Source organism: Alkalibacterium subtropicum, from assembly GCF_900112455.1.
GTDB lineage: Bacteria > Bacillota > Bacilli > Lactobacillales > Carnobacteriaceae_A > Alkalibacterium > Alkalibacterium subtropicum.
In genome coordinates this window covers 1-57,671 of sequence record NZ_FOLT01000002.1, presented here as the reverse complement: position 1 = coordinate 57,671, position 57,671 = coordinate 1, and the positions used below count along the sequence as shown (strand labels likewise).

The 57,671-nt window shown below is 45.6% G+C and carries 43 protein-coding genes, 1 rRNA gene and 1 other annotated feature (1 of these 45 running past the window's edge); of the genes, 40 read left to right on the top strand and 4 right to left on the bottom strand.

Annotation, left to right across the window (positions count from 1 at the left end; all coding sequences use genetic code 11):
- The 4 genes from BM049_RS02115 to BM049_RS02100 all read left to right on the top strand — a co-directional run.
- Positions 1-1,461, top strand: the 3' portion of a protein-coding gene (locus tag BM049_RS02115) for an MFS transporter (protein ID WP_091528304.1). It extends 51 nt beyond the left edge of the window; the window shows 1,461 of its 1,512 coding nt (coding positions 52-1,512); its start codon lies off the left edge, out of view; the stop codon is at positions 1,459-1,461.
- 252 nt (positions 1,462-1,713) lie between these two features.
- Positions 1,714-2,367 carry an SDR family oxidoreductase gene (locus BM049_RS02110; RefSeq protein ID WP_091528302.1) on the top strand — a complete coding sequence of 218 codons (654 nt, stop codon included), beginning with the start codon at positions 1,714-1,716 and terminating at the stop codon, positions 2,365-2,367.
- 193 nt (positions 2,368-2,560) lie between these two features.
- The gene (locus BM049_RS02105; RefSeq protein ID WP_091528301.1) at positions 2,561-3,334 is read left to right on the top strand and encodes an SDR family NAD(P)-dependent oxidoreductase; all 774 of its coding nucleotides are present in this window, start codon (positions 2,561-2,563) and stop codon (positions 3,332-3,334) included.
- Positions 3,335-3,463: 129 nt separating this feature from the next.
- On the top strand, positions 3,464-4,429 hold the full coding sequence (locus tag BM049_RS02100; protein WP_091528299.1) for a DUF1002 domain-containing protein: 966 nt from the start codon (positions 3,464-3,466) through the stop codon (positions 4,427-4,429).
- Positions 4,430-5,412: 983 nt separating this feature from the next.
- On the opposite strand, the gene tyrS is transcribed toward BM049_RS02100, so the two are convergent.
- On the bottom strand, positions 5,413-6,678 hold the full coding sequence (gene tyrS, locus BM049_RS02095) for a tyrosine--tRNA ligase (protein ID WP_091528298.1): 1,266 nt from the start codon (positions 6,676-6,678) through the stop codon (positions 5,413-5,415).
- 67 nt (positions 6,679-6,745) lie between these two features.
- Positions 6,746-6,948 (bottom strand) — a binding site (T-box leader).
- A gap of 188 nt (positions 6,949-7,136) precedes the next feature.
- On the opposite strand from tyrS, the gene BM049_RS02090 reads away from it, so the two are divergent.
- The 15 genes from BM049_RS02090 to purR all read left to right on the top strand — a co-directional run bounded on the left by BM049_RS02090 (position 7,137) and on the right by purR (position 25,953).
- Positions 7,137-9,548: a glycoside hydrolase family 31 protein gene (locus BM049_RS02090; protein ID WP_218147179.1), complete on the top strand. Its 2,412-nt coding sequence runs from the start codon at positions 7,137-7,139 to the stop codon at positions 9,546-9,548.
- 146 nt (positions 9,549-9,694) lie between these two features.
- Positions 9,695-10,519: a Cof-type HAD-IIB family hydrolase gene (locus BM049_RS02085; RefSeq protein ID WP_091528296.1), complete on the top strand. Its 825-nt coding sequence runs from the start codon at positions 9,695-9,697 to the stop codon at positions 10,517-10,519.
- Positions 10,520-10,629: 110 nt separating this feature from the next.
- The gene (gene metG, locus BM049_RS02080; RefSeq protein WP_091528294.1) at positions 10,630-12,669 is read left to right on the top strand and encodes a methionine--tRNA ligase; all 2,040 of its coding nucleotides are present in this window, start codon (positions 10,630-10,632) and stop codon (positions 12,667-12,669) included.
- Positions 12,670-12,793: 124 nt separating this feature from the next.
- Positions 12,794-13,564 carry a TatD family hydrolase gene (locus BM049_RS02075; RefSeq protein WP_091528293.1) on the top strand — a complete coding sequence of 257 codons (771 nt, stop codon included), beginning with the start codon at positions 12,794-12,796 and terminating at the stop codon, positions 13,562-13,564.
- Between the two features lie 12 nt (positions 13,565-13,576).
- A complete protein-coding gene (gene rnmV, locus BM049_RS02070; protein ID WP_091528291.1) occupies positions 13,577-14,152 on the top strand; it encodes a ribonuclease M5 in 576 nt (191 codons plus the stop codon).
- Positions 14,142-15,044: a 16S rRNA (adenine(1518)-N(6)/adenine(1519)-N(6))-dimethyltransferase RsmA gene (gene rsmA / locus BM049_RS02065; RefSeq protein WP_091528289.1), complete on the top strand. Its 903-nt coding sequence runs from the start codon at positions 14,142-14,144 to the stop codon at positions 15,042-15,044. Before rnmV ends, rsmA begins: the two co-directional genes overlap by 11 nt.
- A 237-nt stretch (positions 15,045-15,281) precedes the next feature.
- Positions 15,282-15,539, top strand: coding sequence for a Veg family protein (locus tag BM049_RS02060; protein ID WP_091528288.1), 258 nt, complete (start codon positions 15,282-15,284; stop codon positions 15,537-15,539).
- Between the two features lie 162 nt (positions 15,540-15,701).
- Positions 15,702-16,547, top strand: a complete 846-nt coding sequence (ispE, locus tag BM049_RS02055; protein WP_091528286.1) for a 4-(cytidine 5'-diphospho)-2-C-methyl-D-erythritol kinase — start codon at positions 15,702-15,704, stop codon at positions 16,545-16,547.
- Between the two features lie 87 nt (positions 16,548-16,634).
- A complete protein-coding gene (locus BM049_RS02050) occupies positions 16,635-17,675 on the top strand; it encodes a metal ABC transporter substrate-binding protein (protein WP_091528285.1) in 1,041 nt (346 codons plus the stop codon).
- A gap of 43 nt (positions 17,676-17,718) precedes the next feature.
- Complete coding sequence (locus tag BM049_RS02045) at positions 17,719-18,435, top strand: metal ABC transporter ATP-binding protein (protein WP_091528707.1); 717 nt, start codon at positions 17,719-17,721, stop codon at positions 18,433-18,435.
- Entirely contained in the window at positions 18,372-19,163 is a 792-nt protein-coding gene (locus BM049_RS02040; protein ID WP_177188558.1) for a metal ABC transporter permease, read from the top strand. The genes BM049_RS02045 and BM049_RS02040 overlap by 64 nt, the downstream gene beginning before the upstream one ends.
- A gap of 560 nt (positions 19,164-19,723) precedes the next feature.
- On the top strand, positions 19,724-20,707 hold the full coding sequence (locus BM049_RS02035) for a diguanylate cyclase (RefSeq protein ID WP_177188557.1): 984 nt from the start codon (positions 19,724-19,726) through the stop codon (positions 20,705-20,707).
- 207 nt (positions 20,708-20,914) lie between these two features.
- Positions 20,915-24,346, top strand: coding sequence for a pyruvate carboxylase (locus BM049_RS02030; protein WP_091528280.1), 3,432 nt, complete (start codon positions 20,915-20,917; stop codon positions 24,344-24,346).
- Between the two features lie 252 nt (positions 24,347-24,598).
- A complete protein-coding gene (locus tag BM049_RS02025) occupies positions 24,599-24,964 on the top strand; it encodes a hypothetical protein (protein WP_091528279.1) in 366 nt (121 codons plus the stop codon).
- A gap of 161 nt (positions 24,965-25,125) precedes the next feature.
- Positions 25,126-25,953: a pur operon repressor gene (gene purR, locus BM049_RS02020; protein ID WP_091528277.1), complete on the top strand. Its 828-nt coding sequence runs from the start codon at positions 25,126-25,128 to the stop codon at positions 25,951-25,953.
- Between the two features lie 498 nt (positions 25,954-26,451).
- Here purR and BM049_RS02015 read toward each other — a convergent pair whose 3' ends face one another.
- Complete coding sequence (locus tag BM049_RS02015; protein ID WP_091528276.1) at positions 26,452-27,096, bottom strand: general stress protein; 645 nt, start codon at positions 27,094-27,096, stop codon at positions 26,452-26,454.
- A 245-nt stretch (positions 27,097-27,341) separates the two neighbouring features.
- On the opposite strand from BM049_RS02015, the gene glmU reads away from it, so the two are divergent.
- From glmU to BM049_RS02000, 3 genes are all read left to right on the top strand, one after another.
- Positions 27,342-28,715 carry a bifunctional UDP-N-acetylglucosamine diphosphorylase/glucosamine-1-phosphate N-acetyltransferase GlmU gene (glmU, locus tag BM049_RS02010; protein ID WP_091528274.1) on the top strand — a complete coding sequence of 458 codons (1,374 nt, stop codon included), beginning with the start codon at positions 27,342-27,344 and terminating at the stop codon, positions 28,713-28,715.
- A gap of 108 nt (positions 28,716-28,823) precedes the next feature.
- Positions 28,824-29,816: a ribose-phosphate diphosphokinase gene (locus BM049_RS02005; protein ID WP_091528273.1), complete on the top strand. Its 993-nt coding sequence runs from the start codon at positions 28,824-28,826 to the stop codon at positions 29,814-29,816.
- 95 nt (positions 29,817-29,911) lie between these two features.
- The gene (locus BM049_RS02000) at positions 29,912-30,355 is read left to right on the top strand and encodes a NusG domain II-containing protein (RefSeq protein WP_091528271.1); all 444 of its coding nucleotides are present in this window, start codon (positions 29,912-29,914) and stop codon (positions 30,353-30,355) included.
- Between the two features lie 80 nt (positions 30,356-30,435).
- Here BM049_RS02000 and BM049_RS01995 read toward each other — a convergent pair whose 3' ends face one another.
- A complete protein-coding gene (locus BM049_RS01995; RefSeq protein ID WP_425426029.1) occupies positions 30,436-31,425 on the bottom strand; it encodes an L-lactate dehydrogenase in 990 nt (329 codons plus the stop codon).
- Positions 31,426-31,594: 169 nt separating this feature from the next.
- On the opposite strand from BM049_RS01995, the gene BM049_RS01990 reads away from it, so the two are divergent.
- From BM049_RS01990 to aspD (BM049_RS01980), 3 genes are all read left to right on the top strand, one after another.
- A complete protein-coding gene (locus tag BM049_RS01990; protein ID WP_091528268.1) occupies positions 31,595-33,550 on the top strand; it encodes a S9 family peptidase in 1,956 nt (651 codons plus the stop codon).
- Between the two features lie 133 nt (positions 33,551-33,683).
- Positions 33,684-35,291: an aspartate 4-decarboxylase gene (gene aspD, locus BM049_RS01985; protein WP_091528267.1), complete on the top strand. Its 1,608-nt coding sequence runs from the start codon at positions 33,684-33,686 to the stop codon at positions 35,289-35,291.
- A 207-nt stretch (positions 35,292-35,498) separates the two neighbouring features.
- Positions 35,499-37,085 (top strand): aspartate 4-decarboxylase, encoded by a 1,587-nt coding sequence (gene aspD, locus BM049_RS01980; protein WP_091528265.1) that lies wholly within the window; start codon positions 35,499-35,501, stop codon positions 37,083-37,085.
- A 665-nt stretch (positions 37,086-37,750) separates the two neighbouring features.
- Here aspD (BM049_RS01980) and glmS read toward each other — a convergent pair.
- On the bottom strand, positions 37,751-39,559 hold the full coding sequence (gene glmS, locus BM049_RS01975) for a glutamine--fructose-6-phosphate transaminase (isomerizing) (RefSeq protein WP_091528264.1): 1,809 nt from the start codon (positions 39,557-39,559) through the stop codon (positions 37,751-37,753).
- Between the two features lie 421 nt (positions 39,560-39,980).
- Between glmS and BM049_RS01970 the strand changes: the two genes are divergently transcribed.
- The 15 genes from BM049_RS01970 to BM049_RS01900 all read left to right on the top strand — a co-directional run.
- Positions 39,981-40,517: a hypothetical protein gene (locus BM049_RS01970; RefSeq protein WP_091528262.1), complete on the top strand. Its 537-nt coding sequence runs from the start codon at positions 39,981-39,983 to the stop codon at positions 40,515-40,517.
- Between the two features lie 146 nt (positions 40,518-40,663).
- On the top strand, positions 40,664-41,065 hold the full coding sequence (locus BM049_RS01965; protein WP_091528261.1) for a zinc ribbon domain-containing protein: 402 nt from the start codon (positions 40,664-40,666) through the stop codon (positions 41,063-41,065).
- A gap of 194 nt (positions 41,066-41,259) precedes the next feature.
- Positions 41,260-41,820, top strand: a complete 561-nt coding sequence (pth, locus tag BM049_RS01960; protein WP_091528259.1) for an aminoacyl-tRNA hydrolase — start codon at positions 41,260-41,262, stop codon at positions 41,818-41,820.
- 22 nt (positions 41,821-41,842) lie between these two features.
- The gene (mfd, locus tag BM049_RS01955) at positions 41,843-45,388 is read left to right on the top strand and encodes a transcription-repair coupling factor (protein ID WP_091528257.1); all 3,546 of its coding nucleotides are present in this window, start codon (positions 41,843-41,845) and stop codon (positions 45,386-45,388) included.
- 429 nt (positions 45,389-45,817) lie between these two features.
- A complete protein-coding gene (locus BM049_RS01950) occupies positions 45,818-46,882 on the top strand; it encodes a MazG nucleotide pyrophosphohydrolase domain-containing protein (RefSeq protein ID WP_091528256.1) in 1,065 nt (354 codons plus the stop codon).
- Entirely contained in the window at positions 46,869-47,135 is a 267-nt protein-coding gene (locus tag BM049_RS01945) for an RNA-binding S4 domain-containing protein (RefSeq protein ID WP_091528254.1), read from the top strand. Before BM049_RS01950 ends, BM049_RS01945 begins: the two co-directional genes overlap by 14 nt.
- A 210-nt stretch (positions 47,136-47,345) precedes the next feature.
- Positions 47,346-47,798, top strand: coding sequence for an FtsB family cell division protein (locus tag BM049_RS01940; protein ID WP_177188556.1), 453 nt, complete (start codon positions 47,346-47,348; stop codon positions 47,796-47,798).
- Positions 47,799-47,907: 109 nt separating this feature from the next.
- The gene (locus tag BM049_RS01935; RefSeq protein ID WP_091528251.1) at positions 47,908-48,339 is read left to right on the top strand and encodes a S1 domain-containing RNA-binding protein; all 432 of its coding nucleotides are present in this window, start codon (positions 47,908-47,910) and stop codon (positions 48,337-48,339) included.
- A 103-nt stretch (positions 48,340-48,442) separates the two neighbouring features.
- Positions 48,443-49,852, top strand: coding sequence for a tRNA lysidine(34) synthetase TilS (gene tilS, locus BM049_RS01930; RefSeq protein WP_177188555.1), 1,410 nt, complete (start codon positions 48,443-48,445; stop codon positions 49,850-49,852).
- A 39-nt stretch (positions 49,853-49,891) separates the two neighbouring features.
- Entirely contained in the window at positions 49,892-50,416 is a 525-nt protein-coding gene (gene hpt, locus BM049_RS01925) for a hypoxanthine phosphoribosyltransferase (protein WP_177188578.1), read from the top strand.
- A 163-nt stretch (positions 50,417-50,579) separates the two neighbouring features.
- Positions 50,580-52,712, top strand: coding sequence for an ATP-dependent zinc metalloprotease FtsH (gene ftsH, locus BM049_RS01920; RefSeq protein ID WP_091528246.1), 2,133 nt, complete (start codon positions 50,580-50,582; stop codon positions 52,710-52,712).
- An 87-nt stretch (positions 52,713-52,799) separates the two neighbouring features.
- Positions 52,800-53,684: an Hsp33 family molecular chaperone HslO gene (gene hslO / locus BM049_RS01915; RefSeq protein WP_091528245.1), complete on the top strand. Its 885-nt coding sequence runs from the start codon at positions 52,800-52,802 to the stop codon at positions 53,682-53,684.
- 158 nt (positions 53,685-53,842) lie between these two features.
- A complete protein-coding gene (gene lysS, locus BM049_RS01910; protein WP_091528243.1) occupies positions 53,843-55,351 on the top strand; it encodes a lysine--tRNA ligase in 1,509 nt (502 codons plus the stop codon).
- Positions 55,352-55,500: 149 nt separating this feature from the next.
- Positions 55,501-56,802, top strand: coding sequence for an AI-2E family transporter (locus tag BM049_RS01905; protein ID WP_245751828.1), 1,302 nt, complete (start codon positions 55,501-55,503; stop codon positions 56,800-56,802).
- Between the two features lie 546 nt (positions 56,803-57,348).
- A 16S ribosomal RNA gene (locus tag BM049_RS01900) occupies positions 57,349-57,671 on the top strand; the annotation flags it as partial.

Sequence of the window (57,671 nt, the reverse complement as noted above, 5' to 3'; positions counted from 1 at the left end):
CCTAAATCTGCCAATCCAAAGAACTACAGACGAGCAAAAGTCTGGCAGATGGGGTTCTTTGCCGCAAATAATACTGCGACGAATATTTTCATGTTCTTAATGATGAACGTTGCCTACTTTGCCACTGGGGTTGTGGGACTTGGAACAGTGCTGGTCTCAACGCTCATTACCGGAAGTCGAATGTTTGATGGGGTCACAGATCCGATCATTGGATTATGGATCGATAAGACAGATGGAAAATATGGGAAGTTCAGACCTTTCATGTTAGCTGGCTATTTAACAATGACTGTTGTGGTACTGCTGCTATTCTTCACAAACCATTTGGTACCTGATCCATTACGCTTGCCCTATTTCATTTTGTTATATGTGGTCTACATTATTGGATACACTTTTCAGACGGCAGTGACTAAGTCTGGACAATCCGTACTGACCAATGATCCTGAACAGCGTCCACTCTTTTCTACCTTTGATATCTCAATGACCTCATTATTGTTTGCGGGAGCAGGTATTTATCTGGCTAACTACCTGGTGCCAAAATATGGTACATTCAACAGTGCTGCGTTATTTGCAGAATTTACATTAACTGTTATTGCTATCTCTGGAATACTGACAACGCTTGCTATAATCGGTATATGGGAAAAAGACCGTTCGGAATTCTTCGGTACAGGTAAAGCAGTAAAAATCACATTTAAAGATATGTGGCAGATCCTCAAAGGGAATCGCCCGCTTCAAATGCTGATCGTAGCTGCTTCAACAGACAAATTGGGGCAGACGATCGCCAGCAACTCGATCGTTATGGTCATGCTTTTCGGAATTATTATTGGGGATTACGGTTTGTTTGGTGTGATTTCAGGGATATTACTGATACCGAATATTATCATCGCCATTTTCGGTACGCGCATGGCTGGTAAGTTTGGAACTAAAAAAGGGTATATCGGTGCGACCTGGCTATCAATGATCACATATGGCGGGATGTTCCTGCTGATCGTTCTGGGGGATCCATCAAAAATTTCAATGAGCAATATGGGATTCATGACGATCGCCTTCTTAAGCTTATATGTCATCGGTAACGGTGTAAGAACATTATCCGGCGGACTTGTTATTCCGATGATACCAGACGTAACTGACTATGAAACATACAGAACAGGACGTTATGCTCCTGGGGTCATGGGGACCATCTTCTCGTTTGTTGACAAAATGATCTCTTCATTCGGTCAGACTGTTATCGGAGTCACTCTTGCCTTTATTGGTTTTGATCAGATTTTCCCTGATGTTACTACACCGTATTCAGATGATATCCTCTGGGTCACCATGTTCCTGTTCGTCGGAACGCTGATGTTTGCATGGATCGCTTCACTCGTTGCGATGAAGTTCTATGATCTGGATAAAGCAAAAATGGAAGAGATCCAGGCTGAAATCGAATCCAGAAGACAAGAAGTGTTAAAGAATAAAGAAAACTGATTCTAAATAAATTTGCAGACGATCCCTTGAGCGCAGTCTCAGCGGATCGTCTTTTTACTGCTTGACTTGTAGAGTTTCATGTCTTTCATATTTAATAATAAAAGCCGATTTACTGATAGGCTGAGTGTTTGTCGGGTTTCAACTATCACTTGAGTGAAAAGTCATACTGGAGTGCATAAAGGCGTTCTTTTGGTCATCCTGTCTTCTTTTTGTTATGATTATACTAGAGTTCAAAAATGAAGGAGCGATAACATGAATGTATTGATCGTTGGCGCAAATGGACAGATCGGCCAGCATTTAGTGGATGAGTTGAAGAATGAAGGCAAACATACGCCCGTCGCTTTTGTCAGAAAAGAAGAACAGGTAGAAAAATTCAAAGAACAGGGAGTCGAAGCAAGGTTAGGTAATCTGGAAGACTCCGTAGATGAAATCAAAGAATGCATGGCTGATATTGATGCCGTCGTCTTTGCAGCAGGTTCAGGCGGCAGCACCGGATATGACAAGACATTACTGATCGATCTGGATGGTGCGGTCAAAGTCATCGAGGCAACGAAAGCTGCGGGTATCAACCGCTTTGTTATGGTCAGTGCCTTTGGAGCCGATAATCGTGACCGATGGAATGATGAACTGAAGCCGTATTATGTGGCGAAACATTTCGCTGACATGTGGCTGATGGATTCAAGTCTGAATTATACAGTGGTCCGTCCGGGCATGCTGGAAAATAAAGAGTCGATCGGGAAAGTACGGGTCGATGATGTCATTCTCGACAGCGACGTATTCACTATCCCACGCATCGACGTGGCAAAAGTGCTGGCGGCATCTCTTGAAAATGAAAACACCTATCATAAGTCATTCGATCTTGTCACAGGCGATAAAGCTGTCGATGATGCACTGAACGGTCTGTAAGCATACAGAGGATCTTTACAACCTATAAAACCAGAAAGAAGTATGGCCATATGGCTGTACTTCTTTTTCTTATCCGGGCTGCAAAAACTTTGCAATTCAATAAGAAAGCGATTACAATTAACTTGATTACATTTAAAGGAAGGAGGGGCATGTTTCAGTCTTTCACTAAAAAATCGATAAAGGTGGTTTAAGCATGTCAAAACGATTAGAAGGAAAAGTAGCAATCATCACAGGAGGTGCGGCAGGCATCGGTAAAGAAACAGCTAAACTGTTCCTGCAGGAAGGGGCAAAAGTATCAATTGTCGATATTAATGACGAGGATCTGTCTAAAACTAAAGATGAACTGAGTGAGTTCGGTGAAGTGATAAGCATCCAGGCTGACGTGTCTGATGAGGCGGCTGTTAAAAAGTATGTGGAAGAAACGGTTGATAGCTTTGGTACGATCGATGTGTTTTTCAACAATGCAGGAATAGAGGGAAAAGTAGCGCCGATAGTGGATCATGACGTCAAGTATCTGGATAAAGTACTGGCTGTCAATGTCCGGGGTGTGTTCCTGGGAATGAAACATGTTTTACCTGTCATGCTGAAAAATAAAAAAGGCAGTGTCATAAACATGTCATCCGTGGCTGGTTTTATTGGTTCACCCGGTGTGTCTCCTTATGTTGCAAGTAAACACGCGGTCATCGGCTTGACGAAATCAGTGGCTCTGGAAACAGCAGCTGAAGGGATCCGTGTGAATTCAGTGCACCCTTCCCCAGTGAACACCCGTATGATGCGTTCTCTGGAGAAAGGCTTTGATCCTGAGAATGCAGATGCAGTAAAAGAAGGCCTGGAGAAAGATATTCCGATGCAGCGTTACGGTGAATCGGAAGATATCGCCAAACTTGTCCTCTTCCTGGCTTCAGATGATTCAGACTTCATCACAGGCGCCCAGTATCGTATCGATGGAGGCATGGCAGCTAAATAATTTTACACGGAAAGCACTGGCAGAAGCCCGTCTGTCAGTGCTTTTTTGTGTCGATAGTCAAAAAAGCAGGATGGTGGTATACTATACATGCATTTACTAGAATGCGTTACTTCTAAAGGAGAGAACAAAATGATCAGACAACTAAAAAGTAAAGTGGGCTGTATTGCCGTATGGACTGTCTTGGCGCTGGTTCCCATCTCAACTGTCAGTGCTTCTGAAGGCATCGATACCAGTGTCGTGGATGAAGCCTGGGGACTGCCGACCTTTGTCTACGGCGGCGGGCTGGATGAGGAACAAATCGATGAAACAGCGGACTTATTGGGGATCGATAACAGAGAAAATGTTGCCAGTGTGGATGTGACGGGTGAAGATCTGCAGAATTATCTGGGGACCGGATCCGGAAACACGGCAAGCATGATTTCTTCCGTTCTGGTTCAGCGAGAAGATGAAGGCGACGGCGTCAGCGTACTGATCGAAACACCGCAAGATATCACGGAAATAACGGAAGAACAGTATGCCAATGCAGCCATCACAGCAGGTGTAGAAGACGTGACCATCATGGTTGCCAGCATCCGACCTGTTACTGGCGAAAGTGCATTGACCGGTATCTATAAAGCTTTTGATGTGAACGGTGAAGAGCTGGATCAGGACCGCATGGAAGTGGCTCAGGAAGAATTGGAAACGACCAACGATATCGCTCAGGCAAATGAAGGGAATGAAGCATTCAATACTTCCCGTTTTGACCAAGCGATCGTTGAGATCAAGCAGCAGCTGGCTGAACTCCGCGAACAGCAGAATGAGCTGGCCACACGTGAGGATATTGAGCGCATCATCAATGAAGCGCTGGAAAACAATAACCTGCAGAACGTGATCAGTCAGGAGCAGATCGACCGCCTGCTGGCTTTCTTTGAACGCTACCAGCAGACCGGGGCCATCGACTCCGCTCAGGTCAGAGAACAGCTTGAAAATCTGTCAGATAACATTAGAGACCGGTTCGGTGATGTCTGGCAAGACGCTGAAGACAGCGGTCTATTCGATCAGATCGGCAATTTCTTCAGTCAGTTATGGGAAGCGATCAGAAACTTCTTTAACTAGAACTAAAAGGGTCGAATCACAGTTTAAATGTGATTGGACTTTTTTGGTTTTTTTGCAGGTCGTCTTTTGATCACTAATGTAGTCACCGATAGGAAGTTAACAGAAGGATATAAAAGTTATAGAGACTAAAGTAATTATGGCCAGCGAGTTACTAGAACAAGAGGAAACTTCTATTAACTCAGTTAAAATTATAATAGGGGTCAGTAGAAGAACGGTCTTTTATAGTAACACAAATCGAAAAAAACCTGGAGTTATGAAAACAGAGGGTATCTTCTTATAACTCGATGATTAATGACTAAAGAATTACCCGAAGATGGCCGATTTTCTGTGATCTCATGCATCCTAAGTCTAAGCAGCTGCTAAAAGAAACCAATTCTCCTCTTGACCCGAAAAACAAATGCAGAAGAGTTAATAAAAGAGAAACCGGCTTTTATTAACTCTACAATTAAATAGCTTAAGTTAATAGAAAAAGGATCCAGCCTTCTTAATCTGAAGGCTGGATCCTTTTTCTATTACAGTGGTCCTTGTTTTTTTGTGACTATTCGGCTTATTCTAAGATGCCGGGAGCCTGAATGAGCCGAATAGTCATAACTTCGGTCCCTAGAAAAGGTCGTGCACTATGAATAGACCGAACCTGATCGAGGTACGGCTTATATAAAAGTACCGGGAGCCTGAATGAGCCGAATCGTCGCAACTTCGGTTCATAGAAAAGGTCGAGCACTATGAATAGACCGAACCTGACTGTAGTACGGCTTTTATGAAAGTGCTGGGAGTCTGAATGAGCCGAATCAGCACCTGCTTCGGTTCATTCAAAAGATGACACACAATGGATGGACTTAACCTGATCGGAATTTGTCTCATTGTTAGTTAAAAGACATCTGATATGCACTCACCTGTAGATCTCCTCGTCTAAGACCTGTTACTTGATAAAAAAAGCTGCTGTACCTCGACAGAGATACAGCAGCTTCATCATAGTGACTCTTTTAAACCAGATGAACCAGGAAGTATTTCTTTTTACCTTTGCGTACGATAACAAAACGGCCGTCGAAACTGTCGTCTTCTGTCACGATGTAATCGACGTCTTTGACTTGAACGCCTTTGATACGGATCGCGCCGTTTTTGATGTCTTCACGTGCCTGACGTCTTGAGGGTTCGATCTTCGTTACATCTACGAGAAACTCGACCAGACCATGCTCACCGGCCGGAGCTTCTGATGATGGCACATCTTTAAAGGTGGCTGCGATCTGGTCCGCTGTCAGTTCCTGGATCTCGCCAGAGAACAAGGCCTGAGAAATCTTGATGGCTTCATCCAGTGCTTCCTGACCATGGACAAAGCGTGTCATTTCTTCAGCTAAAGCTTTTTGAGCGGCACGCTTGTGCGGTTCAGTTTCCACTTGTTCAGCCAGCTCTTCGATTTCCTCTTTTGAAAGGAACGTGAAGTACTTCAAGTATTTGACGACATCGCGGTCATCCTGGTTGAACCAGAACTGGTAGAATTCGTAAGGCGTTGTCTTTTCAGGATCCAGCCAGATTGCACCGTCTGCTGATTTGCCGAATTTCGTGCCGTCCGCTTTCAGCAGCAGGGGAATGGTCAGTCCAAAGGCTTTAGCATCAGGACCTGCTTTTTTACGAATCAGGTCCAGACCTGCGGTGATGTTGCCCCACTGATCGGAACCCCCGATCTGCAGCTGAACATCCTCGTTCTGGAAGAGATGCAAAAAGTCCACAGACTGGATGATCTGATAACTGAATTCAGTAAAGGAGATGCCAGTATCTAAACGGCTTGAGACAACGTCTTTCGCCAGCATCGTGTTGATGTTGAACTCCTTACCGAAGTCACGCAGAAAGTCCAGGAAAGAGAGCTCTTTCAGCCAGTCATAGTTGTTGACGAGTTTGATGCCGGATTGTTCTGAACCAGCCTCAAACAGCTGGCGCATTTGACCGCTCAGTTTTTCAGCGTTCATCTCGATCTGGTCCATGGTCTGGAGGACACGTTCGGAATTACGTCCGCTGGGATCCCCGATCGATCCTGTCCCGCCACCGATCAGGATGACTGGTTTATGGCCGGCCAGCTGGAATCGTTTCAGGATCATGAAAGGGATCAAGTGTCCCACATGCATGCTGTCTCCGGATGGATCGATCCCGCAGTATAAGGCGATATCTTTTTCGTTTGTCAGTTCCCGCAGACCTTCTTCGTCTGTCTGCTGGTTGATGGCGCCGCGCCATTCCAGTTCGTCTAGTATATTCATAGTCAAGTATTCTCCCTTTTCATGATTTTATGCAATAAAAAAAGCCCCGCAAAAAGCCTATGCTTTCTGCCGGGACGAACAGTGCCGTGGTACCACCCAGATCAAAGTCAATGCAGACACTGACTTCACTCATCCCCATAACGCCGGGGTGCGTCTCCAAAGAGAAAAGCTCCAAGGTGTATTTCGTTTTAACTGATCATACGGATTTTCACCAGCCATCCGCTCTCTTGAAAAATCAGATAAACTACTGCGCCTGTTCATCGCTGAAAGTATTCATCTCAGTTAGTATAAGGGATTGCAACGGGGAAGTCAACAGTCACAAAAGGACGTCATGAAAAGATGGAAATCTTCTTCTACTTTCACGTTCGTTTATTAACATTGTTGATCGTTTTTAAGTGGAGAAATATTTGGTGTATGCTAAAATATAATTAAGAGTCAATGAGAAAGGATGATGAGACTTGGTCAAGCAAAGAAAAGAAGTGTTTAATTTAGATAGAGAGCCTGAAGCTCCTGTTGAGTCACAGGTTATCTGGAAAAATTATCGTTTTACAGTTTTAACCTCTGCGCTTTTTCGTATAGAGTATGCCAAGAGCGGGGAATTTGAAGACCGTGCCACGCAAACGGTTTTAAATCGTAATTTCCATACACCAGAATTCAATAAAAAAGAAAATGATGAATATATTGAGATCATCACCGCCAAAGCTCACCTTATCTTTCATAAGGAAGAAGGCGGGTTTACTAAAAACAATCTGCGGATAGAAGCCATCGGGAACTACAGTCTCTACCACAGTACCTGGTATTTCGGTGACCGTCCCGACACATTGAAAGGCACCGCACGGACGCTCGACTTTGCCGATGGGGCGATCGAACTTGAAGAAGGGCTGATGAACAAGAACGGGTATTCGGTCTTTGACGACAGCAAGTCCATGCGGCTGACAGACGATGGCTGGGTCGAAAAACGTCCGAAAGGGATCACTGATATGTATTTCTTCGGTTACGGCCGGGATTATTTAGGTACCCTGAAGGACTACCATCACCTGACCGGGAAGACGCCTATGCTTCCACGTTATGCCTTAGGGAACTGGTGGAGTCGTTATTACCCGTACTCCCAGGAAGGGTATAAACGCCTCATCAATGAATTTGAAAAAAGAGACATCCCGTTTTCGGTCGCTGTTATCGACATGGACTGGCATCTTACTGATGTGCCGGCGGAATATGGTTCAGGCTGGACAGGCTACACCTGGGATACCGATCTGTTTCCTGACCCCGATGAATTTCTGAGCTGGCTGGGGGATCATGGGCTGCGTACGACGCTGAACCTTCATCCGGCGAACGGTGTACAGCCTTATGAAGAAATGTACGAACCGATGGCCAAAGAAATGGGTGTGGATATCGAAGAGAAGAAACCGATCAATTTTGATATCGCGAATCACGAATTTTTAGATGCTTACTTCAGATATCTGCATCACCCGCACGAAGAGATAGGTGTGGATTTCTGGTGGATCGACTGGCAGCAGGGCAGCGTCACAAAAGTGGAAGGACTGGACCCTTTGTGGATGCTCAACCACTATCATTTCCTCGATAACGGGAGAGGGGAGAGCCGTCCGCTCGTGTTCTCGAGATATGCCGGCTTAGGCTCACACCGATATCCGATCGGTTTTTCCGGCGATACGGCTGCGACCTGGGATTCACTCGATTTTCAGCCTTACTTTACAGCGACCGCATCGAATGTCGGCTATGGCTGGTGGAGTCATGACATCGGCGGACACTATGGCGGCAAGAAAGACAATGAACTGTTCGTCCGGTGGGTCCAATTTGGAGTCTTTTCTCCGATCAACCGACTGCACAGTCAGGACGGTGAATTCAGCGGGAAAGAGCCTTGGCGCTACGGTAATAACGCTGAAAAGATCGTTAAGGAATTCCTGCAGTTGAGACACCGTCTGGTTCCGTATTTATACACGATGAATGTGATCAACCACTTTGACGATTTTCCGCTCATCCGCCCGATGTATTACCATTATCCATGGAAAGAAGAGGCATATGAAGTGCCGAATCAGTATTATTTCGGCACTCAGATGATCGTTTCGCCTATAACGACTCCTCTGAGAGAGGATCTGCGCTTGGGTAAAGTCAAAGTCTGGCTTCCAGAAGGCCGATGGTACGATTTCTTTATCAACCGTGCCTATGAAGGAGACCGTATGATCGATATGTACCGGTCGCTGTCCGCTTATCCGGTCTTTGTCAAAGCTGGGGGGATCGTTCCTCTTGACCAAAGCTATAGTAACCACACAGGTAATCCGGAACAGATGGAAGTGAAAGTGTATGCCGGGGACAACGGCAGCTTCTCTCTATATGAGGATGACGGCCTGGGCAAAGGTGTTGAGGAAGTGACCACGAAGATGTCCCTGATCTGGAAAGAGGACGAGGACGAGTGGTCCATCTTCCAGATAAATGAACCGGAAGGAAATCAGGATGTTCTTCCCGCTGAACGTCAGTTTACTATATCACTAGTCGGCTTTGCCTGTCAGACTATGCCGGAAGTCTATGTCAATGATGAATTTATCGACGTTGAAGTCTTCCGGAAAGGCAAAATAACGAACGTGGTCATACCAAAACAGCCGATAGATTCACAATATACTGTCTATTTAAAAGAAGTGAAACTAAAGCAGAACGATATGCACGGTGAATTGTTCCGCTTCCTCGACCGGGCACAGCTGCCGGCGAGTCAGAAAGAAAAAATCTACAACTCGATTTTAAGAGGGAAATCAAGCGCACGGGTCATCAGTGCACTGCTTGCTCTGGATTTAGGTGAGGATATCATCGATGCCATCAGTGAGATCGTCTGGGCTAACCCGGATGAAATCGATTGACAGTTAAGTTTAAGGGCTGAATAGCTGAATAGAGAAGAAGGCAGACAGTTTTTGGTATCTGCCTTCTTTTTCTGCTTTATTATAGGCCCCCTATGACCAGGCATGTTACAATAGAAGTGAAGTTTTAAAGGAAGTGGGATACTTATATGACAAAAATAGTCTTTCTCGATATAGACGGGACATTGGTGACCAAATACAACAATATTCCGCCGTCGACAAAACGTGCCATACAGAAGTTAAAGGACAACGATGTATGGCCTGTCATTGCTACAGGACGCGCGCCCCTTCTGATAGAAGAAGTGCGTCAGGAACTCGGCATTGATAGTTATATTGCAATGAATGGTCAGCTTGTGGTCCATGACGGTGAAGTCGTCTATCACAACCCGATCCAAGCAGAGACCGTCGAGCAGCTGGTCAGCCGGGCAGTAGACAAGAATGACGGCATCATTTTGTGCGGGGCTAAAGATATTTTCAGCAATTCCATCGTTTCTCTGGCTAAGCGGAGTTCTGTACTGACACTGCTCAAAGGGCTGGTGAAACTGATTCCCGGCTCCATTCAGCTGTCGTTCTTCAGCCGACTGATCAAGAAGCCGCCTAAACCGGAAGATTACGAAGGGAAACCCATCTATCAGGTCATTATCGAAACATCCGAGGGCGAAGAGGCACAGTATAAACAGGCCTTTACCGATCTGGCTTTTGCCCGATCCAATCACTATACCGTGGATGTCATCAGTAAAGGCATCTCCAAAGCGACGGGGATCGAACACTATCTGAATCATGTGGGTGTGGATAGAAAAGACACGTACGCTATCGGTGACAGCCCCAATGATCTTGAAATGCTGGGGTACGTAGAAACCAGTATCGCCATGGGGAATGGCTGGGACAACGTCAAAGAGATCGCCGATCATGTGACGGACGACGTGGATAAAGACGGGATCGAAAAAGCACTGAAGCATTTCGGACTTATCTGAGTCTCTTTATTCCGTTCTTTTTCGGCAGGGGTTCCTATGCTATACTAGTTAAGAAATGTGTGTTGCACACTGAACGAGCAAACTAAAGTAAATTAAAGGAGGACATTAAGTTGTCTGAGAGAAAGTCGTTTTACATTACAACCCCCATCTACTACCCGAGCGGCCAGCTGCACATCGGTAATGCCTATACCACTATTGCCTGTGATGTTTTAGCGCGCTACAAGCGTTTGAAAGGCTTCGATACCTTTTATCTTACAGGTACAGATGAGCACGGTCAGAAAATCGAAACAAAGGCGAAAGAACTGAATCAGACGCCACAGGAGTATGTGGACACGATGGCTGAAAGCATTCAGTCTCTATGGAAAACTCTTGAGATCTCAAATGATGACTTTATTCGTACCACCCGTCCTAAACATAAGGAAGTGGTCGCTAAGATCTTTGAAAAACTCCTGGCGCAGGGCGATATTTATTTGGGAGACTATGCCGGCTGGTATTCTGTCTCTGATGAAGAATTTTTCACTGAAACCCAGCTGGCTGAAGTCTTCAAGGATGAAGACGGCAATGTGACTGGTGGCGTCGCTCCCAGTGGACATGAAGTCGAATGGGTGAAAGAAGAATCTTATTTCTTCAAAATGAGCAAGTATGCCGACCGTCTGCTCGAGTATTATGACACGCACCCTGAATTCATCCAGCCTGAATCACGCAAAAAAGAAATGATCAATAACTTCATTAAACCGGGTCTGGAGGATCTGGCTGTGTCACGTACGACCTTTGACTGGGGCGTTGAAGTACCTTCGAATCCAAGACACGTCGTGTATGTCTGGATCGATGCCCTGACGAACTATATCACAGCCTTAGGTTATGATCCGGATCTGGGCGGCTTTGACGAACAGCCGGCAACATTCAGAAAATACTGGCCGGCCGATGTGCATATGGTCGGTAAAGAGATCGTCCGGTTCCATACGATCTACTGGCCGATCCTTTTGATGGCACTCGATCTGCCCCTGCCCAAACAAGTCTTCGGACACGGCTGGCTCCTGATGAAAGACGGTAAGATGTCCAAGTCTAAAGGCAATGTCGTCTACCCAGAGAAACTCGTTGAACGCTACGGCGTGGATGCAGTCCGCTATTACCTGATGCGTGAAGTCACGTTCGGCAGCGACGGCGTATTTACTCCGGAAGATTTCATTTCCCGCATAAACTATGATTTAGCCAATGATCTGGGGAACCTGGTCAACCGTACAGTGGCCATGATCAATAAATACTTTGACGGCGTGATCCCGGATTATGAAGGGGATGTGACCGCCTTTGATGAAGCCCTGCGTCTGCAGGCACTGGAAACAGTTGAAGAATACGAAGTCAACATGTCTGAGATGCAGTTCAGTTCTGCTTTGCAGTCGGTCTGGAAGCTCGTTTCACGGACCAATAAGTATATTGATGAAACGGAGCCTTGGGTATTAGCCAAGGATGAAACGAAGCGGGAGGAATTAGCCAGTGTCATGGCTCACTTGTCTGAAAGCCTGCGCATTACTGCTGTGCTGCTTCAGCCTATCCTGCTGCACACATCAAAAGCCGTTGCTGAACAGCTCGGGTTCTCAGAAGAAGATGTTGCCTTTGACAAGGTATCCTTTACGAAGCATGATGAACCGAATACGGTCGTTAAAAAAGGCACACCGATCTTCCCGCGTCTAGACGTGGAAGAAGAAGCGGGAGTCATCCAAAGCTGGATGAGCCAGACAGCTACAGATGAAGGAGAAACAGAAGATATGGAAGCATTCGTTCCGGAAGATACAACATTGACATCGGTCAAGGACAAAGAAATCAAGTACGACGTTTTTGACCGCATGGAGCTTAAAGTAGCGGAAATCGTTGCGGCTGATAAAGTTGAAAAGGCAGATAAACTGCTGAAATTCAGACTGGATGCCGGAGATGAAGGCGGCCACCGTCAGATCTTATCAGGTATCGCAGCCTTTTATCCTGATCCACAGGAACTGGTCGGAAAGAAAGTCGTCATCGTAGCCAACTTGAAACCGAGAAAAATGCGCGGTGAAATCAGCCAGGGGATGATCCTGTCTGCTGAAGATACAGAGGGCAACCTGACTGTGATCGAAGCGCCAGCTCATATGCCGAATGGCTCCATCGTGGCTTAAGACAGACATAACGTAATCAGAAATTCCAGCAAAGAGAGGAGATGCGTCTTTTGACTTTGTTGGAATTTTTCTGTTCATGGTGTATTCTGAATGAGACGAGCGAGACAAACAAAGGAGAGAAACCATGCTTTTTGATACACACACACATATAAATGTCGACCGGTTCAAAGGTGAAGAAAAGGAAGCCATTGAGCGAGCCAGAGAGAATCAGGTGACCCGTATGGCGGTGGTCGGTTTTGATACGGAAACGATAAAAAAATCTTTGGAATTGAGCCGAGCCTACGAGGGCGTCTATTCCATCATCGGCTGGCACCCGACTGAAGCGGCGAGCTATACAGACGCGGTCGAGGATCAGCTTATGGAACAGCTGCAAGGGGACAAAATCGTTGCCATGGGCGAAATGGGCCTGGATTACTACTGGGACACAGCCCCAAAGCCTGTTCAGCATGATGCTTTCAGACGTCAGATCCGAGTCGCAAAAGAGCTGGATCTTCCCATCAGCATCCATAACCGGGATGCGACAGAAGATACCTATAAAATACTCAAAGAAGAATATGCCGGGGATACTGGCGGGATCATGCACAGTTTCAATCTGGACACTTATTGGATGGAGAAATTCCTGGATATCGGCATGCACATTTCACTAAGTGGAGTCGTTACGTTTAAAAATGCGCCGGAAGTGAAAGAAGTGGCGAAGCAGGTGCCTTTTGAAAAGCTGCTTGTGGAAACCGATGCCCCTTATCTGGCGCCGATGCCTAACCGGGGCAAGCGGAATGAACCAGCCTATGTCAAGTACGTAGCTGAAGAAATCGCCAGACAACGCGGGCTGACACTCGAACAAGTCGCTGAGCAGACGACTCAGAATGCTATGCGTCTTTTTAGACTGGAAGAATAAGGTGAGATAGCAATGGAAAAGATCAAAGAAATCATCGTGGTCGAAGGAAAAGACGATACGAAGCGTCTCGCTTTGGCGGTCGACGCGGATACGATCGAAACACGCGGTTCCGCGATCAGTCAGGAAATACTGGAACAGATCGCTTTAGCCCAGGAGACCAGAGGCGTCATCGTCTTTACCGATCCGGACGGTCCGGGTGAAAAGATCCGTAAAATCATCTCGATGCATGTCCCTGGGGTCAAACACGCCTTCATTACACGAGATCAGGGCCGTCACAGAAAATCGGCGAAAGCAAGTCTAGGCATCGAACATGCTTCAGTTGAAGACATACGCGAAGCTCTGGATCAGGTCGTTGAAGAACGTATCGATGCAGAAGAGACCGTGAGTCAGTCTTTTCTGATCAAAGAGGGACTGATCGGCTCTGATAAAGCGCGGGAATTGCGGGAAGCCCTTGGCGAAGAACTGCGCATCGGCTACACCAACGGCAAGCAGCTGAAGAAGCGCCTGACCATGTTCGGCTTTTCAGAAGGAGACGTTGAACAGGCATTAGCGAAGATACGAAAGGAACAAGCAGACAATGACGCATAAAGATATCGCAACACCTAATCGTACCAAAGAAATTCTGCGGACATACGGACTTTCCGCAAAGAAAAGTCTGGGACAGAACTTTATCATCGATACCAATATATTAAGAAACATCGTTGAGGCGGGTGAGGTTTCTGACCGCACCACAGTAATCGAAGTCGGGCCCGGAATCGGAGCCTTGACGGAACAGCTGGCCAAGCAGGCAGGAAACGTGATCGCTTTTGAGATAGATGACCGCCTGCTGCCCGTCCTTGCGGATACCCTGTCTCCTTACGACAACATCGAAATCATTCATGAAGACATATTGAATGTGGACCTGGAGGCTTTTTATGCATCACATCTAAAGGATGCCAAAGAAATCGTGGTCGTCGCGAATCTGCCTTATTACATCACGACACCTATTATTATAAGATTCCTGGAATCGCAGCTGCCCATCGACCGCATGGTACTGATGATGCAGAAGGAAGTGGCCAGCCGTCTCTCCGCACAGCCTAGTACGAAGGCGTATGGTTCCTTGTCCATAGCTGTCCAGTACTACATGGACGCAGAAGTGGCCTTCACAGTGCCCAAGACGGTCTTTATGCCGCAGCCGAATGTGGATTCTGCCATCATCAGACTGAGCAGAAAAGCGACGATGGGTATAGACGTCAAAGACGAGGAACTGTTTTTCACACTGACCCGAGCGGCTTTCGTCCAGCGCAGAAAAACTTTATGGAACAATCTGCAGGTGGCATTCGGCAAAAAACAGACGGTTAAAGAGAAAATGTCTGAGGCACTGACGTCTGCCGGCATCGATCCGAAAAGACGGGGGGAAACCTTGTCTATCGAAGAATTCGGACGCATGTCCAACGCGTTCAGTGCGGCCGGCTTGTCCAGAAAAGATACGGCTGTCTAGATCCGCTCCAGGATGAGAATAAGTCAGATGTGGAAAACACGAACGTTAGCGCCTGCCAGTTACGCCTTTTATTAAAAAGGTTTCATGATTTCCGGCATTATATCTGGTATAAAAGGAATAGTCACCTCATTATAATTTAATCTTCACATAAAATCCTATCTTTAACCGTCCGAAAGCTTTTAATTTTCGGTTTTTAGTGGTATAATGAATATACTACTTTGTGAGGTGAGTCGAAATATGCCAACTACTTTAGCGAGCATTAAGAAAACCTTGGACAGTCAAATAGGAAGAGAAATCAAATTGATTGCCCAGGCTGGAAGAAAAAAGACGACAGAACGCAAAGGTATTTTAACAGAAACGTATCCTTCAGTTTTCGTCGTAGAGCTTGATCAGGAAGAAAATGCAGTGGAAAGAGTTTCTTATAACTATACAGATGTATTGACGCATGCTGTGGAAGTCGAGTTCTCTGAAGAAGTCGAACGTGTACTGAGCTAAACAGAATTTACAGATCCGGTAGTGTAATTTATTCTAAATTATGCTACTTTTTTTATGCGCGAGAATATTTTCATTATGTGGAACGGTCCTTTCTTTTTCATTAAAGGGTAAACTCATTTACAATAGGAAATAGATAATCCAATAATGAGAGGAGGAACGTTCTTGTCTCTATACGAAAAAGCACCGGCTAAAATCAATCTCTGCCTGAATGTTCTCAGCAAAAGAGAGGACGGCTTTCACGAAATGGAAATGCTGATGACGTCTATCGATCTGGCCGACCGGCTGACGTTCAGTGTGCTTGATGGGAGGATTTCATTAGATTCGAACAGCTCGTTCATGCCTTTAGATGAACGGAACATCGTTTACAAAACAGCCCAGCTGCTTAAAGATACGTATGAGGTCACTTTTGGAGCGGATATCTATATAGAAAAAAACATACCCATCGCAGCCGGACTGGGTGGGGGAAGCAGCGATGCGGCAGCGACGCTCAGAGGACTGAACCGTTTATGGAAGCTGGAACTTTCTCTTGACGAACTGGCTCGGCTGGGAGAACAGATCGGTTCGGATGTACCTTTCTGCGTCTATAATCAGACCGCTTTTGTGTCCGGCAGAGGTGAAATCGTCGAACCCATCCCTCCGTTCCCTAAAGCATGGGTGATCCTTGTCAAACCACCGAAAGGGATCTCCAGCTGGACAGTTTTTAAGGATCTGGAAATCAGTCGGCTTTCATCGTATGATATCAGAGCGATGCGTGAAGCCATTGAACACCATTCTTTTAAAGAGGCTGTCCATTATGCCGGGAATGCCCTGGAAGTTCAGGCAGTGAAACAGAATCCTTTGATCATCGAAGTCAAAGATAAGATGCTGCAATTCGGTGCAGATACTGCGCTGATGAGCGGGACAGGCCCGACGGTTTATGGCCTGACTCAAAATATGAAGAAGGCTCAGCGTATCGTCAATGGCCTGAAAGGCTTCTGCAAAGAGGTCTATCTGGTTCGAACGTTATAAGGAAAAAAATCTTGACAGCAGACAGAGAAAAATGCTATTCTTTAAATCGTAATGATTACGATTTAAAAAATTTGGAGGATAACACAAATGAAAATTTTAAATAAAGTACTTATCTCACTTCTTTCTCTGTCGGCACTCGCCGCTTGTGCACCTGAGTCGCAGGAAACGACTGAAGACAATGCAAGTTCTGAAGGAAATGCAACAAACGAAACGAATGAAACGAACGAAGAAACAGATACTGCTTCAACAGAAGAGGAAAAGGTATCTGTCGTCACTACATTTTACCCGGTCTATGCGTTCACTGACCAGGTAGCTGGCGATCACGCCGATATCGAAATGATGATCACCGGCGGGACCGATGTGCATCACTATGAACCGAGCGCCAGAGACATGGCAATGATCAATGATGCGGACATGTTCGTGTACAGCAGTGATGAAATGGAAACATGGGTACCGAGTATGCTGGCCTCTCTGGATAATGAAGATCTTATAGTGGTTGAACAGGCCGAGGCAGTCGAGCTGATCGAGGCTGGAGAAGATGATCATGCTGAAGATGAACATAATCATGACCACGAAGAGGAAGAGGTTGAAGAAGATCACGCACATGCAGTCGATCCGCATATTTGGCTGGATCCTGTTTTGGTTCAGGAACAGGTGGAGACAATGAAAGAAGCCTTCATCGACCTTGATCCGGATCGTTCTGAAACTTACACAGCGAACGCTGAAGCCTATCAGAGTGATCTGCAGGACCTGCACGAAGATTTTGTAGCAGCCTTCAGTGATGCTGAACAACGACGTTTCGTCACTCAGCATGAGGCCTTCGGTTATATAGCGCACCGTTATGATCTGACTCAAATGGCTGTAGGTGGATTGTCGACTGAGGTCGAAGTCAGTCCTTCAAGGATCGCTGAAATCAATCAGCTCGTTGAAGAATACGACATTCCTGTGATCTACTTCCAGGAAGGCGCCAATTCGGCGATCGCAGAAACCGTGGCCAACGAAACAGGCGCTGAAGTCGCTGAATTATACAGTCTGGAATCTTTACCGGAAGCTGTAGAAGATGACGGTCAGGGTTATATCGAAGCTATGAGAAGGAATCTGGAAGCACTGAAAATGAGTATCCAGTAAAACCATATTTTAACAGGAGTTTAAAATGAAAGCAGGGAATCGTATGCAGTATATAAAAGTGGATGACTTGGCCTTTCACTATGAAGATGAGCCCGTACTTGAAAATATTTGCTTTGAAGTCAATGCGGGGGACTTTGCCATACTGACGGGTGAGAATGGTGCAGCGAAATCCACACTGCTGCGCAACATTCTCGGTTTACTGAAGCCGACAAAAGGATCCGTCACTTTATCTAAAAAAAACACAGAGGGTGATAAGCTGGTCGTTGGTTATATCCCTCAGCAAGTGGCTTCGTTTAATGCCGGTTTTCCAAGTACAGTCTTGGAGCTGGTCAGTTCCGGACGTTACCCAAGAGGGAAATGGTTCAAAAAGTTAGATAAAGAAGACAAAGAACATGTGAAGAAGTCACTTGAATCTGTAGGCATGTGGGCGATGCGCCACAAAAAAATCGGCGAACTCTCCGGAGGACAGAAACAGCGCATTTCCATTGCGCGTGTTTTTGCCATGGATCCCGATCTGTTTATCCTGGATGAGCCGACGACCGGTATGGATGTCGATTCAAGAGAAGAGTTCTATAAACTCCTTCAGCATGCCAGTGAGTATCATGATAAAGGCATTCTGATGGTGACCCACGACCATGAAGAAATCCGCCATTATGCCAACAAACATATCGAGCTGATCAGGAAGGAGGGATCGCCGTGGAGATGTTTCTCTATGGATTCATGCAAAGAGCGTTCCAAGCATCCATCCTCATTTCACTGATCGCACCTATGCTGGGACTGTTCCTCATCCTGAGACGTCAGTCACTGATGGCAGATACCTTGTCTCATGTATCACTGGCGGGGGTATCTTTAGGTCTGCTTCTTGGGTATGACCCGACCTGGGTGAATATCCTGGTCGTCGTGATCGTGGCCGGGATCCTTGAATACCTCAGAAAGGTTTATCGGACGTATTCTGAGATATCGATCGCGATCCTGATGTCTGGAGGTATGGCTACTGCCCTTGTACTTATGGGACTGAACGACAGCGGCGCCACAGTCAGTATCCAGCAGTTTCTCTTCGGTTCCATAGTGACGATATCTGTCCAGCAGGTCTGGATGCTGCTCATTCTGACCGTGGTTATCATCGTTCTGTACAGTATCTTCCGCAAGCCGATGTACACTCTGACGTTTGACGAAGAAACAGCCTACACAGCAGGGCTTCCGATCCAGTTCATGTCGGTGATGTTTAACATCCTGACCGGTGTGACGATCGCCTTGATCATGCCGATCGTCGGTGCCCTGCTGGTATCTGCGATCCTGATCCTGCCGGCCGCGATCTCCATAAGGCTAAGCAAGAGCTTTAACGGGGTCATCTTCATCGGTATCGGTGTGGCGTTGATCGGTATGATAATGGGACTTATGGGCTCTTATTATCTGGGGACGCCTCCGGGTGCGACCATCACACTGATCTATATCGCTATCTTTTCTCTGATCGCGGTGTTTAAGTAGATTTAAAAAAAGGAATAGCTGAGCGAAAAGGCTGGGACAAGACGTCCCAGTCTTTTCGCTTTATAAAGGTCTTTTCATACCAGAACAGTTACCTGATCAGGAGGAAGTGTTTTGCGGGGCTAAGAAAGTCCCCCTAAAACGTTACGAAAAGTGGGTCATAAAATCCTGTGGAGCGAACCTGTGCAACATGTGTAAAGGAAATGTTTTCCTCTAGCCCTGAGCTGTTGAACCTGCACCGAGTGGGGAAAGTCAGCTTCAGACTGAAAACGTATAGTTGAGCACCTCAGACCTATGAGTGAACGGTCTGCCCAACCGAGCTGCACGACCCAAAAGGACTGAAGCCGTTTTGTCTCCAGGCAAAGAACATGATACACTCTTATTATGTAAAGCGATAAAAACGCAGGATCTGACAGAATGTAGAACCGAATTGAACCTGATTAAATTTAAAGTAATAGAAGGAGTATGTAATGGTTCCTGATTTGTTTGTTAATTTTTCAATCGTTATTTCACTGATTTTCATCTACATGCAAGTGAGATGGCGTAGTCATAAGAAGTCTTCAGTGCCGGGACTTTCAATGATCATAGATGGATTGAGTGGCGGCTTCCTGGGGTATCTCCTGATGTACTTTTCTATACGAGTCAATGGCGACACCATTTTAGATTTCAGATATATCCCGGTCATGCTGCTTGTCCTCTTTGTAGGGAAACGACCGGCTTTGATCAGCAGTCTGGTGATTGGGTTAAGCCGTTTTCAGATCGGTGCAGGGCGATCGGCCGAAAGTGCCGTTTATCTGATCGGGATTTTGCTGGCAGGATATTTAGTATTGGATGAATTCTTCAAAAATAAAGAAAACATTTTGAAGAAAGGGATGTTCTTCACTTTATATTCCAATATTATCGTGACTTTTTTCCTGATTTATTTGATCGAAGGGATGAATCTGGCACCGCTGATTCTACTTTTCTGGTTGATTTCCACACTAGCGGGTATGTCCGCGGTCTACCTCGTTAATTACATAAGGAACTCCGAATATCTCTTCAATAAATATCAGATCGAATCTTCAACGGATTTTCTGACTGGTCTAAGTAATGTCAGACGATTCGAGGCTTTCTGGGAAAAAGTTTCGCTCGAAGCACAGATGAACCAGGAATCTGTTGCCCTTATCATGCTGGATATCGATCATTTTAAGCGGACAAATGATGCCTACGGTCATTCTGCTGGAGATTATGTCCTTGTTGAACTTGGTCGTATCCTGGAAGAGGTGATCCATAAAAACGGGATGGCCTTCAGAAAAGGCGGGGAAGAGTTTGCAGTCGTTTTACCGAAAAGTGATAAAGCGGAAGCAGTCCAACTGGCTGAGGCGATACGCAGGAAAGTGGAGCAGCATCATTTCATTACGCACAACCTGATCAGTATCCCAGTCACTGTATCGATCGGGGTCACTGTTTATCCGGAAACGATCAATCAGCTGTCAGACATGATCGAGATGGCTGATGTCCTGCTCTATAAGTCCAAACATGAGGGAAGGAACAGGGTGAGTGTATGAGTGGAACAAATAGGCTGTGAGTATTCTTTCAAGCTGTTTTCGAATCAAATGAAGAAAAAGGGGGCTGAAAAGCGCTCTTTTTTTGTAGAGTCATCCGCTGCTTTTTTAAATTCTTTTTTATTTGAGGCTAAACTCTGGTAAAATAGATTGTAAGCTTAAAAAACGATGATAGATTATTCACATAAATAAAGACGAGGTGAAAATTTGATGAAAAAAGTATTGGTCGCCAACAGAGGTGAAATAGCTATCCGTATCTTCAGAGCGCTGGCTGAGCTGCACATCGAGACTGTGGGAATATACGCACTGGAAGATGAAGCAAGTGTACACCGCTTTAAAGCTGATGAAGCTTATCTCGTGGGTAAAGGTAAAAAACCGATCGAAGCCTATCTGGACGGTGAAAGCATCATTCAAGTTGCCAAGGAGGCTGGCGCAGATGCGATTCATCCGGGGTATGGTTTCCTTTCAGAAAACTTGAAGTTTGCCGAACGGTGTGAAGCAGAAGGGTTGACCTTTATCGGACCGGACACGCATCATTTAGATATATTCGGAGATAAAATCAAAGCGAAAAACGTAGCGAAAGAAGCCGGCATCCCGACCGTTCCCGGTACTGACGGACCTGTCCGTGATGTGCAAGCTGTGCTCGCATTCGGGGAAACATATGGCTACCCGATCATGATGAAAGCGGCAATGGGCGGCGGTGGACGCGGCATGCGTGTCGCAAACAATGCAGTCGAAGCAGCCGAAGGATTTGAAAGAGCGAAAAGTGAAGCAAAAGCGGCCTTTGGTCAGGATGATATATACATCGAAAAATATATTGCTAATCCGAAACATATCGAAGTGCAGATCTTTGGTGACAGTCACGGCAACATTATCCATTTGTTTGAAAGAGACTGTTCCGTCCAGAGACGTCATCAGAAGGTCGTTGAAGTTGCACCATGTGTGGACTTGGATCCCGCATTGAGAGAAGAGCTGTGTCAGACGGCTGTAAAATTGATGAAACATGTTGGCTATGTGAATGCCGGAACGGTAGAATTCCTGCTGGAAAATGACGCGTTCTACTTTATTGAAGTCAATCCAAGGGTGCAGGTCGAGCATACCATCACTGAAATGGTGACGGGGATAGATATCGTTCAGACTCAGATCCTGATCGCCCAGGGACAAGATCTGCATAAAGAGATCGGTATTCCAAAACAGGAAGACATTAAACTGCAAGGCGCGGCCATCCAGTGCCGCATCACCACAGAAGATCCGGCCAATGGCTTCCTGCCTGATACAGGAAGAATCAATACCTACCGTTCACCGGGTGGATTCGGCATACGTCTGGATGCCGGAAACGGTTTCCAGGGGTCAGTGGTCACCCCGTTCTTTGACTCGCTTCTCGTCAAGCTGTCGACAGAAGGCCTGGATTATGACAAAGCGGTACAGAAAATGACTCGAGCCCTGATCGAGTTCCGTATTCGTGGTGTCGTGACGAATATCCCGTTTCTTATCAATGTCCTGAAACATCCAACTTTCCGAAGTGGAAAAGTGACGACCCGTTTCATCGATGAGACGCCGGAATTGTTTGAATACCCTAAAATCAGAGACCGGGGCAATAAGACCCTTAAATACATCGGCAATGTGACTGTGAATGGCTTCCCTGGGATCGGTAAAATAGAGAAGCGTGCATTCAAAGAACCGAGAATGCCTAAAAAACTCATCCAGCCTTCAACAAAGCTGGTTTATCCGAAACATATCCTGGATAAAGAAGGACCTGAGAAAGTGGCTGAATGGGTCAGGGCTCAAGACTCGGTCTTATTGACAGATACGACTCTCAGGGATGCCCACCAGAGCCTTCTGGCCACCCGTATGCGTACACATGACATGCTGTCGATCGCGGAAGAAACGGAAAAAGCCATTCCTGAACTGTTTTCAGTCGAGATGTGGGGAGGTGCCACTTTCGATGTGGCTTATCGCTTCCTGACTGAAGATCCATGGGTACGTCTGAGAAAACTTCGTGAGAAAATGCCTAATACGCTCTTCCAGATGCTGTTCCGCGGATCCAATGCAGTCGGTTATGACAATTATCCGGACAATGTGCTGGAAGAATTCATTCGCCTGGCTGCACAGAATGGTATCGATGTGTTCCGTATTTTTGACAGCCTGAACTGGATCCCCCAAATGGAGAAAAGCATCCAGTACGTCAGGGACAACAACAAGATAGCCGAAGCTACGATCTGCTATACCGGGGATCTGCTTGACCCATCTCAGACAAAATATACGATGAATTACTATAAACGTATGGCGAAAGAGCTTGAAGCAACAGGTGCACATATCCTGGCGATCAAAGATATGGCCGGCTTACTTAAACCGTATGCCGCTTACCGTCTGATCGGTGAACTGAAAGATACTGTGTCTATCCCTGTCCATCTTCATATGCACGACACCAGTGGGAATGGTATCTACACTTATGGTGCAGCGATCCGAGCAGGTGTGGACATCGTGGATGTGGCTCAAAGTGCCTTGAGTGGAAAAACCAGTCAGCCAAGTATGGGAAGTCTATACTATGCGCTGGAAGGCACTTCGCATGCGCCCAAATACAATATTAAAAATGTGGAACAGCTTAACCATTACTGGGAAGATGTCCGTAAGTACTATGCTGACTTTGAAGAAGGCATGCCGGCGGCTTCAACGGAAGTCTACACGCACCAGATGCCAGGAGGCCAGTACACCAATCTGAAACAGCAGGCTAAGGGGCTCGGTCTTGAAGACCAGTGGGATGATATCAAAGATATGTACGCGGTGGTCAACCGGATGTTTGGAGATATCGTGAAAGTCACACCGTCTTCCAAAGTCGTTGGGGATATGGCGCTGTATATGATCCAGAATGAACTGACAGAAGAAGAAGTCTATGAAAAAGGCGAAGACTTGGACTTTCCGACATCCGTCGTGCGTTTCTTCAAAGGTGAACTGGGTCAGCCCGAAGGCGGTTTCCCTGAAAAACTACAGAGACTGGTGCTGAACGGGGATAAACCTTTAGAAAAAAGACCTGGCGAATATAAAGAACCGCTTGATTTTAATGAAGTGAGAAAAGAATTAAGCGAACATCTGGACCGTGAACCGACGGAAGAAGAAGTGATCAGTTATATCATGTATCCGCAGGTCTTCCTGGACTATACGTTCTTCTACAATATGTACGGTGAAGTAACCAAATTCGACACGCCGACGTTCTTCTATGGCATGCGGATGGGTGAACAGGTAGAAGTGACTCTTGAAAAAGGAAAAACGCTGATCATTAAATTGAATCAGATCGGCGATCCGGATCTGGAAGGAAACCGTGTCCTATATTTCGAGCTGAATGGACAGGGAAGACAGATCGAAGTCAAAGATAAAAACGTGACGAATACGAAAGCGGTGCGTAAAAAGGCTGAACCGACAAATAAAGGTCACGTCGGAGCCACCATGCCCGGTTCTGTCCTTCAAGTACTGGTCAACCGTGGAGACAAGGTCGAAAAAGGCGATCCGATCGTCATTACAGAAGCCATGAAAATGGAAACGACGATCCGTTCCGGCATTGCCGGGAAAGTCGAGCGTCTCTTTGTCAAAGAAGGCGACACGATCCAGACCAATGACCTGCTTGTTGAAATCGAAACAAAATAAAGAAAAGTCTGCGTCTTGCCTGCGCAGACTTTTTATCTGATGCCGGTGACTGCAATCATCATCCTTTCATGCTAAGGCCTTTCAGATAGGTGGGATCAGGCTAAGGCCTGATCCAGGCCTTATTCGATCCAGTTGCGCTGTGTTTACTATTGGGAGAGTAGTTGCGGCACCCGATAGACATTACTCACGCAAGATGCTTCTCGAGTAAGCTGAATGACGACTGCAATGACATCACTCAAGTAATTTTTTAGCGTGAGTACGTTAAAAGAAGTCAGCATTGGCATCGCTGAAGCTGTATTCTGCGTGAGTACGCCGAAAGAAGTCAGCATTGGCATTGCTCAAGTTGGATTCTTCGTGAGTACGCCGAAAGAAGGTGACATTGGGGTCGCTGAAGCTGTATTCTTCGTGAGTACGCCGAAAGAAGTCAGCATTGGCATTGCTCAAGTTGGATTCTTCGTGAGTACGCCGAAAGAAGGTGACATTGGGGTCGCTCAAGCTGTATTCTGCGTGAGTACGCCGAAAGAAGGTGACATTGGGATTGCTCAGCTCGGTATTGCCGTCAGTACCCTGAATGCCGACTCATTGGCATGCCGGAAGCTTTTACTGCCTGTCAGATAAATGTCACTCTTCCTGAGATATTTCAGGGATCTTCAGCAAGGAATCCAGCTAAATACGAACAATATTTAAAATTTATTGAATAATTACTGTCAATTACCGAATAAAAACGTTAAAATAAGGAACACAGATGAAAAAGTTTTATAAAAAAGAGGTGTCAATAATTGAAAACGAAACGAAGTGAGCGACTGATCGACATGACTCATTATCTGCTGGAGCATCCGCATACTCTGATTCCCTTAACATTATTTTCAAAGAAGTATGAATCTGCCAAATCCAGTATCAGTGAAGACTTGACGATCGTCAAACATACCTTTGCAGAAAGAGGCATTGGTTTTCTTGAAACTGTTCCCGGTGCTGCCGGTGGTGTGAAATATATACCGAAAATGAATAAGCAAGATATCGAAGCTTTTGTGAATGATCTGATCGATGAGCTGAATCATTCCAAACGTCTTCTGCCAGGTGGTTATGTCTATCTCTCGGATATGATGGGGGACCCGAAATGGCTGAGACGAATCGGACGAGCCATCGCTTCTCAGTACATGGATACGGAAGTCAACAGCGTCATGACCGTCGCAACTAAAGGGGTCCCGATAGCCCAGTCCGTAGCGTTTTATCTTAATGTGCCCTTTGTCATCGTCAGACGGGATTCTAAAGTGACGGAAGGATCTACCGTGAGCATCAATTATGTCTCAGGATCTTCGTTTGACCGCGTGGAAAAGATGGAACTTTCCAGACGCAGCTTGGATATGGGGTCAAAAGTTGTGATCGTAGACGACTTTCTGAAAGGCGGCGGAACCATCAACGGCATGATCAGCCTGATCGAAGAGTTTAATTCAGAAGTTGTCGGTGCGACGGTCATTGCTGAGAATATCTTTAGAGGCGAGCGATCCGTGAAGGATTACACAGCGCTCCTGAAAGTGGACAACGTCAACACAGAAGACCGTACGATCGAAGTATCAGCCGGTAACTTTTTGTCTTCGATAAAATAAAACATGCTTGAATAAGAAAAGGTTGAGACGACTGTCTCAACCTTTTTCGACTGTCATGGCTGTTCAAGATAACTAAGGCCAATGCTTTGCTGGAAACGATTTTTAAAAGAGGAAACTGTTGGGGAGTATATACAAGAAGCAAGTCGAACGAATGCTACTCTGGCATTTCGTCAGGCTCACACCCCCCGAAAAAAAGTAGTGAGCAGGCCAATGAAAAGCCCACTTCAGCAAACTGAGGGGAAAAGAACTGTAAGCTGTCCGATACTGGAATCATGTCCGCGTGGTCATGTCGGTGTGTTAGCTAAGTTCTAAGTCGACCATACCCAGTGTGTGAAAAGACCACTCTACTCGTTTCACCTTTCCGTCGTTTCTCCATACACCCCATACACCGCCTTCCTAAGCTCATCCCCATCTATCACAACCACAGGACCATCAAAGAAACAAAAAGATGGAAAGCCACGCGTAGATCGAGTCTTTCCACCTCACTGAGTTCAATTCTTATTTATTCGGGCGATTTTCATGTCGCTCCTGACTTAAGCGATCTTTCGTGGCAGTCTGTTCATCTGCCGCTGCTGCCGTATCTTCCAGCTCGGGAGGTGTCCCGTCTTCAGAGCGCGGCTCGACCGGGGGCTGTCCCCCGTCGCCCATTCCCTGAACGGACCCTTCATTAGGGAAACCGGCTGTCGTCCCTAAGGTTTCCAAAGGCGGGTTCTGTGCATGTGCCACTTCTTCATTGGAAGGTGTTTCCTCCCTCCGATCAGTCCGAGGTCGGTCGGCAGAATCATCAACTGCTACGATGTAACGGCCTTTTTGAAGATCATCTCTGTACGGCTTAAGCAGAGTATTCTCTGACTTATAGCTGGGGTCATCAAACCTATGGTCTTCTCGAACATGAAAGGCATCACGAATAGACTCCCAGAAATTTTTATCTTCCTCAGGTGTATCCATATTTTCATGGGTGTCAGTATCAGGTTGAGCTACTTGAACATTCTCTACCTCTGAAAACAGATGATGTTTCTCTTCGTTGGTGTATATCGTCAGCTGATCTTTTCTGTATCCCTGATCCATTAAATGACGGATGATCCGTTTCGTTTCCTTATCATCTTCATAGCTTCCGATAACGCGCTGGTCCTGGTTTTTCATGTTGGGCCTCCTTGAAATTTTAAAGTGGTCTAATTCTTTTTAAGCAAAAGTGTAAGCTTTAATTATCTTCATTATATGAAAGGTGAGCATTCAGCTCAAACAATAGACCTTATATACCTTGAAAACAGGCGGGTCATACAGTATGATGTAAGAAGAATTTGATAATAATGATGGTATATTTGTGTTAAAAACCAAGAAGTGGTCTAATACAGCCAACAAGATAGCCAGTTAGGAGAAAAAAATCAATGACAAAACGATTTGCAGTGGTACTTGCTGCCGGACAAGGTACACGTATGAAGTCAAAATTATATAAGGTGATGCACCCAGTTATGGGTAAACCCATGGTGGGGCATGTGGTCGACCAGGCATTGGAAGCCGCTATCGATAATATCGTGACCGTTACAGGCGTCGGAGCTGAAACCGTCCAGGATTACTTAGGCGATAAAAGTAAATATGTCTTACAGGAACAGCAGCTTGGCACAGCCCATGCGGTACAGCAGGCAGAACCGATCATCGGTGAAGAAGAAGGCACAACGGTCGTCATCTGTGGAGACACCCCTTTGCTGACGAAAGAAACACTGGAAGGACTCATGAACCATCATGAAGACGCCGGAGCGAAGGCCACAGTATTGACGGCCCATGCTGATGAGCCATTCGGTTACGGCCGTGTCATCCGTATGAATGACGGGTCTGTTTCAAAAATCGTCGAACAGAAAGATGCCTCAGAAGAAGAACAGGCCGTGCAGGAGATCAACACAGGAACGTACTGTTTCGATAACAAAGCGCTGTTTGAAGCATTGAAAAAAGTCGATAATGATAATGCTCAGGGTGAGTTTTACCTGCCTGACGTCATGGAGATCCTGAAAAATCAGCAGGAACTTATTTCAGGCTACCAGCTGCCTGTCAAGGAAGAAGCACTCGGCGTCAACGACCGTGTAGCCTTAGCGGAAGCTAACCGTTTAATGAAAAAGCGTATCAATGAGCAGCACATGAGAAACGGCGTCACCCTGGTCGACCCTGATCAGACATATATCGAAAACAATGTAAAAATCGGACAGGATACCCTGATCGAACCAGGTGTCTATTTAAAAGGTGAAACAGTGATCGGAGAAGACTGTTTCATCGGAGCCCATTCCATCATAGAAAACAGTACCATCCATTCAAACGTCAAAGTGACAAGCTCTCACATCGAAGAGGCTGTTATGGAAAACAACAGTGATATCGGTCCGAACAGTCACTTGAGACCGCAATCACTCATCAAAGAAGGCGCGCATATCGGCAATTATGTTGAAATCAAAAAATCGACCATTGGCAAGCGGTCTAAAGTAGGACATTTGACCTATGTCGGAGATGCGACCTTAGGCCAGAACATCAATCTGGGATGTGGCACAGTCTTCGTCAATTACGATGGCAAACAAAAGCATCACATCAACGTCGGGGATAACTCCTTCATTGGATGCAATACGAATCTGATTGCCCCCGTGGATGTGGAAGCGAACACCTATATTGCCGCCGGTTCGACGATTACGGATAACGTGCCGGCAGAATCTTTAGCGATCGCACGCGCCCGTCAGGTCAACAAGGCAGACTACTTTAAAAAAATGCCGCATAAAGATTAAATTTCTCTCTAAGAGAGGGCTTACATTGAGTTCTGTAGTTGATTTATTGAACACTTAGGCATAAACTGATAATAGGTAAATAAAAGAATAAAATTGATGGAGGCCGACATGTCTGAACAATATTCTGATCCAAAATTAAAAATCTTTGCATTGAGTTCGAATAAGCCCCTTGCTGAGAAGATCGCACAAGATATCGGTGTGGAGCTGGGAGAAGTTTCTGTAACGAAATTTAGTGATGGAGAAATTCGCATCAACATTGATGAAAGTATTCGAGGAGACCACGTGTATGTAGTCCAGTCCACGTCAGCACCAACGAACGATAATCTTATGGAAGTCCTGATCATGATCGATGCGCTGAAACGTGCGAGTGCCAAAACGATCAATATCGTTATGCCATATTACGGCTATGCCAGACAGGACAGAAAAGCCCGTTCAAGAGAACCGATCACTGCTAAACTGGTCGCTAACATGATCACGATGGCTGGTGCCGACCGCATGCTCACTCTTGACTTGCATGCTTCACAGATTCAGGGATTCTTTGACATTCCTGTGGATCACCTGCTGGGGGCATCCTTGCTTGCTAACTGGTTCCTGGATAAAGGACTGGGTGGGGAGGATACCGTTGTGGTTTCACCCGATCACGGTGGTGTGACACGTGCCCGTAAACTGGCGGAATTTCTGAAGTCGCCGATCGCGATCATCGATAAACGACGTCCAAAAGCAAACGTCGCACAAGTGATGAATATTGTCGGTAATGTCGAAGGTAAAACAGCTGTCCTGATCGATGACTTGATCGATACAGCCGGGACGATCACTCTCGCTGCGGATGCCCTGATCGAAAAAGGGGCAAAAGAAGTTTATGCCTGCGGGACACATCCTGTTTTCTCAGGTCCTGCAATCGAACGCATAGAAGCCTCTCCGATCAAGAAAATGATCGTCACGGATTCGATCATGCTTCCGGAAGATAAAAAAATCGACAAAGTCGTTCAGGTCAGCGTGGGCGAACTGATGGGACATGCCATTAAACGTATCCACGAAAACCGTTCAGTGTCTCCATTGTTCGAAAAACAATTCAAAGGCTATCTCAAAGACGACGAATAAAACAGAAAGATGCCCCTGTTTGGACGCGTATCATACTTGCAAAGATGTATGTGTCCAGACTTTGGTATCTTTTCTTTACAGAGGAGTGTAGAAGGATGCTTGATAAACTGAAACATCATTTAAGAAATATGAAGCCGCTGGATGTCGTCATCATTGTCGTCCTTCTACTCGGTTCTTTTATTCCGCATGTGGTATATGGAATGCAGCTGAGTCAGGTGGATGAGAATGCACAAATCATCGCTACGGTGAAGATCTCCGGCGAAGAAGTGTATCGTGTGGAGTTGAGCGAAGATACTCCATATGAAAAGTTCACACTGGAACCGGATGAAGGGCAGTATAATATCATTGAAGTGGATGGGACGCGTATCCGTAACAAAGAAGATAACAGCCCTGACCAGCTGGGAGTCAGACGGGGATGGATCAGTCAGCCGGGCGAAACAGCGGTCGTCCTGCCGCATCAGCTGATTATTGAAATCCATGCCGAATCGCCCGATGGAGAAGAAATCCATCAGGAAGAGGATGTCATCATACCAATGTAAACATAAAAACCAGCAGGCTCCGGATTTATTTCCGGAGCCTGCTGGTTTTTATGTTTTATTGTTCTAAAAAGTCCGGAAACTTAATCGATGGTGAAACCGAGATCTGGATTGTTATCCAAGACTTCCTTCAAGTGGGTACGAATAGTATTGACAGAATGGTTCATTTTTTCTTTTTCCGAATCGTTCAGAGGAATCTCAACGATTTTTTTAAGGCCATTGCTGGTGATGATCGCAGGCGAACCGATATAGATATCGTTCTGACCATATTCACCTTCCAAATAAACTGATAGAGGAAAAACTGCATGTTCATTGTTCAGTATAGCGCGAGTGATTCGTGCCAGAGAAGCACCGATACCATAAAAGGTTGCACCTTTGCGCTGAATGATTTCATAAGCGGCATCCCGGACGGAAAAGAAGATTTCAACGAGGGCCTGCTCATCTGTGGTAGGGTTATTGTTTACCCATTCGTTGATATTCAAGCCAGCGACATTTGCATGTGACCATACTGGAAATTCTGTATCGCCGTGTTCGCCGATAATATAGCCATGAACATTACGTACATCAACATCTAGTAATTGTGCGATGGCGTGACGGAAGCGCGCACTGTCCAAGGATGTCCCCGTCCCGATGACTTTGTGAGAAGGCAGACCTGAGAGTTTGTAAACAGCATAGGTCAGGATATCTACAGGGTTTGTGGCAACGAGGAAAATGCCGTCGAAACCGCTTTTCATTACATTCTCGACCACTGTTTTAGTTATACGCAGATTTTTTTCGGTAAGATCCAGCCGTGTTTCGCCGGGTTTCTGAGAAGCGCCTGCTGTGTAAACCACTAAGTCGGCATCGTGGCAATCTTCATAATCAGCGACATAGATTTTTTTAGGGGCAGTAAAAGCCAGAGCGCTGTTTAAATCCATGACGTCTCCTTCAGCTTTTTCCTTGTTGATATCGATGATGCCAAGTTCCTGTCCAATATTCTGATTGATCAGTGCATAAGCATAACTCGAACCCACGGCTCCGTCACCGATCAGGATGATTTTCTGCTGTTTTTCACTTGCTTCCATATTTATCATTCCTTTCCATACTTCTTTGATAAGTATAACACAATTGAGGGGTTTTTCTATCTCTAAACCTTGGAGAAATGAACAGTAAAAGGGAATTGTTTATTGACGGAACCCTTTTTAAATGAGAAGATAATTATAGCTTTTTAACACAAAATTAATCATAATAGGAGATGTACATTTGAAACCGATAACAAGTGAAAGTTTATTTGATTTGAAAAATGTCTCTCAGCCACTCGCATATGGCGATCGGCTGTTTTATCTGGAAACCCGGACAGACAAAGAGAAGAACAGCTACCTGACTTCGGTCTGGAGCTTACACAAAAAGACCCGGGAACGCGTGGAATGGATCAGTGAAGAAATGAATCCATCTCAACTGGAAATCAGTCCGAACAAAAAATGGCTGAGTTTCATTTCAGCTGCTGAAGAGAAAAAACCACAAGTTTACATCATGCCCCTTGAAGGCGGGGGTGCGACGCCTTTGACTAAGGAAAAAGAAGGAGTCAGCACGTATGAATGGACAAGCAACGGCGCTTCGATCTTTTATCAGACGTTTTTGAAACCGGAAGAGGAAAACCGTAAAGAAGAAGCGGAATCCGAAAAGTTCAAACCTAAAACCATTACCAAACTTCAGTATAAAATGGATGGCCAGGGCATTACAGATGTCGAGAAAACCTACCAGGTGAAAAAACTGGATGTCGCGTCTAAAAAGGATGCTGTCATATTGGAAAAAGACCGGCCCTTTAAACTTCAGTACGTCTCTAAAGATGAAAGTTTTCTGCTTTACGTGGATAAACTCAACCCGGATGATGAATGGGTCTACGGCGCAAGTGTCTATGAATACGATATAGCCACAGAAGAATCACAGCTTGTGACAAAGGATATCCCAAAAGGGAGTTTTTCCTTTGAAGCTGTCAATGAGAGTGAAACGTTCTTCCTGTTCACAGGCAACGATTTTTCCCATGCTTTTGTCACCCTGAATAAAGTATTTGGATGGGACCGAAAGGAACGCACATTCGAGGAACTATCAGAAGAAGACAAACATGTCGGCGACGTCATCATCGGTGACTTCCAGCAGAAAACGAACGGCTTTCCACTGGTGTGGCTGACGGATGATACGTTTGTTTATCCGGTAACGGAAGAAGGTAAACTAAAGCTTTATAAAGGTGATACACAGGGAAACAGCGAGCAGGTTTTCGACAAAGCTGTCCACCTGACTGATGGGGCGCTGATAGAAGACGAGACCTTTGTCATCACGTATTCAGACCTGACTACACCCAGCGTTCTCGCCACATTGGATATAAACAGCGGTCAGCTGGAGATCATATACGATCCGAACAAATCCTTTTCAAGGGAACATGCCTATGCTGAAATCGAAGAGTTCTGGTATAAAGGGGCCGACGACTGGGATATTCAAGGGTGGTATGTGGCTCCGGCCGATAATAAGAAGGACCATCCGGCGATCCTGTATATACACGGGGGGCCACAAGTGTGTTATGGGGAAACTTTTTTCCACGAGATGCAACAGCTTGCGAGTGAAGGCTATGGGGTGATCATGTTGAATCCCCGGGGAGGAAATGGATATGGTCAGGCATTCGTCGCTTCGATTTTAGGCGACTATGGTAATAAGGATTATGAAGACTTGATGCTTGGGACGGATTATGTGCTGGACAAGCACCCAGAAATCGATAAAGAACGCGTCTTTGTGGCTGGGGGAAGTTACGGCGGCTTCATGACCAACTGGATCGTCGGTCATACAGACCGTTTCAAGTCGGCCGTGACGCAGCGCTGTATCTCCAACTGGATCAGTTTCTATGGCACAAGTGATGTAGGGGCCTTCTTTGTCGAATTCCAGCTTGAAAAAGAGATTCGGGATGCACAAGCTTTATGGGAGATGTCTCCGTTGGCTTATACACACTATGTGAAAACACCGCTACTGGTCATTCATGGGGAAGAAGATTTGCGCTGTCCTCAGGAACAGGGCGAACAGATGTATACAGCGATGAAGAAACAGGGTGTGGACACGAAAATGGTACTGTACCCTAAATCCAGTCATGGCTTATCTCGCGCCGGTCTGCCGCACCTTCGACTCCACCGTATGAATGAAATCACTTCATGGTTTAAAAAATACGAATAAAGAAGACTGAAGAGACTGGATTTTTCCAGTCTCATTTTAGTGGACCGTAACCAGGATCCTTCTGTCAGGACAATGGTAACAGGCTTTGCTATACTTGAACTAACAGAAGTCACAAGACCGATTCGATGGGGGAGTGAATACAGTGAAAGCAGATATTGAAAGCCTGAATCCTTTTGAACTGAATGTATATCTTGAAAAGCTTGTCGGTGATGGAGAAAATGAAACCCAAGAATGGCTGAATGCCGGGAGAGGCAATCCCAACTGGACAGCTGCCGTTCCCCGGGAAGCCTATTATATCCTGGGGGAATTTGCCACGACTGAAACGCTGGATCATGAAGATGATATTATCGGGAGTAAGATAAAAGAAAAAAAAGGAAGGGTCGACCGGTTCCAGAGCTTGCTGGAGCAGAAAAAATCCAAAGGGGCAGATTTTCTGAAAGATGTGTGGGCAAACGGTGAACACCTGCTTGGAATGAAAAAGGAAAAGTGGCTCACCTATATCCTGGATTATATGATGGGGGATAATTATCCCTATCCGGTCCGCGTGCTGACAGCCTGTGAACAGCCGATCCAGCACTATATGCATCATGAACTGTTCGGTGCCAGACCTGTGCCTTTTGACGTGTTTGCAGTAGAAGGCGGAACGGCAGGCATCGTTTACTTATTTGAGTCTCTAGTGAATAATCACTTGCTTGAACCCGAGGACAAAATCGCTTTGATGATCCCGACCTTTGCTCCGTATCTTGAGATCCCGGAACTGCCAGAATACGGCTTCGAAACAGAATATATCAAAGCTGAGCTGATGGAGATCGAAGGGCAGGCAAGCTATCAGTTCTCAAAAGAAGAGATCGACCGTTTGAGAAACACCGACATCAAAGCCGTTTTTGTGGTCAATCCGAGTAACCCGACGGCCAATGCGATATACGATGAAACGATAGAACAGTTAAAAGGCATTGTCAAAACAGATAATCCCGATTTAATGATCCTCTCTGATGACGTTTACGGGACTTTTCTGGATGAGTTCACTTCCTTATTTACGTCACTGCCTTTTAATACGGCCTGCATCTATTCCTATTCCAAGTACTTCGGTGCGACCGGGTGGCGTGTCGGTGCACTTGCTTTATCCGAAGACAATGTTTTCGACAAGCGTCTGAGAGAGCTCCCGGAAGGAAAGAAAGAAGAATTGGACAAGCGATATGGCCCCATTTCATCCAGCCCGCGGGATCTCTTGTTTATCGACCGTCTGGTTGCGGACAGTCGTTCAGTGGCCCTGAATCATGTAGCCGGTCTTTCCGCCCCTCAGCAGGTCATGATGGCGCTGTTCAGTTTATATTCTCTGCTTGATAAGGAAGACAGTTATAAAAAGAAGGTCATGGAAATGTGCTATGACAGACAGAAGCTGCTGTTTAAATCTCTGGATCTGCAGCTTCCCCTTAAAGCGCTTGACACGGCCTATTACAGTGAAATCGATTTTGCGCTGTGGTTAGAGGATAAATACGGCGATTCTTTTAAAGATTTTATTGTAAAACACCATACCATGACCGATCTGATCGCTAAACTCGTCCAGGAAGAACGGCTGATGCTCTTAAAAGCTGAAGCATTCGGGTCGAGTGCCTGGTCAGTCAGGGTCTCGCTGGCGAATCTCGAAACAGCGGCTTACAGTGAAGTCGGAAAACGTATTGTAAACATGATGGATCGGATGCACAAGGATTGGAAAAACAACAGAGGCGACGGGGAATAAGCTCAGTTTTCAGGAGGAGCGGGAAAGAAGACATTTCTATTTGAATCATCTTCTTTTTGTTTACAACTAAATGAGAATACGATAAGACTATGATAAGGACGGGTCGATGAACTAGGTTTTAAGGAGGGTGTTTGTTATACTCACTAACGATTACCATTTAAAATCAGCATATTAATGACACACACAAAATAAAATAGGAGTGGAACCTTGAAGCAAAACCTAGAAAGTCTGAGCCCGTTTGAATTGAACCTTTACCTCGAAAGCAGAATGACCCATCAGGAATCAAATAAAGAATGGCTGAATGCCGGAAGAGGCAATCCAAACTGGACAGCACCGATTCCAAGAGAAGCGTATTTTCTATTAGGTGAATTTGCCACAAAAGAAACGATGCGTAAAGAAAAGGAATCCATCGGGACGATGATCAAGGAAAAAACCGGCCAGACGGAACGGTTTGAAGCATTTGTAAACCAGAAAGAGTCTCCGGGAGCAGAACTTTTACAGGATATTTGGGAAAACGGATCCCATTTATTAGGCTTGCCTAGAGAACAATGGCTGACACAAATGCTGGACTACAGTATCGGGGACAACTACCCTTATCCAGAACGGGTACTGACCGCATGCGAACAGCCGATCAAGCAGTATCTGCACCATGAACTTTTTAAAGCAGAAACAGAACCTTTTGATATTTTTGCTGTTGAAGGCGGAACTGCCGGGATCGTTTACACCTTTAAATCGCTGGTGAACAATCACCTGCTGGAACGCCATGACAAAATCGCGTTAATGATCCCGACGTTTGCGCCTTACATGGAAATACCGGAACTTCCGGAATATGGTTTTGACGTGGAATATATCCGTTCGGAACTGATGGAGATCGATGGTCAGAGAAGTTATCAGTTTTCAGAAAGAGAACTGGATCGTCTGAGAAATAATGAAATCAAAGCTGTCTTTGTCGTCAACCCAAGTAACCCGACAGCAAATGCCATTTATGATGATTCGATCGACCAGTTGAAAGATATCGTTAAACGGGATAATCCTGATTTGATGATCCTTTCCGATGATGTTTACGGCACATTTTTAAAAGACTTCACGTCGCTGTTTACGGCGATCCCCTACAATACTGCCTGTATCTATTCGTATTCCAAGTACTTCGGTGCAACCGGATGGCGTGTGGGGACCATTGCCCTGGCGAAAGACAATATCTTTGATAAGCGGCTGCGCGAACTGCCTGAAGCTAAGAAGGAAGCTTTGGACGAGCGCTACGGCACGCTGACATCAGAGCCGCGTGACATTTCTTTCATCGACCGTCTGGTGGCCGACAGCCGCTCGGTCGCTTTAAATCATGCAGCTGGCTTGTCTGCCCCTCAGCAAGTCATGATGACGCTGTTCAGTCTTTATGCCCTGCTGGATAAAGAAGATGAATACAAGCAGGCAGTCATGGATATCTGTCAGACACGCGGCGAGCTTTTATATGAGTCGCTTGAGATGTCTATTCCTTACAAGAGTCTGAACACTGCGTATTACTGTGAGATCGACTTTGACTGGTGGCTGGAAAAACGCTACGGACGTGCCTTTAAATCTTTCGTTCAGGAAACGTGGACCATGACGGATATCGTGGCCAGACTGGCTGAAGAAGAACAGCTGATGCTCTTGAAAGCCGAAGCGTTCGGGTCGAGCAAGTGGACCGTACGTGTATCGCTGGCCAATCTGGAAACAAAAGCCTATAAAGAGATCGGTGTACGCGTATCCGCAATGATGGACCGCCTGCACAGTAACTGGAAAAACAGCCGAAAATAAAATATATGAAAAGCATGCGCAGTCTTTCTTGTGCATGCTTTTTGTATCAGGAAACAATAATGAGGGACATGCTCGCCTAAAAGCGAGTATATCCCTTTTTTTAGTGACAGGTCGCAAAAACCTTTTGTTTTCTAGTGCTGATAGTCAAAGAGTGAAAAAAACAATATTGAGTAGCCAGAAGGGGGTTTCTATTATTATGACTCAGATGATTTTAGGGTGGAGCCTGCTCTGATTCGGTCTTTTTCTACCAACCCACCTTGTAAAATCCAGTGAGCTGTTACTAATCTGCTCTGATATTAACCACTCAGTCAGTCGTGTATTTTCAGAAGACATAACAAAGCTCATTTGAGTACCACCGAAAATAATTAAGTGAACGACTGGTAAGAACAAGGGGCTTTTAGTGACTTCTCACAGCATGAGTCATTTCGAGTGGTCACTATAAGAGTGATATAAGGCAAACTCACAGATATAGGTGTGTCGGTGGAAAGAACATTTGATATATGTGCCAGCCGAAGGATTCTGCTGACCTGACAGGACAAAATCAGTGTAAAGAAATAATGGGAAGTCTGAAAATTAGTGTAATCGTCAGGCTGATTCCTGAGAAAAACTGTTGCGATATAAAAAGCTGCGTTTCACCGAAGTGAAACGCAGCTTTTACTCATAAATTATTCTACAGTAACGGACTTGGCCAGATTACGTGGTTTGTCGACGTCGTTTCCACGGTGCAGACTGCAGTAGTATGACAGCAGCTGTGTGGGAATGACGCTCACTAAAGCTGATAACAGAGGATTGACATGCGGGATAACGATCTGGTCACCGGGACGATTCAAGCCGTCCATAGAGATGACCATCGTATGGGCGCCACGGGCCTGTGTTTCCTGAAGGTTTCCGCGGGTGTGACCGGCGACGCCTTTTTCAGTCACAAGTGCGATCACTGGTGTACCTTCTTCGATCAACGCGATCGTTCCATGCTTCAATTCACCGGCAGCAAAACCTTCTGTCTGAATATATGAAATTTCTTTTAATTTCAAGGCAGCTTCCAAGGCAACGTGGTAATCCATACCGCGTCCGATATAGAAGGCATTGCGGGAAATGCTCAAGTATTCAGAAGCAAGTTCTTCGATTTTTTCTTTATCATCGACGATCGCTTGCATGGCATTAGCAACGATACCGATATCATGCAGCATGGTTCCTTTTTTGATAAGGCCTTTGCTCATGCCGACCACTTCACTTAAAATAGCTAACACAGCGATTTGTGCCGTGTAGGCTTTAGTGGAAGCTACCGCTATTTCAGGTCCTGCATTCAGAAGCAGCGTGAAATTGGATTCGCGGGATAAAGTTGAGCCGGCAACATTGGTTACGGTCAATGAAGGATGTCCCAGTGCATTTGTCTTGACCAGCACCTGACGGCTGTCTGCTGTTTCACCACTTTGAGAAATAAAGATGAAGAACGGTTTTTCAGACAGGAGCGGTGTGTGATAACCGAATTCACTGGATACATGGACTTCAGTCGGGATGTGGGTCATGGACTCGATAAGCTGTTTACCGACCAGACCGGCATGGTAACTTGTACCTGCCGCGATGATATAAATACGGTCAGACTCCAGCATGGTATCAACGATCTCCTGATCGACAGTCAACTTGCCGTTTTCATCCTGATATTTCAGTAAAAGCTTACGCATGACCGCTGGCTGTTCATCGATTTCTTTCAGCATGTAGTAAGGATACGTCCCTTTTTCCAGATCATCCGAATCGATTTCAGCAGTATAAGCCTCACGGTCGATGATATCACCGGAGAAATTTTCAATAACGAGAGATTCGCGGGTGACCGTCGCTACTTCTTTGTCCATCAATTCGACGAACTGATCGGTTTCTTTGATCATCGCCATGGCGTCGCTGCAGATGACATTGAAACTGTCGCCTTTACCAAGTAAAAGCGGACTTTTATTTTTTGCTGCATAAATGACATCGGGATTTTCGGTGTCCATTAAAGCAATGGCATAGGATCCCTCTAAGGCAACAATAGCTTTTTTAAAGGCATCGATGGGTGAAAGACCTTCTTCTTCAACGAACCAGGCAATCAGCTGAACGATGATTTCAGTATCAGTATCACTCTTCAGCTCGATATCCCCTAAGTAAGCATCTTTGACTTCCTGATAGTTTTCAATAACGCCGTTGTGAACAATAGTGAACCGTTCACTGAAAGACTGATGCGGGTGGGCGTTGCGCACGCTTGGGGCACCATGAGTCGCCCATCGCGTGTGACCGATACCGGCGGTTGCCTCGACTGACGCGTCCACTTTCTCCCGCAGCGCAGCGATTCTGCCTTTCTCTTTAAATAAATGCCCCTCCTGAGCCTTATTCTGCACGTAAATCCCCGCTGAGTCATAACCGCGGTATTCCAGTTTTTCAAGTCCATGTAATAATATATCTTTAGCATCTTTTTTTCCAATGTATCCTACAATTCCACACATTAATTTTTCCACCTTTCAGAGAGTCGGTTTGGTATCTATTGGTATAGACCAGACATCGTGGGTGTGCGATGGGTCTTTATGACAAGCATTACTATAATAAAGGTATTAAAGTGCAAAGTCAACAGAATAAAAACGCTGAATAATTCTGCAGTGGTATAGTCGGGATGTGCAAAGGATCAAGCGCCGGCTTACCTTTTTGAAAATGCACAGTGTCCTTATGATATAAGTGAAAGCTTAGATAGTCAAGCATTAAAAATCGATAAAGGCAGATTTATGTACAGCGTTACCAATATTGTCATGCCGGTCTTAAATGATTGTGCTCATTTTTATGATGTGGTATGATGATTTCGAATGAAAGAATGTTCATTTCATTACAAAAAATAATGGAGAGAACATAAGAACATAGGAGGAATGTTTCAAAATGGATTACAAAAAATTAGTGAGTTTATTAGCGGTTTCTTCGTTTGCTTTAGCGGGATGCGAGACTGAGGAAGCGGAAGATGTTGAGCAATCTGTTGAAGATGTAGCAGATGAAACAGAAGATGCAGTCGAAGAAGGAGCGGACGAAGCCGAACAGAGTGCCCATGACATTATTGACGATATCGGCAGCGACTTAGATTATACATCACCTATCGAACTGACTGTAAGCGGCGGTTCATGGTCTCAGGACGGTTACGTGTTTACTCCTGAAAATGGAGAAGCAACCGTGAGTGGGCTTGCCGAAGGGAATGAAGAGGTCGAAGAAATCTTTGCATTCGTCATTCAGGACGGCGAGGTCGTTGAGAAACCGGAAGTTACTGAAGGTGAGTTCACATTCACAGCAAGTGCCGCTGATACTGAACAACAGTATCAGATAGGTGTGGCTGATGAAGACCTTTGGGAAGTCGGCGACGAAGCGGATGCTGAAGAATTAGTAAGATTTGAAAATGTTATTATCCCAGCCAACGAGGCTGAGTGACCCATCAATTAACGGCCGGCTGATTCGTTTAAACGAATCAGCCGGCTTTTTTTGCTGTTCTTCATTGTTTCTTTAAATTTATCCTGTATACTGACTAGTGTAAACTGTAATGAATCCAATATGACATGTGAAAAAGGATGGATATAATGCAATGGATGAGTAAGCTGATGTTTTATATGAAAGGCCGTTATGGCTACGATGAGCTGTCAAAGGTGCTGATTCTTTTCGGGCTGGTGCTGAGCATATTCAGTAACTTCACTGGCGGAGGCATTCTGAACCTGCTGGCCTTAGCGTCGATCGCATATGGTGGGCTTCGCGTGTTATCCAGAGAAAAAGGGAACAGGCGCAGAGAGCTTCAGCAGTACATCAAATTGAAGCAGTCTGTTTTATCCAGTTACCGCAAATACAGGAACCGCTGGATCCAGAGGAAAGCATTTAAAATAACCAAATGTCCCAGCTGTAAACAGAAAATAAGGATCCCGCGCGGCAGAAAAAAGGTGCGCGTGACATGTCCTTCCTGTCAGAATAAATTCATCAGAAAAACCTGATCTTTATCAAGGTGGTTAGTGATTGAAGATATGCTATAATAGTAGAATAATAAAAAAGACTGGACGTAACCGTTCAGCTTTTTTGTATGTTCAGGATTATTTCAGGAATTTAGAATCATCAGAAAAACAGTCGGGAAACGGATCCGTTTCCCGTACCATTTTGCACGATCGAGTGTAACGATAAGGAGAGCATTATGAAATTAATTATTGGCCTGGGGAATCCCGGCGGGAAATATGCAAAAACCAAACACAATATCGGCTTTATCACCCTTGACGAAATTGCTTATCAGAAAGGTTGGGTGTTTAACCGGACCAACTTCGATTCAGTCTATGCTGAAGGCATGATCGGATCGGAAAAAGTCATTTTAGTCAAACCGCAGACGTATATGAATGATTCCGGACGCTCAGTCAGACAGTGGCTTGATTATTATGACCTTAATGAGGAAGATATGGTCGTGGTCTATGACGATATGGATCTGCCGGCCGGGAAAATACGCTTGAGACAAAAAGGCGGTGCCGGCGGTCACAACGGCATCAAGAGCATCATCGATCATATAGGGACAAAGAAATTCAACCGTCTGCGCATCGGTGTCGGGCGCCCGTTTGAAAATCAGTCGGTGGTTGCTCATGTTCTCAGTCCTTTTCATAAATCGGACCATGAAGCTATGCTGTTCTCGGTCAGGAAAGCGGCGGATGCAGCCATATACTGGGCTGAAGGGCAGACGTATATGGATACCATGACTCAGTTCAACTGAGCAGACAAAGGAGTTGATCAGCATGCTACACTTACACACATTTTTAAGTAACAAGCCTTCGGTACAGGAGGTTTTTGAGACACTGACCGATCAGAGTCATCAGCTGATCACGGGGCTGGCGGGTTCAGCCCGGACACTTCTGCTTCAGGCGATGCTGGAAGAAAAAAAGAAACCGCTCGTTGTGGTCACTCAGAATCTTTATCATGCCAATCAGATGATCGCTGATCTGACAGGTTTAGTGCCTGATGAACAGCTCTTTCTCTTCTCGGTCGATGATATGATCCATGCTGAAATGGCGATCGCATCACCGGAAGCACGGGCTGACCGTGTCAAGGCACTGGATTTTCTATTAAAGGGAGAGCCGGGGATCGTCGTGGTTCCCCTTGCCGGCGCACGTAAAATCCTGCCAGACCCTAAAGTGTTTAGAGATGCCGAACTGTCTTTTGCTGTGGGTGACGAAGTCGAACTGGATGAAATCACATTCAAGCTGACCGAAATGGGCTACCGACGCGAACAGAAAGTGGCGGCTCCAGGGGAATACAGCATCCGCGGTGGGATCGTTGATGTTTATCCGCTAACTGAAGAGCAGCCCGTACGTATGGAATTGTTCGATGTTGAAGTGGATTCTCTGCGATATTTTGATGCAGACACACAGAGGTCCAGTCATAATATCGATCAGGTGACGATCATCCCTGCAACAGATGCGCTGCTTCCTGTCGATAAAAAAGAAGAGATACTGCAGCGCTTTGACAAAGCTTTCACCCATTCAATGAAGAAAATAAAAGAAGGGGATCGGAAGGAACAGCTGACGCACAGTGTGACGCCGGTCATGGATGCGATCAGAGAAGAAGCTTACATTGAAGAACTGGCAAAATACACGGACCTGTTGTACAGAGACAAGGCAACGGTCATCGATTATGCTTCTGGAGAGGCGGTCATCGTCATGGACGAGTATCCGCGGATCCTCGAAAACGAAGCACGTCTGGATCAAGAAGAAGCCGAGTGGGTAACTAGTCAGCTGTCCAGCGGCACGATCCTGTACGATCAGTCTTTCTCTGTTCCATTCAGAGAAACGCTCAAGCAGGCTTACCAGCCGCAGATGCATTTCGCACTGTTTCAAAAAGGGATGAAAGGTCTGAAACTGGATGCGATCCATGCATTCCAGTACCGGACGATGCAGAAATTTTTTGGACAGATGCCGCTCGTTAAAACAGAGATGGAACGCTGGAAGAAACAGAACTATACTGTTGTGGTCATGACTGACAGCGAAGAACGGGCCGAAAAAGTCCATCAGACGCTGCTTAACTTTGAGATCGAAAGTGTGCTGTCCAAAGACGGGACGATCGAGTCTGAGAGAGTGCAGGTCATAACGTCAAGTGTACAGACTGGTTTTGAACTGCCCCAGCAGAGATTGGCTGTTTTGACTGAAAAAGAACTGTTCAACCGGATCCCGAAGAAAAAACCCAGACGCCAGAATATTACCAATGCTGAAAGGCTTAAAAGTTATTCGGAACTAGAAAAAGGCGATTATGTGGTCCACGTCAATCACGGGATCGGGCAGTTCATGGGTATGGAGACGATGGAGATAAACGGCATACATCAGGATTACTTGTCTGTTGTATACAGTGATACATCCAAGCTGTTTATTCCGGTCTCTCAGCTCAATCTGCTGCAGAAATATGTATCTTCCGAAGGGAAGACGCCGAAGCTGAACAAGCTTGGCGGAACGGCCTGGGCGAAAACGAAAAATCGTGTAGCTGCTCAAGTGGAAGATATTGCCGATGATCTGATCGAGCTCTATGCCGCCAGAGAAAGCAAGGTGGGCTATGGCTTTTCAGAGGATGATGCCTACCAGCAGGAATTTGATGATGTCTTTCCTTATACGGAAACGGATGATCAGCTGCGTTCTATCCATGAAGTGAAAAAGGATATGGAGAAAAAGAAACCGATGGACCGACTGCTTGTTGGAGATGTTGGGTACGGAAAAACAGAGGTAGCGATGCGGGCGGCATTCAAAGCCGTGCAGGACGGCAAACAGGTCGCATTTCTGGTGCCGACGACTGTATTGGCTCAGCAGCATTACGAGACCATGATCGAACGGTTCGCGGATTTTCCTGTCGAGATCGGCCTTTTGAGCCGTTTCAGAACAGGCAAGCAGATCAAAGAAACGGTGAACGGATTAAGAAAAGGACAAGTCGATATCGTCGTTGGGACCCACCGGGTGTTATCCAAGGATATCGAGTTTCAGGATCTCGGTCTGCTGATCGTTGATGAGGAACAGCGCTTTGGCGTGAAGCATAAAGAACGGCTGAAGCAGCTGAAAAACGAAGTGGATGTCCTGACGCTCACCGCAACACCTATTCCGCGTACACTGCATATGTCGATGCTTGGGGTCAGGGATCTGTCTGTCATCGAAACACCACCGGCCAACCGCTATCCGGTACAGACCTATGTCATGGAGATGAACGGTCCGGTCGTACAGGAATCGATCCAGCGGGAACTGGCACGCGGCGGTCAGGTCTTTTATCTTCACAACCGCGTCAGCACGATCGAGCAACGGGCAGATGAACTGCAGCAGCTCGTGCCTGAAGCGCGGATCGCCTATGCACATGGTCAGATGAGTGAGAACCAGCTGGAAAACGTACTTTATGAATTTATTCAAGGAGAATTCGACCTGCTCGTGACCACAACGATCATTGAAACCGGTGTGGACATACCGAACGTCAATACCCTGATCGTTGAAGATGCGGACCGGATGGGGCTGTCACAATTGTATCAGTTAAGAGGACGGGTCGGTCGAAGCAGCCGCATCGCTTATGCCTACTTCATGCATCAGCCGAATAAAGTGCTGACTGAAGTGAGTGAAAAGCGTCTTCAGGCGATCAAGGATTTCACTGAACTGGGATCCGGCTTCAAGATCGCCATGCGTGATCTGGCGATCCGCGGTGCGGGGAATTTGTTAGGCCAGCAGCAGCACGGCTTCATCGACAGTGTCGGCTTCGATCTGTACTCGCAGATGCTGTCTGAAGCGGTAGCCAGAAAACGCGGAGACAAGACGCAAGCCAAGACCCATGTCGAAATGGATCTGTCTCTTGATGCGTATCTTCCCGGCTCTTATGTGGAAGACGAACGGCAGAAGATCGAGCTGTACAAACGGATCCGCCAGTTCTCCTCGGAAGAGGACTATGTCGAGCTGCAGGATGAACTGATCGACCGCTTTGGGGAGTATCCTCAGTCGGTGGCAGATCTCCTTTCCGTCGGACTACTCAAAATGTACAGCGAAACAGCACTCATAGAAACGATCAAGCGGGAAAACGCGACAATCACTGTGACCTTTTCCGCTGAAGGGACACGGAAATTTCCACTTCCTGAAATATTCAAGGCACTGAAAGATATCCCGATGAAGACAGACATGCAGTCGGGAGATAAACTTTCCGTCGCCTTTAAACTCACCAGACGCATGCAGGAGAACGTATGGCTGGATGCCCTGGTTCTGTTCTCGAAAAACTGCGCGGAATATCGTATGGAGAAAGAAAAACAAAGTGAAAAGCAGACCAGTAAAAAATAAATAAATGTCTGCTTATTATGCAGGTGAGTCGTAAAAATGAGTAAGATGTCGAACTCGGAGAGCTCTGATCAGTTGAGTGAGCACTTTACAAAGCGAAATGTCGAACTGGGAGAGTCCTGGTTGCTTGAGTCAGCACTTTTGCGAGTAAGATGTCGAACTGGGAGAGTCCTGGTTGCTTGAGTCAGCACTTTTGCGAGTAAGATGTCGAACTGGGAGAGTCCTGGTTGCTTGAGTCAGCACTTTTGCGAGTAAGATGTCGAACTCGGAGAACCCTGATCAGTTGAGCGAGCACTTTTCAAAGCGAAATGTCGAACTCAGCAAGTCGCAAATGGTTGAGTGAGCACTTTTCGATCGTGAATGTCGAACTCAGTAAATGTTAAACTTCTGAGTAGCACCTTTTGAAGAAAAACGAAGAGTTAGGAGGATAAAATGAACAGAATCAATGTAGTAGGGCTCGGTCCGGGGGATAAAGACCAGATGCCGATCAAAATAGAGAAAAAAATCAAAGAAGCCAAGGTCGTCTATTTAAGGACGGAGGATCATCCTGCAGTTACAGAACTGAAAGCAGAAGGTGTAGTCTTCAAGGCATTTGACTATCTTTACGAAGAGATGGGCAAAGATTTCGAGAAAGTATACGCAGCCATCGTAGATGAACTTATTTCACTCGCAGAAGAGCAAGAGATTCTTTATGCGGTACCCGGTCATCCGATGGTCGCTGAAAAAACAGTGAAAGATCTTCTGGACAAGTACCCGGAGGTCAACATCGTCGGAGGAAAAAGTTTTATCGACGATCTCTTCCAGTCTGTTCAGGTCGACCCGGTCGAAGGCTTTCAGCTACTGGATTCCTTTGATCTGAATCAGGATACGCTGCATACGGGTCAGCACGTCATCGTCATGCAGGTATTCAATGCCTTGATGGCCGGGGACGTGAAACTGACGCTGATGGAAAAGTATCCTGATGATCACAGCGTCGCCGTTATCGATGCAGCCGGAAGCAGCCAGGAAAACATCAGCTGGATGCCTTTATACGAAATCGACCGCTTTGAAGGGGTTTACAACTTGAGATCCTTGTACATCCCACCGCTTGAGCTGGATGAACAGGTCACGTCTCTTTCAACGCTCCAGTATTATATAGATAGAGTGACTGATGACGAGCAGGGCGATGTGTGGATCAACGAACAATCGGCTCAGTCGCTGATCAAGTACCTTAAAGAAGAAACGCAGGAACTGGTCGAGGCTATCGAAAAAGGTGACAGCGAGAACTGGATGGAAGAACTCGGAGATGTTTTAGTCCAGCTGTTATATCAGTCCAGTATCGCTGAAAAGGAAGGGCAATTTACCTTTGAAGACGTACTAGAAACAGTGAACAGAAAAATCAGACGCCGTCATCCGCATGTGTTTGATGGAGTAGAAGCGGCGACGGCGGAAGAAGTGGATGCCTTGTGGCAGAAAATAAAAGCGGAAGAAAAGAGGAAAAACGATGAGACTCGATAAATTTCTTAAAGTATCACGCATTATCAAGCGACGATCGGTAGCCAAAGAAATTGCAGACAAAGACCGTATACAAATCAACGGGAAGACAGCCAAATCTTCCAGTCAGGTCGCTGTCGGCGATGAGCTGACGATCCAGTTCGGCAACAAAACACTGAAAGTATCGGTGGATGATATTAGAGATACGACGAAAAAAGATGAGGCAAAGGACTTATACACAGTCATAGAAGAGACGTTTAAGCAGTCGTATGAGTAAAAAGCAAAAGGATTAAGTGAAACAGAGCTGCTTCATCAAAAAGAGTGGCAGACAATCAGAATAATGGACATCTTTCGACCTGCGAACAAAATGCGTCGGATGTCCATTATTCTTTTTTTATTAACTGCTGGTTCTTTTCATTGGTGGGGTTTATTGCTATACTTTAGTCAATCAGTAAACAGGAAGAGAATGAATCCAGGGGGCTATGATATGGATAAGAAGAAACAGAGCGTTACACGCATGGAGAATCCATACATAAAACATAAAACGCTCGAAAGCATAAGAGAATTCAAACAGAAAAGAAAATTAAAAAGAAGAATGCAGCTGATCGTGGCTGCGGGGATCATGCTCGTCTTACTTGTTGGAAGCGGACTGGTAAGGAATTATTACACCTTGCAGCAGCTGGAGGATCAGAAGGTCCAGGCCCAGGAAGAACTGGAGTCTCTGGACCTGCGTCAGGAAGAACTGGAGTATTACATCGGTCTGCTGGAAGATGAAGAATACGTAGCCAAGCTGGCCCGCAGCGAGTATTACTTGACTAAAGATAATGAAATAGTCTTCAGTTTTCCGGATGACAGAAACCCGGATCACACTAAGGTGACTGAAGAAGGATCAGGGGTTTTCGAAGATGAAGAAAATGAGTCAGAGGAACAGAGTGAGTGAAACACGAACATTAATCGAAAATAATTCACAAACATTTCATTAATCCTTTATTCTTTATTTTCAACATGCTATAATTAACTCAAATTATTTAGGAGGCAACATAGAAAACATGTCAATTGAAGTTGGAAGCAAAGTAGAAGGAAAAGTTACGGGTATTGCTAATTTTGGTGCATTTATCGATCTGGGCAACAACAAAACAGGTTTAGTGCACATCAGTGAGGTATCAGACAGTTACGTTGAGAACATCAACGAAGAATTAGAAGTCGGTCAAACCGTTACAGTAAAAGTCTTATCTATCGCCGACGATGGAAAAATCGGATTATCTATCCGTAAGGCTCAAGAGAAACCTGCAGCTGAGGCTTCCAAGCCAAAACCATCCAGCAGAGGACGTCAAAGTTCTTCGCATAAACGTCCGGCAGCGAAAAAAGACGATTTTGATTCACTGATGAGTTCATTTTTGAAAGACAGTGAAGATCGTCTGACATCTTTAAAACGTCACACGGAAAACAAACGTGGCGGCCGCGGTGGTCGAAAAGGTTAATTAGGCATTTATACTATATAAAATAAAGGGTTTAGGGGGGATCCCTGAATCCTTTTTACTTATTATGAAATAACACGCATTATCAGAAAAAGGGGGGATGGCAGTGAATCTCGCTGTACATTTTTTGGATCAGGTAAAGGCCGGCGGCTACTGGCGTCCAGGCGAAAACATCGTTGTGGGTTTGTCCGGTGGCGTTGATTCCATGGTACTGTTTGACTTATTGAATCAGCTCCCGAATGACTGCAGACCCACCATCCATGTGGCACATATCAACCATCAGCTGAGACATGAGTCGGATGAGGAAGAGCAGTTTGTAAACGAGTGGATGCAGAAATACGCCGTTCCTGTGCATACCTATACTTGGGATAAGGCCGACCATCCAGGATCGGGTATCGAACAGGAAGCGAGAAATATCCGGTACAGCTTTTTCAAAGCCGTTGCCGAAAAAGTGGGCAGCCGGCTCATCCTCACCGCTCATCATCGTGATGATCAGGTGGAAACTGTCCTGATGCGGCTTGTGCGGGGAAATTCACTGGATGAACTGACAGGGATCTCTGTCATTAGGCCTGTTGATGATCGCTTTGTTCTGCGTCTCATGCTGCCCTATTCAAAAGAAATGATTGTGAATTATGCAAAAGAAAACGGGATACACTGGAGAGAAGATGCAAGCAATCAGTCGACTGCCTACACCCGCAACAGATTCAGGCATCATATCATTCCGGAATTGAAGCGGGAAAATCCTGCTTTGGAACAGCATATCTGCGATTTTTCACAGGATCTGGAAGATATGATTCACGTTGTAAAACCTCTAGTCCAAGAAGAACTCGACCGTTCGTTCGAGATCACGCAAGACCGGATGCAAGTGAACCTCTCCACTTTTCACACTCAGGAACACGGATTCAAGAAAATCGTCCTGCGCAGTGCTTTCAGGAAGTGGCGGGTCACGGAGGCTTATGCAGTCAGCCGGGTCCACATCGAGCTGCTGCTTGACTGGTTCGAGACAGGCAGGCCCAATACCTATCTGGAATTACCCAATGGTTTGACAGCGCAAAAAGCATACGACCGGTGTATGATAGAAAAAGCACGATACATTGATGAAACAAGCGGTAATACCGGTGCTGATCCGGCAACACTGCAGGTCGATGAGTGGCTCGTGCTCAGCGAAAGAGAGAGACTGGGCTGCTTCACCTATGAAATGTTCCAGGAGATGGGTGAAGTGGCGGGCCAGATCATTTATCTTGGTGACAAGCAGGTGAAATGGCCGCTCTCAGTCCGCCATCGTAAACCAGGTGATAAGATGAAAGTGAAGGGGCTCGACGGGTCTAAAAAAATAAAAGATATTTTTATCGACCAGAAAGTCCCCAGAAAAAAACGCGACGAAGCCTGGCTGGTAACTGACAGCCAGGGGCGAATCGTCTGGCTGGCCGGTTATAAAGAATCGCCGTTGTCACTCAACCCATTAACTGATACAATAATTTACGTACTTATATACCAGAAACAAACGGAAGCATGAACTGAATAGACAAAGGAGACGATAAACGTGAAAAACGATATGGAAAAAATTCTGATCAGTGAAGAGGAAATACAGGCAAAAGTTAAAGAACTTGGTGCCATACTTTCAAAGGAGTATGAAGGCAAGAACCCGCTGCTTGTTGGCGTATTGAAAGGCGCCTTGCCGTTTATGGCAGACCTGATCAAAGCGATGGATATTTATCTTGAAATAGATTTTATGGATGTATCCAGCTACGGCAATGAAATGGTGTCATCAGGAGAAGTCAAAATACTTAAGGATCTTGATACGAATGTCGAAGGCCGCCACGTTCTTTTCGTTGAAGATATCATCGATACAGGCGGGACACTGGCTTATCTGAAAGATATGTTCAAGTACCGTAAAGCAGCTTCAGTCAAAATCGTAACGATCCTTGATAAACCAACTGGCCGAAAAATCGATATTCAAGCAGATTGGGTCGGCTTTGAAGTGCCGCACGAGTTTGTTGTGGGATACGGTTTGGATTATATAGAAAACTATCGAAATCTTCCGTATATCGGCGTCCTCAAACCTGAAATCTACCAGTAGCAGCCTGATAGACGCTTACCCGCTGCCTTTTCATAGTGTTAAGGTACAATCATCAAACAAAATTCATAGTCAAAAATGGTCAAGTGTGTTAACATATATAAGACTATTAATTAAGCTTCTGCTTAAATAATAATAAAAATACAAGTGATAGATGGAGGATGACATGAAGAAAGGATTTTTCAAAAGTGGCCTCTTCTACGTCATCGTGTTTCTTGCGGTTATTGGTATTGCAAGTTGGGCGACGAGTGGCGGACAAGATCAAGCTTCAGAGAGTGTAAGTTCAACTGAATTTATAGAGTTTTTAGAAGAAGATCGTATAGAAGAATTTCAAGTGCAGCCCACAGCTGGAGTTTATGAAATCACAGGTCAATTACGTGAAGGACAGGAAATAGAACTAGAACAAGATCAGGACGTCAACTTCTTCGGAAGTCTGGAGCAGGAGGATGCTTCGACGTTTACCACTTATATACTAAGAAATGACAGCATTGTGGAAGATGTGTATCAGCTGGCAGAAGAAAACGATGTGAACATCGTATCTGTCGAAGAACCGACGACCGGTATCTGGACAAGCCTCCTCTTCTCATTCCTGCCGCTCTTGTTGTTTGTCGGATTCATTTATTTCATGATGAGTCAGTCAGGACAAGGCGGAGGCGGCGGCGGAGGCCGTGGTGTGATGAACTTTGGCAAGTCCAAAGCAAAAGAAAGTGACGCGAAAACAAGTAAAGTGCGTTTTTCAGATGTCGCTGGTGCAGATGAAGAAAAAGAAGAATTAGTAGAAATCGTTGAATTCCTGAAAGATCCAAGACGCTTTGCCAATCTGGGTGCACGCATCCCGGCAGGTGTTCTGCTTGAAGGACCTCCAGGAACAGGTAAAACGTTACTTGCCAAAGCCGTTGCCGGTGAAGCCGGTGTACCGTTCTTCTCAATTTCAGGTTCTGAATTCGTTGAGATGTTCGTAGGTGTCGGGGCCAGCCGTGTCAGAGACTTATTTGAAAATGCGAAGAAAACAGCGCCGGCTATCATCTTTATCGATGAGATCGATGCCGTCGGACGTCAGCGTGGTGCCGGCATGGGCGGCGGGCATGATGAGCGTGAGCAGACGCTTAACCAGCTCCTCGTAGAAATGGACGGGTTCACAGGTAACGAAGGCGTCATCGTCATTGCGGCAACAAACCGACAAGATGTTCTGGACCCTGCCCTCTTGCGTCCGGGCCGTTTTGACAGACGCATCATGGTTGGCAGGCCGGATGTCAAAGGTCGTGAAGCGATCCTTAAAGTCCATGCTAAAAATAAACCTTTAGCATCAAATGTCGATTTGAAGATTATTGCCAGACAGACGCCAGGATTCTCCGGGGCTGATTTGGAGAACTTACTGAATGAAGCAGCCTTAGTTGCTGCAAGACGTGACAGTAAACAAATCGAAGAGCTGGATATCGATGAGGCGCATGACCGTGTTATTGCCGGTCCTGCCAAGAAAGACCGCGTCATATCTGATACTGAACGTTCGATGGTCGCGTATCACGAAGCTGGACATACGATCGTCGGTCTTGTTTTAAGTGATGCCCGTATCGTTCATAAAGTGACGATCGTTCCTCGTGGAAGAGCCGGCGGATATGCCATCATGCTTCCGAAAGAAGATCGCTTCCTGATGACGAAAAAAGAATTGTTCGAACAGATCGTCGGACTTCTGGGTGGACGCGTAGCTGAAGAAATCATCTTTGATTCACAGTCAAGTGGTGCCTCGAATGACTTCCAGCAGGCAACACAGATCGCCAGAAGTATGGTAACGGAATACGGCATGAGTGACTTGCTCGGACCGGTCCAGTATGAAGGCGGCGGTCAGGTATTCCTTGGCAGAGATTACTCTCAGTCCAAAGCATATTCTGAACAGTTTGCCTACCAGATCGATCAGGAAGTCCTGCGAATATTAAATGAAGCACATACTGAAGCAAGACGCATTCTTGAAGAACATAAAGAAGCGCATGATTTGATCGCTCAGAAACTGCTTGAAGTGGAAACGCTGGACGAGAAACAGATCAAATCATTATTCGAACAAGGCGAAATGCCTGCAAAAGATGTTTCACCTTCATCAGAATACCCTTCTGAAAAAGAAGAAACTGAAAGAGATCCTGATGAAGAAGAAATCGGGAAAACGTTTGAGGAAATCAAAGCGGCACGTGAGAAAAAAGAACGTGAACGTGAAAAACGTTTTGAAGCAAGTCAGGAAAAGGATTCATCGGATACTGAAGGCTCAGACAGTAAAAAAGAAGGATCAGAAGACGAACCAAAAGCGTAACAAGCAGAGAAGAGGATGGCGGATTATTCGCATCCTCTTCTTTCCGTGTAAATAGATGAATGACAAAAAGATAAAGGAATGTGACTAATGGCAGATAAATTGATAAAAGCATTGGGCTTTAATGATCAGATCCGCGTGTATGTCGTCGAATCAACAGACATGGTCAAAACAGCCCGGGAAAATCACCAAACCTGGAGTGCGGCAACAGCGGCTCTGGGACGTGCCATGGTAGGGACGACGCTGCTGGGGACCACACTTAAAGGTGACGAAACACTGACCGTCCGTATAGAAGGGAACGGCCCAGTCGGCTATATACTGGTTGACAGTAACGGTAAAGGTGAGACGAAGGGGTATATCAAGCATCCAAAAGTCAGTTTACCGCTCAACGAACAAGGGAAAATCGATGTCAGAGGTGCTGTGGGAACAGAAGGTATGCTTACTGTCAGTAAAGACTTGAATATGAAACGCCCTTTTGTGGGGCAGGTTCCACTAGTCAGCGGAGAACTGGGGGAAGATTTCACTTATTACATGGCGAACAGTGAACAGGTGCCTTCAGCTATCGGCTTATCCGTGCTAGTCAATCCTGATGAGACAGTTAAAGCAGCAGGAGGGTTCATGATCCAGGTCATGCCGAACGCATCCGAAGAAACGATTCAAAAAGTAGAAGAAGCAATCTCTGAGCTGCCGCTGATTTCCAAGCTGATGGATGAAGGGGAAACGCCTGAACAGATCCTGGACCGACTGGTTAAAGATGGCTCGGCCCGCATACTGGAGACTATGCCCGTATCCTTTAAGTGCAACTGTTCAAAGGAGCGGTTCAAAGATGCGATCGTCTCGCTGGGGGAAAAAGAGATCCAGGAAATGATCGACGAAGATCACGGCGCGGATGCTGTCTGTCATTTCTGCAGAAAAGCTTATCACTTCGACGAAGATGAACTGATTGCTTTGAAAGAAGAAACAGACCAGCCGTAAGCTTTTTACACTTTTTTCTTTATGAGAATCAAGAGTTATGGTACGATAATCCAGTATGAATGGCTTCACATTTAAAGTATAAATAGTGAAGTCTCGACTTTGCAAAGGATCTAAAAATATAAGTATGAGTAAATAGAGTGAGGAATGGAGTGACTGTAGTGTCTCAAGAAAATGGAACACATGAAAATTTAACAGATCAGTTAGTTGTACGTCGTGAAAAAATGAATGACTTGAAAGAACGTGGGATCGATCCTTTTGGTTCTCGCTATGTGCGCACACATTATTCGTCTGAACTGCACGAAATGTATGAAGAAAAAACTAAGGATGAACTGCACGATGAAGAAATAAATGTTTCTGTGGCAGGGCGTCTGATGACAAAGCGCGGCAAAGGAAAAGCCGGCTTCGCGCATCTGAAAGATAAAAATGGTTTGATTCAGATCTATGTACGGAAAGATGCCGTGGGCGACGAGCAATATGAAAGCTTCAAGCAGGCAGACCTTGGTGACTTTTTCGGTATCGAAGGAACAGTCATGAAAACAAATACGGGCGAAGTGACCGTACGAGCTGAAAAGCTGACCTATCTCTCCAAAGCTCTGCGCCCCTTGCCGGATAAGTATCATGGACTTACAAACGTTGAGCAGAAATACCGTCAGCGTTATCTTGACCTGATAGCCAACGAAGACAGTTTCGAGCGTTTCACTAAACGCAGTCAAATCATTCAGGAGATTAGAAATCACTTGAACGGCTTAGGTTATCTCGAAGTGGAGACACCACTTCTGCACAATATTGCAGGGGGAGCAGCAGCCAGACCCTTCGTAACCCATCATAACGCCCTGGACATGGAGCTGTATCTGCGTATCGCGATCGAGCTTCATTTGAAACGCCTGATCGTCGGCGGTATGGAAAAGGTCTATGAGATCGGTCGCGTTTTCCGTAATGAAGGGATCGATACGACACATAATCCTGAATTCACCATGCTGGAACTCTATACAGCTTTCCATGATATGGAAGACGTTATGGACCTTACAGAAGTACTGATTCAGACAGTGGCAGAGAGAGTATTGGGAGAAACTGAGATCTCTTATGGCGAAGAAACCATCCAGCTTGGCGGGAAATGGGCACGTCGTCATATGGTCGATCTGATCAAAGAAGAAACAGGTATCGACTTTTATAAAGAGTATACGGATGAAGAAGCCCGTCAGCTGGCTCAAGACCATAACGTTGAAATCGACGATTATGCAACCTTTGGGCACGTGGTCAACGAATTCTTTGAAACGTTTGTGGAAGACAAGCTAGTCCAGCCGACATTTGTTTATGGACACCCTTTGGAGATATCTCCACTGGCCAAGAAGAATGAAGAAGATGGACGCTTTACGGATCGTTTCGAGCTGTTTATTGCCAAGCATGAATATGCGAATGCATTCAGCGAGCTGAATGATCCGATCGATCAGCGTGAACGATTTGAAGCACAAATGAAAGAAAAAGCTCAGGGGAATGAGGAAGCTCAGGAAATCGACGAAGATTTCATTGAAGCTCTCGAATATGGTATGCCGCCAACGGGTGGTCTGGGTATCGGTATCGACCGTTTAGTGATGCTTCTGACAGATGCTCACACGATCAGAGACGTTCTGCTGTTCCCGACAATGAAAAATCTCGACAACAATTAACCTAAAACTATAAATAATGATTAAGGGAGATGCGACGAGCATCTCTCTTTTTTAGCATTTAAATCTGTGATCGTTTTTTCTCGTATTTAGCTCGCATGTCCTATAAAATAGAGAGTAAGTAAAGTAAGATGCAGAAAGAAGGAGAAAAAATGAAAAAAACCAGGTGGATAAATTTTCTGGGAGCAAGTGACCTGATTTTCAGTTTGGTCGTTATCATCCTGATAGGTATTGCTTTCTTTTTATTCAATCAAGTCAGTTATATCTTTACACCGATACTCGTGCTTGTTTCAAATATCTTGATGCCTTTTGTCATCGCGCTATTATTGTATTATCTGTTCAATCCCTTTATAGATTTCCTGGAAAAAAATAAAGTGAAACGAATAGTCGGGGTCAGTATTTTGTTCCTGCTGATCATCGGGATACTAACGTTAGGAATATTCCTGTTGTACCCTTTGCTTAGGGATCAGGTGACCATGTTCATAGAAGAATTTCCGAGTTTTATCAACTCACTGACCACTTCAGTGACGGGGTGGCTGGATGATCTTCCTTTTGGAGGTGAAATCGAATCGTTCATTCAAGAAGGTGAAAGCTTTGTTACCGGAATACCGGATAATATCAATCGGTATCTGTCGAACGGTTTCAGTGGCTTATCGAGTTTCGTCTCTGGACTGACCAATGTCGTGGTGACACTGATAACTTTCCCTATTATCCTGTTCTTCCTACTTAAGGATGAACAGCGGTTTTTCCGGGCTTTTTTATCTGTCACACCTCCTAAATGGAGAGAAGACCTGATTCGCGTTTCATCAGAAGTGAACACACAGGTCGGTGCATATGTTAAAGGGCAGCTGATCATTGCTTCGTCGATCGGGGTCATGATGTTCATAGGCTTCTCTATCATAGGGCTGCAGTACAATGGGGTACTTGCGATAATTGCCGGGTTCACCTCGATCATTCCGTATATCGGACCAACGCTGGCCTTTATACCCGCACTCATCATAGCGCTGATCGATTCGTGGTGGATGGTTGCTCAACTTGTCCTCGTATGGATGGTGGTACAGTTCATAGACGGGAACTTCATAGAACCCAACATCATGGGCAAACAGCTCAATGTTCATCCATTAACGATCATCATTGTCCTATTAGTTGCAGGTGACTTGTTAGGGTTATTCGGATTGATATTCGGTGTGCCGATATATGCTATCCTGAAAGTGCTCGTCGTTTACGTCTTCCAGCAGTTTAAAAAGCGCTACAATAAATACTATGGTGATGTGGCAGGAGAGTATGAAGTGAAACCGATCGAAGTAGCTGTGAGTGGTGAAAAAGCCAGGAGCACTCAGCTAAAACGGACGATTGAGATCGCCAAACTGAAAAGACACAAAGAAAAAGATCAATACGAAGCAGACCATGAGGAATCATCTGAAAAAGACGAGGATCAAAGGGGTAATAACTGACCTCTTTGCAGGTGTTATTTAAAACGCAGAGACGCTTCGAACCGGGAATTTATTTCCTGTGTTCGGAGCGTCGTTGTTGTATTGAATGTCTGAAAATCCAGTACAATCCTCTTTTAGCAGGATCAGGAAAATAAATCGAGAAAAGTATCTGAAAATCCTTGACGATGATCAAATTACCTGTTATTATTAATCTCGTTGCTGCAAAACATCTTTTGAAAGTCTGCAGCGAGGTTTTGAAATTTTATTGTTGACATATTGCTAACGATCAGATATACTTAAGTAGTTGTCGTAGAGGCAAAGGGAACGCTTACAACTTTGGAATGGTTTCTAAAATAATTTCAAAAAGTTCTTGACAATGAAAACGAAAGCCTGTAATATTGTATGAGTTGACACGAGATAATGTCAACGTCTGAACGAAAGAGATCTTTGAAAACTGAACAAAGTAAAACAACCAAATGTGCAGGGGTCTTCGGTCCGATTTATCGGATCAGGACAACACAAACGAGTTAACATGTTTAACTCACAATTTTTAAATTTGAGCTATATCAAACTGAGAGTTTGATCCTGGCTCAGGACGAACGCTGGCGGCATGCCTAATACATGCAAGTCGAACGATGAAGCACTCTGCTTGCAGAGTGCGGAAGAGTGGCGAACGGGTGAGTAACACGTGGGGAACCTGCCCATAAGAGGGGGATAACATCCGGAAACGGATGCTAATACCGCATAGGTGATCAGAGCGCATGCTTCGATCATTAAAGATGGCTTCGGCTATCGCTTATGGATGGCCCCGCGGCGTATTAGCTAGTTGGTAAGGTAATGGCTTACCAAGGCAGTGATACGTAGCCGACCTGAGAGGGTGATCGGCCACA

What these genes read in the sequence shown, in the direction of transcription:
- BM049_RS02110 (WP_091528302.1), top strand. Translation starts at nt 1,714, where the DNA reads ATGAATGTATTGATCGTTGGCGCAAATGGACAGATCGGCCAGCATTTA.
- BM049_RS02105 (WP_091528301.1), top strand. Translation starts at nt 2,561, where the DNA reads ATGTCAAAACGATTAGAAGGAAAAGTAGCAATCATCACAGGAGGTGCG.
- BM049_RS02100 (WP_091528299.1), top strand. Translation starts at nt 3,464, where the DNA reads ATGATCAGACAACTAAAAAGTAAAGTGGGCTGTATTGCCGTATGGACT.
- tyrS (WP_091528298.1), bottom strand. Translation starts at nt 6,678, where the DNA reads ATGAATATACTAGACGAACTGGAATGGCGCGGCGCCATCAACCAGCAG.
- BM049_RS02085 (WP_091528296.1), top strand. Translation starts at nt 9,695, where the DNA reads ATGACAAAAATAGTCTTTCTCGATATAGACGGGACATTGGTGACCAAA.
- BM049_RS02075 (WP_091528293.1), top strand. Translation starts at nt 12,794, where the DNA reads ATGCTTTTTGATACACACACACATATAAATGTCGACCGGTTCAAAGGT.
- rnmV (WP_091528291.1), top strand. Translation starts at nt 13,577, where the DNA reads ATGGAAAAGATCAAAGAAATCATCGTGGTCGAAGGAAAAGACGATACG.
- rsmA (WP_091528289.1), top strand. Translation starts at nt 14,142, where the DNA reads ATGACGCATAAAGATATCGCAACACCTAATCGTACCAAAGAAATTCTG.
- BM049_RS02060 (WP_091528288.1), top strand. Translation starts at nt 15,282, where the DNA reads ATGCCAACTACTTTAGCGAGCATTAAGAAAACCTTGGACAGTCAAATA.
- BM049_RS02050 (WP_091528285.1), top strand. Translation starts at nt 16,635, where the DNA reads ATGAAAATTTTAAATAAAGTACTTATCTCACTTCTTTCTCTGTCGGCA.
- BM049_RS02045 (WP_091528707.1), top strand. Translation starts at nt 17,719, where the DNA reads ATGCAGTATATAAAAGTGGATGACTTGGCCTTTCACTATGAAGATGAG.
- BM049_RS02030 (WP_091528280.1), top strand. Translation starts at nt 20,915, where the DNA reads ATGAAAAAAGTATTGGTCGCCAACAGAGGTGAAATAGCTATCCGTATC.
- BM049_RS02015 (WP_091528276.1), bottom strand. Translation starts at nt 27,096, where the DNA reads ATGAAAAACCAGGACCAGCGCGTTATCGGAAGCTATGAAGATGATAAG.
- glmU (WP_091528274.1), top strand. Translation starts at nt 27,342, where the DNA reads ATGACAAAACGATTTGCAGTGGTACTTGCTGCCGGACAAGGTACACGT.
- BM049_RS02005 (WP_091528273.1), top strand. Translation starts at nt 28,824, where the DNA reads ATGTCTGAACAATATTCTGATCCAAAATTAAAAATCTTTGCATTGAGT.
- BM049_RS02000 (WP_091528271.1), top strand. Translation starts at nt 29,912, where the DNA reads ATGCTTGATAAACTGAAACATCATTTAAGAAATATGAAGCCGCTGGAT.
- BM049_RS01995 (WP_425426029.1), bottom strand. Translation starts at nt 31,425, where the DNA reads ATGATAAATATGGAAGCAAGTGAAAAACAGCAGAAAATCATCCTGATC.
- glmS (WP_091528264.1), bottom strand. Translation starts at nt 39,559, where the DNA reads ATGTGTGGAATTGTAGGATACATTGGAAAAAAAGATGCTAAAGATATA.
- BM049_RS01970 (WP_091528262.1), top strand. Translation starts at nt 39,981, where the DNA reads ATGGATTACAAAAAATTAGTGAGTTTATTAGCGGTTTCTTCGTTTGCT.
- BM049_RS01965 (WP_091528261.1), top strand. Translation starts at nt 40,664, where the DNA reads ATGCAATGGATGAGTAAGCTGATGTTTTATATGAAAGGCCGTTATGGC.
- pth (WP_091528259.1), top strand. Translation starts at nt 41,260, where the DNA reads ATGAAATTAATTATTGGCCTGGGGAATCCCGGCGGGAAATATGCAAAA.
- mfd (WP_091528257.1), top strand. Translation starts at nt 41,843, where the DNA reads ATGCTACACTTACACACATTTTTAAGTAACAAGCCTTCGGTACAGGAG.
- BM049_RS01950 (WP_091528256.1), top strand. Translation starts at nt 45,818, where the DNA reads ATGAACAGAATCAATGTAGTAGGGCTCGGTCCGGGGGATAAAGACCAG.
- BM049_RS01945 (WP_091528254.1), top strand. Translation starts at nt 46,869, where the DNA reads ATGAGACTCGATAAATTTCTTAAAGTATCACGCATTATCAAGCGACGA.
- BM049_RS01940 (WP_177188556.1), top strand. Translation starts at nt 47,346, where the DNA reads ATGGATAAGAAGAAACAGAGCGTTACACGCATGGAGAATCCATACATA.
- BM049_RS01935 (WP_091528251.1), top strand. Translation starts at nt 47,908, where the DNA reads ATGTCAATTGAAGTTGGAAGCAAAGTAGAAGGAAAAGTTACGGGTATT.
- hpt (WP_177188578.1), top strand. Translation starts at nt 49,892, where the DNA reads ATGGAAAAAATTCTGATCAGTGAAGAGGAAATACAGGCAAAAGTTAAA.
- ftsH (WP_091528246.1), top strand. Translation starts at nt 50,580, where the DNA reads ATGAAGAAAGGATTTTTCAAAAGTGGCCTCTTCTACGTCATCGTGTTT.
- hslO (WP_091528245.1), top strand. Translation starts at nt 52,800, where the DNA reads ATGGCAGATAAATTGATAAAAGCATTGGGCTTTAATGATCAGATCCGC.
- BM049_RS01905 (WP_245751828.1), top strand. Translation starts at nt 55,501, where the DNA reads ATGAAAAAAACCAGGTGGATAAATTTTCTGGGAGCAAGTGACCTGATT.